Below are 46,840 nucleotides of genomic sequence, written 5' to 3' on the forward strand. Positions count from 1 at the left end.
ATGTGAGAGTAGGTCATCGTCAAGATTCATTTCGCAAAACCCCTATCTGCGCATGCAGGTAGGGGTTTTGTCTTTGTGGGCTAGAAACTCCCCAGCCCCGTGATATCGTTCCCCATCACGTCACCCGCGCCCGCCAGAGACCTGCCGATGTCCAACAGCTGCCTGCACCCCGGTTTCATGATCGTCCATGGCAACCGCCTCGACGACCTGCGAAGCCTGGTCGTGAGCTGGATGCGCCGCTACCCGCTGGCGCCACTGGAGAATGAAATCGCCCTGGTGCAAAGCAATGGCATTGCCCAGTGGCTCAAGTTGGCCCTGGCAGAAGACCCGCTTGAAGACGACCAGGGCGGTTGTGGTATCGCCGCAGCCATTGACGTGCAGCTTCCCGGCAGCTTCATGTGGCAGTTGTACCGCAGCGTGCTGGGCCGCGAGGAAATCCCCGAGGTTTCACTGCTCGACAAGTCACCCTTGACCTGGCGCCTGATGCGCCTGCTGCCCACGCTGGTGGAGCAACAGCACTTCGAGCCACTGCGGCGCTTTCTGACCGACGACAGCGACCTGCGCAAGCGTTATCAGCTGGCTGAGCGCCTGGCAGACCTGTTTGACCAGTACCAGGTTTACCGAGCCGACTGGCTCAAGGCCTGGGCTGCTGGCGACCACATCGTCATCACCGCCCGCGGCGAGCGCAAGCCACTGCCGGCGGGCAACCGTTGGCAGGCCGAGCTGTGGCGCGCGTTACTGGAAGACGTCGGCCAGCAAGGCATGGCCCAGAGCCGCGCCGGTGTGCACCAGCGCTTCATCGAATGCATTGATCAGTTGCAGCAGGCACCTGCCGGGCTGCCACAACGGGTAATCGTGTTCGGTATTTCCTCGCTCCCCGCCCAGGCGCTGGAGGCGTTGGCCGGCCTGGCCCGGTTCAGCCAGGTACTGCTATGCGTGCACAACCCCTGCCGGCACCATTGGGCTGACATCGTTGCCGACAAGGACCTGTTGCGACACCAGTACAAGCGCCAGCAGCGCAAGCAAGGCATGCCCCTGCAACTGGACGATCAGTCGCTGCACCAGCACGCCCACCCGCTGTTGGCGGCTTGGGGCAAGCAAGGCCGCGACTACATCAACCTGCTCGACAGCTACGACGACCCCGGCAGCTATCAGGGCGTATTCAGCGACGGCCGCATCGACCTGTTCAGTGATGGCAACCCCGCCACAGTGCTCAACCAACTCCAGGACGACATCCTGGAACTGCGCCCGCTCGCTGAATCCCGCGCATTGTGGGGGCCGGTGGATCCAGTCAGTGATCGCTCGGTGCGCTTCCACATTGCCCACAGCCCGCAGCGTGAAGTGGAAATTCTTCACGATCAGCTGCTTGCCCGGTTCAGCGCCGATGCTACATTGCGCCCGCGCGACGTGATCGTCATGCTGCCGGATATCGACACCTACGCGCCGCACATCCGCGCGGTGTTCGGCCAGTTGCCCCGCAAAGACCCCCGTCATATCCCCTTCACCCTGACCGACCAAGGCCAGCGTGGACGCGAGCCGCTGTTGATCGCCCTGGAGCACCTGCTGAAGCTGCCGGAGAGCCGTTTTGCCGTGAGTGAAGTGCTCGACCTGCTGGATGTGCCGGCAGTGCGTGCCCGCTTTGGCATCCGCGAAGCAGACTTGCCCACCCTGCACCGCTGGATCGAGGGTGCAGGTATTCGTTGGGGGTTGAATGCTGAACAGCGGGCCAGCCTTGGTTTGCCCGGCGGCCTCGAGCAAAACTCCTGGCGCTTTGGCCTGCGCCGCATGCTGCTGGGTTATGCCGTGGGTATCGGGGAAGCGTGCGACGGCATTGAGCCCTACGACGAAATCGGTGGCCTGGACGCGGCATTGATTGGCCCGCTGGTCGCCTTGCTCGATGCGCTTGAGGTTGCCTGCGAAGCGTTGGCCACGCCGGCTACCGTCGAGCAGTGGGGCGAGCGCCTGAATGCCCTGTTGCAGGTGTTTTTCGTTGCCGACGACGAACGCGACGAATTTCTGCTAATGCAGTTGCAGGACCTTCGCGAAACCTGGCTGCAGGTGTGCGAAACAGTGGGCCTGCAAGACCCGTTGCCGTTGACGGTAGTGCGTGAGGCTTGGTTGTCTGGGCTGGATGAAGGCAAATTGTCCCAGCGCTTTCTGGCCGGCTCGGTAAATTTCTGCACCCTCATGCCCATGCGCGCCATTCCGTTTCGGGTGGTCTGCCTGCTGGGCATGAACGACGGTGACTACCCGCGTGCGCAGCAGCCGCTCGACTTCGATCTCATGGCCAGTGACTACCGCCCCGGTGATCGCTCCCGGCGCGAGGACGACCGCTACCTGCTGCTTGAGGCACTGCTTTCGGCCCGGGATCAGCTGTATGTCAGTTGGGTCGGGCGCAGCATTCGCGACAACAGCGAGCGCCCCGCTTCGGTGCTCATTGGCCAGTTGCGTGATCACATTGCTGCCGGTTGGCGCCTGCCTGGCGCCGAGCAGCACGACCTGCAGGCCGCAGGTGAGCAGTTGCTGCATACCCTGACCCAGGAACACCCGCTGCAGCCATTCAGCCCGCGCTACTTCGAGCGCGGCAGCCCGCTGTTCAGCTATGCCCACGAGTGGCAGGTACTGCACCAGCAGGCTCCTGTGGACAACCCGGCCGAAGCGCTGGAGCCTTTCATCGATGATGAACCGCTCAGCCTGAACCAACTGAGTGACTTTCTGCGTCACCCGGTCAGGCACTTCTTCAGTCAGCGACTGAAGGTTTACTTTGAGGCGCTGGAAGCCCCAACACCGGACGAAGAGCCCTTTGTGCTCGATGCGTTGCAACGCTACGCCGCCAGCGAAAGCCTGCTGGGCGCAGCGCTGGCCGACCCGGCCAACGCGCAGCACGCCCTGCACACTCAGGCCCGACGCCTGCAGGCCTGCGGGCTGCTGCCGCTGGCGGGCTTTGGCCAGCTGTTGCAGGATGAATTGATCGAACCGTTGCCCAACCTGCTGCAGCGTCACCAGCAGCTCCTGGCCCGGTGGCCGACGCAGGTGGACGGCGCCTTGCCGGTGCATTTCGAGCAGGGGCCGCACCGCCTGGAAGGCTGGCTTGGCCGGGTGTTCCAGTCTGACGACCAGAGCCTGTTGAGCATCACTACCGTGCCCAACACCCTCAGCGCCGGGCGAAACAGCCTCAAGTGGCACCGCCTGATCGCGCCCTGGGTCATCCACCTGGCGGCGTGCGCCGCCGGGTATCCCTATCACAGCGCCCTGGTAGCCAGTGACCTGACCTTGCTACTGCCCCCGCTTGACCCGCAACAGGCCGCGCAACGGCTCGGCGAGCTGATGGTGGCTCGCCAGGCAGGCATGAGCGCGCCGTTGCCGGTCGCGCCGAAAACAGCCTTCGCCTGGCTGGGCCAGGATGACAGCGATAAAGCCCTGGCGGCGGCAGCCCGCGCCTATGAAGGCGATGAGCGCAACAGCGGTGGCGAGCGTGACGAGAGCGTCGCCCTGGCCCGGCAGTTCCGCGATTTTGCCGCGCTTACCGCTGACGAAACCTTCGAAGGCTGGTGTGAAACCTTGTATCGCCCCCTGTTCGATGCCCCCTGGCAGACCCTGGGCAACCCGGAGACAGCCGCATGACCCAGGACCGCCCACTGGCCTTGACCTTCCCCCTGCACGGCAGCCAACTGATCGAGGCCAGCGCCGGCACCGGCAAGACCTTCACCATCTCTGCGCTGTACCTGCGCCTGATCCTTGGCCACGGTGGCGAGCACGGCTTTGCCCGCGAACTGCTGCCACCTCAGATCCTGGTGGTGACCTTCACCGATGCCGCTACCAAAGAACTGCGCGAGCGTATTCGTACGCGCCTGGCGGAGGCAGCGCGGTTTTTCCGGGGTGAACTGGAAGCCGCCGACCCGCTGCTGGTGCAACTGCGTGATGACTACCCGCAGGACGCCTGGCCCCGTTGCGCCGGGCGCCTGGAAATCGCCGTGCAATGGATGGACGAGGCCGCTGTCTCGACCATTCACGGCTGGTGCCAGCGCATGCTGCGTGAACATGCTTTTGACAGTGGTAGCCTGTTCACTCAGACCCTGGAAACCGACCACAGCGAGCTGCTGGGCCAGGTCATGCGCGACTACTGGCGGCGTTTCTGCTACGGCATGCAAAACCAGGCACTGGCCTGGGTGCGCAGCCATTGGGGCAGCCCTGATGCCTTGCTGCCCCGCATCCGGCCCCTGTTCGGGCGGGTGCGCACCGAACCGTCAGGGCCTGACCCTGAGGCCCTGATCGACGCCGCGCTGCGTGAACGCGACGGGCAACTGGCCCAGCTGAAAGCGCCGTGGGCAGCCTGGGCCGAAGAGCTGCGGCAGGTTTGCCGTGATGCCCTGGCAGCCAAGCAGGTGGATGGGCGCAAGATGCAGGCCCGCTATTTCGAACCCTGGTTCGACAAACTCGCCCTTTGGGCCGCCGACCCGCAGTGCGTTGAGCTGGACCTGGGGACCGGCTTCACCCGCCTGACGCCTGCGGGCATGGCCGAGGCCTGGAAGGTCGGCGAGCCACCCACGCACCCGGCGCTGGACGCCATGCAAACCCTGCAGCAGAACCTGCAGGCCCTGGCCACCCCCGACGCCGCGTTGCTTGAGCACGCGGCGGGTTGGGTGGCTGCCAGGTTCGAGGTGGAGAAACGCCGCCGCGCCGAGATGGGCTTCGACGACATGCTGCTGCGCTTGCAGCACGCCTTGAACGGTGATGCCGGGGAACGCCTGGCCAGCCTGGTGCGCGAGCAGTTCCCGGTGGCGCTCATCGACGAGTTCCAAGATACCGACCCCGTGCAATACGGCATTTTCGAACGCATCTATCAAATCGGTGAAAACCGCGCCGAAACCGGCCTGTTCATGATCGGCGACCCCAAGCAGGCCATCTATGCCTTCCGCGGCGCCGATATCTACACTTATCTGGCTGCACGGCGCGCCACCCATGGGCGCTTGCACAGCCTGGACACCAACTACCGCTCCAGCAAGGCCATGGTCGCGGCGGTGAACCAGGTGTTTCTGCAGGCCGAAACCCGCGCGGCAGGGCGGGGCGCGTTTCTGTTCCGTGAAGCCGAGGACAACCCGTTGCCCTTCATTGCCGTGCGCGCCAAGGGCCGCAGCGAGCAACTGATGCTCGACGGGCAGCCGTGTGCCGCCTTGCAGTGCTGGCAACTGGCAAGTGATGCACCCGTTTCCGGGAGCCTGTACCGCAAGGAGATGGCAGCCAGTTGTGCCAGCCATATCGTCTCGCTGCTCAACGGCGGCCAGCAGGGTATGGCAGGCTTCCAGAACGCACAGGGCGAGCTGCGTCCCTGCCTGCCGTCAGACATCGCCATCCTCGTGCGTGATGGGCATGAGGCGCAGCTGGTGCGTGCAGAGCTCGCTGCACGAGGTGTGCGCAGCGTCTACCTGTCCGACAAGGACTCGGTGTTCAGCGCACAGGAGGCACATGACCTGCTGGCTTGGCTGAAGGCCTGCGCAGAGCCAGATTCGGAGCGCTTGCTCAAAGCGGCCCTGGCCAGCGTCACCCTCGGCCTGTCGCTCACCGCGCTGGACCGCCTCAACCAGGACGAGCGGGTTTGGGAAGACTGGGTCATGCGCTTTCGCGCTTACCGTGAAACCTGGCAGCGCCAGGGCGTGTTGCCGATGCTGCGGCACCTGCTGCACGACTTCGAGCTGCCGCGCACGCTCATCCGCCGCACTGACGGCGAGCGGGTGCTCACCAACCTGCTGCACCTGGCCGAGCTGCTGCAACAGGCAGCCGGTGAGCTGGACGGTGAGCAAGCATTGATCCGTCACCTGGCCGAGCAACTGGCCAATGCCGGCCAGGCGGGCGAAGAGCAGATTCTGCGCCTGGAGAGTGATGAGCAACTGGTCAAGGTGGTGACCATCCATAAGTCCAAGGGGCTGGAATATCCCCTGGTCTACCTGCCGTTCATCTGCACCAGCAAGCCGGTGGACGGTAGCCGCCTGCCGCTGGCCTGGCATGACGGCCAAGGCAATGCCCACCTCACCCTGACCCCCGACGCGCAGCAGATCGAACGCGCCGACGACGAGCGCCTGGCCGAGGACCTGCGGTTGCTGTACGTGGCCCTGACTCGCGCCCAGCATGCCTGCTGGCTGGGTGTCGCCGACCTCAAGCGTGGTAACCACAAACGCTCACAGCTGCACCGGTCGGCCTTGGGTTACCTGTTGGGCGGGGGCGCGGAACTGGCTGATTCCCAGCAATTGACGGTATGGCTGCAAACGCTGGCAGACACCAGCCCGCACATCACCTGCCCAGGCCTGCCAACGGCTGAAGCCCAGCATTACCGCATGCCCCATGCCCAGCGTGAGCTGGTGGCGGCGCGCACCCCGCGGCGCTCGGCAGCCGAGCACTGGTGGATCGCCTCGTACAGCGCCTTGCGCATAGGTGACCAGGCGTTGGGCGCCGACAGTTCCCAGGCCCAACAACTGCTGGATGACGAATGGGTTGATGCCACGGCCCTGCGCGAAGTGGCGGCAGGCAGTGGCGATATCCACCGTTTCCCCCGCGGTCCGAACCCGGGTACCTTCCTGCACGGGCTGCTGGAGTGGGCGGGCCGTGAAGGCTTCGACAAGGTGGCCAGCGACGCTAGCCTGATCGAACGTACGGTCGGGCAACGCTGCAATCGCCGTGGCTGGGAAGGGTTCATACCCACATTGACCGAATGGCTGGCCCGCCTGCTGACCGAACCTTTGCCGCTGGCAGCAGGCGGCCTCAGCCTGACCCTGGGCCAACTGAGCCGCTACCAGGTAGAGATGGAGTTCTGGTTCGCCAGCCATCAGGTCGATGCGCAGCAGCTCGACCGCCTGGTAGCACACCATACCCACCCTGGGCAGCCGCGCCCGGCGGCTCAACCCACGCTGCTCAACGGGATGTTCAAGGGTTTCATCGACCTGGCGTTCGAGCTGGACGGGCGCTACTACGTCACCGACTACAAGTCCAACTGGCTGGGCCCGGATATCCAGGCCTATGACCACGCGGCCATGCAGCGCGCCATCCTCGAACACCGCTACGACCTCCAGTACGTCCTCTACCTGCTGGCTTTGCACCGCCAACTGCGGGCTCGGCTGGCGGACTACGACTACGACCGCCACGTGGGCGGTGCGCTGTTCATTTTCCTGCGCGGGGCCAGCAGCAGCGGGCATGGCGTGTACCACACCCGGCCCCCGCGTGCGCTTATCGAAGGCCTTGATGCGCTGTTCCGGGGCGAGCATCCGCCCGTGCAGCAGGACCTGTTTGCCGGAGTCGAGCCATGAGCCGCACCTTGATGGACCTGTTACCCACGCCGCTGCAGGCCGAGCACTTGCTGGCACTGGCGCCCCAGCGCAACAGCAATGACCTGTTGCAACTGCTCGACCGTTGGGTGGAGCGCGGCTGGCTGCGTGCCCTGGACCGCGCGTTCGTGTCATTTCTCGAGGAGCGCGCGCCGGGCAGCGACCCACTGCTGTTGCTGGCCGCTGCCCTGGCCAGCCACCAGCTGGGCCACGGGCATGTCTGCCTGGACCTGCAGCAGACCCTGGCCGAGCCAGACTTCGCGCTGTCGTTGCCACCCGAGGGCGATGCCCTGATCGGGCCGTTGCTGTTGCCTTCGCAGTTGTTGGCCAACCTCGACCTGCACGCTTGGCGCCAGCGCATCGCCGCAAGCCCGCTGGTTGCGGCTGGCAATGCGCCCGGCCAGCACACCCGGCCACTGGTGCTCAGCGGCGAGCGCCTGTACTTGCGCCGTTACTGGAGCTACGAACGGCGGATCGATCACAACCTGCGCCTGCGGCTGACCCAGGCAGAAGCCTTGCCCGCCGACTTGCCCGCCCGCCTCGCCCAGTTGTTCGAGGCGGGTGAGTCACCCGGGCAGGTGGACTGGCAGAAGCTGGCCTGTGCCCTGGCGACGCGGGCCGGTTTCAGCATCATCACCGGGGGGCCCGGCACCGGCAAGACCACCACGGTGGTGCGCCTGCTGGCCTTGCTGCAGGCGCCGGCGGTGGAGCAGGGCAGGCCGCTGCGCATCCGCCTGGCCGCCCCCACCGGCAAGGCTGCTGCGCGGCTTACCGAGTCCATTGGCCAGCAGGTCGAGCGCCTGCAGGTGAGTGATGAGGTGCGTGGGCATATCCCCACCGAGGTCAGCACCGTCCACCGCCTGCTGGGCAGCCGCCCTGGGTCGCGGCACTTCCGCCACCATGCTGGCAACCCTTTGCCGCTGGACGTGCTGGTGGTCGATGAGGCCTCCATGATCGACCTGGAGATGATGGCCAACTTGCTCGATGCCCTGCCGCCCAAGGCACGGCTGGTGCTGCTGGGGGACAAGGACCAGCTGGCATCGGTAGAGGCGGGCGCGGTACTCGGCGACCTGTGCCGGGATGCAGAGCAGGGTTGCTATTCCCCGGCCACCCAGGCATGGCTCGAAGGCATTGGCGGCCAGTCGCTGGCAGGCAGCGGCCTCACAAGCGGTGATGCCCACCGTCACCCACTGGCACAGCAGGTGGTGATGCTGCGGTTTTCCCGGCGTTTCGGCGAGGGTAGCGGCATTGGCCAGCTGGCACGGCTGGTCAACCGCCAGGACAGCGACGGCGCACGCAACCTGCTGGCCAAGCCCCCGGCCGATGTTCACAGCCTGGCCTTGAAACAGGAGCACGACCGCGCCCTCGACCGGCTGCTGCTCGATGGCCTCAACCTGGGCGTCGACGGCCCCCAGGGCTATCGAAGCTACCTGCGCACCCTTGGCCGCTATCGGCCGGCCCAGGGCACCGCATTCGATGACCCGGCCTGGGAGCACTGGGCTGCCCGGGTACTGCACAGCTTCGAAGACTTCCAGCTGCTGTGCGCCGTGCGCCGGGGTGCCTGGGGTGTCGAGGGCCTCAACGAGCGTGTCGCGCGGGTGCTGCACACTGCCGGCCTGATCGACACCCAGCAGCCTTGGTACGAAGGCCGCCCGGTGCTAGTGACCCGCAATGACTACGGCCTGGGCCTGATGAACGGTGACATCGGCATCGCCCTGCGCCTGCCGGACGAGCAGGGTATGCCCCTGCTGCGTGTGGCGTTCCCGCGTAACGATGGCAGCGGTGGCGTGCGCTTCGTACTGCCCAGCCGGCTGAACGAAGTGGAAACCGTGTTCGCCATGACCGTGCACAAATCTCAGGGTTCGGAGTTTGGCCATACCGCCCTGGTGCTACCCGATGCACTGAACCCGGTACTGACCAAAGAACTGGTGTACACCGGCATCACCCGGGCCAAGCACTGCTTCACCCTGGTCGAGCCACGCCAGGGGATCTTTGAAGAGGCGGTGGCGCGTAAGGTGCGGCGCATTTCCGGGTTGATGCTGGAAGAGGTGTAGGGCGGTTTGCGCGAGGCGTATTCTCTGTATGCCAGTGATCGCTTCACATTTTTGGTGATGGCATAATGCCTTTTATGCGCGGTTCCAATAATCGCTCATCAGAAGTCATTCTTGATAAGGAACTCACGATGCTGTCCCGCCTTAAGCTGTTTGCCGCTGCTATTGGTCTCGCTATCCTGACCGGCTGCGCTTCTGTCCCGATGGAGGCTCCAGAGGCCGACGCTGCCCTTAAAACCTTCGCAGCCCCGCCTGCAGACCAGGCAGGCTTGTATATCTACCGTGACAGCTTCGCGGGCCAGGGCTTGAAGAAAACCGTCACGCTAGACGGCAAAATCATCGGTGAAACAGCCAACCGTGTTTACTTTTACAAGTTGATCACACCCGGTGCCCACAAGCTGGGTACCGAATCGGAGTTCAGTGACAATGTGATTGACTTGATGGCAGTGGGTGGCAAGAACTACTACGTGCGCCAGTCTATTAAAATCGGCGTCTTCGTCGGGGGCGCAAAGTTGGAGGTTGTGCCTGAAGAGGTGGGGCAAGCACACCTGCAGAAATGTACCCTGGCCACCTCGCAGTAACGTCATCACGTGGCACTGCGCAGTCATTGGTTGATTGCGCAGTGCAGCAAAGCCCCATCACGCTGTCGCCACGGCAAACCCCTCAACCCAGAAACTGACAAGTGTGCGTCTCCCCCAGCAACATTGAACGGTTCAGCTCTGTGACTTCACGGATGTAATCCCACAGCAGGGTAATCCGCTTCAACTTGCGCAAGTCCTCCCGGCAGTACATCCAGAATTGCCGCGTCACCTCTACCTCCTCCGGCAACACCGTCACCAGCCTTGGGTCTTGTGCGGCCAGAAAACACGGCAGAATTGCCAGGCCACGGCCCTGCAAGGCCGCCGTGTACTGGGCGATCACGCTGGTGCTGCGCAGGTGAGCCGTTGCGCTGGGGATCAGGTTGGCCAGGTACAGCAGCTCCGAGCTGAACGCCAGGTCATCGACGTAGCTGATGAACGGGTGCCCCGCCAGGTCCGCTACCTGTTTTATCGGCGTGTGGCTGTCGAGGTAGGGCTGGGTGGCGTACAGCCGCAAACGGTAGTCGCAAAGCTTGCAGCATACATAGGGCCCGTGCTCTGGTCGCTCCAGGGCGATGACGATATCCGCCTCGCGTTTGGACAGGCTGATGAAGTGCGGAAGCGGCAGGATGTCCACGGAGATTGCCGGGTAGGCCTCAACGAAATGGCTGAGCTGGGGGGTGATGAAGAAGCTGCCGAAGCCTTCCGTACAGCCCATCCGCACATGGCCGGACAGCGCCACACCCGACCCCGATACCTGCTCGCACGCCATGTGCAGCGTGCTTTCGATGGTCTCTGCATAGCTCAGCAGGCGCTGGCCCTCCGCGGTCAGTACGAAGCCTGTGGTACGCGACTTCTCGAACAGCAAGGTGCCCAGCGCGCCCTCCAGTGAACTGATACGCCGGGACACCGTGGTGTAGTCCACACCCAGGCGTTTGGCGGCGCTGCTGGCTTTGCGGGTTCGGGCGACTTCAAGAAAGAACTTCAGGTCGTCCCAGTTCAATGCGCTGAGGGATGTGAGGTCTTTTTGCATGATGATCCGGTTTTTTTGTGCGTTCTTGTTGGATGTTTGCACATCTATACTCGAAACATGCCTTTCAACGCCACCCCGCGTTTGCCCGGCGCTGGCGATCTCGTCCTGACAATAATTCCAAGGAGAACGCAGATGAATGCACCGCAATCCCCCGACCAGGCCAAAGTCGAGCAGGTAAAGCTGCTGATCGACGGGCAATGGGTGGCGTCCAGCACCGGGGAGTGGCGTGACGTCGTCAACCCGGCCACCCAGCAAGTGCTGGCACGTGTGCCGTTCGCCACGGTGCAGGAGGTTGACGCTGCGGTGGCGGCAGCCCAGCGCGCCTTCGTGAGCTGGCGTGACACCCCGATTGGTGCGCGCATGCGCATCATGCTCAAACTGCAGGCGCTGATCCGCGAGCACAGCAAGCGCATCGCCCAGGTGCTCAGCGCCGAACAAGGCAAAACCCTCGCCGATGCCGAGGGCGATATTTTCCGTGGGCTGGAGGTGGTGGAACACGCGGCGTCCATCGGTACGCTGCAGATGGGCGAGTTTGCCGAGAACGTGGCCGGCGGCGTGGACACGTACACGCTGCGCCAGCCGATCGGCGTGTGTGCGGGTATCACCCCGTTCAACTTCCCCGCCATGATCCCCCTGTGGATGTTCCCCATGGCCATCGTGTGCGGCAATACCTTCGTGCTCAAGCCTTCCGAGCAGGACCCGCTTTCCACCCTGTTGCTGGTGGAACTGGCGCTGGAAGCCGGTGTGCCGCCTGGCGTGCTCAACGTGGTGCATGGCGGCAAGCAGGTGGTGGACGCCATCTGCACGCACAAGGACATCAAGGCGATTTCGTTCGTGGGCTCAACCGAGGTGGGTACCCACGTGTACAACCTGGCCAGCCAGCACGGCAAGCGCGTGCAGTCGATGATGGGGGCGAAGAACCATGCGGTAGTGCTGCCTGACGCCAACCGCACGCAAACCGTCAATGCCTTGGTCGGCGCCGCATTTGGGGCAGCCGGGCAGCGTTGCATGGCCACGTCGGTGGCGGTGTTGGTGGGCAAGGCCCGGGAGTGGCTGCCGGACATCAAGGCGGCTGCCAGCAAGCTGAAGGTGAACGCCGGCAGCGAGCCTGGCACCGACGTCGGCCCTGTGGTTTCCAGGCGCGCCAAGGAGCGTGTGCTTGGCCTGATCGAAAGTGGCATCCGCGAGGGGGCTAAACTGGAGCTCGATGGCCGCGATGTGAAGGTGCCCGGTTACGAGCAGGGCAACTTCGTCGGCCCCACCCTGTTCTCCGGCGTCACCACCGACATGCAGGTGTACACCCAGGAGATCTTCGGCCCGGTGCTGGTGACCCTCGAGGTGGATACCCTCGACGAAGCCATCGCCCTGGTCAATGCCAACCCCTTCGGTAATGGCACGGGCCTGTTCACCCAAAGCGGCGCGGCTGCGCGCAAGTTCCAGAGCGAGATCGATATCGGCCAGGTCGGCATCAACATCCCCATTCCGGTGCCTGTGCCTTTCTTCAGCTTTACCGGCTCGCGGGGCTCCAAGCTGGGCGACCTTGGCCCGTACGGCAAGCAGGTCGTGCAGTTCTACACTCAGACCAAGACCGTCACCGCGCGCTGGTTCGATGACGACAGTGTCAATGACGGTGTGAACACCACCATCAGCCTGCGCTAAGGAGTACCGCATGCGTATTGCATTCATCGGCTTGGGCAACATGGGGGCACCCATGGCCCGCAACCTGATCAAGGCCGGGCACGCGCTTGAACTGTTCGACCTGAACAAGGATGTGTTGGCAGAACTTGCCGCACTGGGTGGGCACATCAGCGCCTCGCCCAAGGAGGCAGCGGCTGCCGCCGAGCTGGTCATCACCATGCTGCCGGCCGCTGCCCATGTGCGCAGCGTGTACCTGAACGAGGACGGCGTGCTGGCCGGTATCCGCCCAGGCACCCCTACGCTTGACTGCAGCACCATCGACCCACAAACGGCGCGCGAGGTGTGCAAGGCTGCTGCGGCCAAAGGTGTCGACATGGGGGATGCACCCGTCTCTGGTGGCACCGGGGGCGCGGCGGCGGGCACCTTGACCTTCATGGTCGGCGCCAGTGCTGAACTGTTTGCCACCCTCAAGCCGGTGCTGGAGCACATGGGCCGTAACATCGTGCATTGCGGCGATGTAGGTACCGGGCAGATCGCCAAGATCTGCAACAACCTGCTGCTGGGTATTTCGATGATCGGAGTTTCCGAGGCCATGGCCCTGGGCAACGCGCTGGGCATCGATACCCAGGTGCTGGCGGGGATCATCAACAGTTCCACAGGCCGGTGCTGGAGTTCGGACACCTATAACCCCTGGCCAGGCGTCATCGAGACTGCACCCGCGGCACGCGGCTACACCGGCGGCTTCGGTGCCGAGCTGATGCTCAAGGACCTGGGGCTGGCCACGGAAGCTGCGCGGCAGGCGCATCAGCCGGTGATTCTTGGCGCCGTCGCCCAACAGTTGTACCAGGCCATGAGCTTGCGCGGGGAAGGTGGCAAAGATTTCTCTGCCATCGTCGAGGGGTACCGCAAGAAGGCTTGATGCAAGCAGTGGAGTTTACTGTGGGCCTGGCGCCCCTCCCTCTGTAACTGCGCACCAGAGGGAAGGGCGTGCGGGCCCCGTTTTTTTATTCCGGCCCTATCGCAGGGGGTAGCCCAAGCGGCTGCCTGTCACGCGAAGACGAAGTACTTGCGTACGGTTTCGACCACTTCCCACGTGCCTTTCATGCCGGGTTCGATCACGAACACATCACCAGCCTTGAGGTGCTTGGGCGCTTCACCTTCCGGGGTGATGATGCAGTAGCCATCGAGGAAGTGGCAGTACTCCCACTTGTCGTAGTTGACCTCGAACTTGCCCGGGGTGCAGATCCAGGTGCCCATGATCTTGCTGCCGTCGGCCGACAGGTAGGCATTGAGGTTCACGGTGTGCGGCTCGCCGCCGATACGTTTCCACTTGGTGGCGTCCACGACCGGCGTGGGGCAGGTTTCACGCAGCACAGTGATGAAATCGGACATGGCACAACTCCTGGTGACTGGTTGGATGACCCGTCACCATAGGGTGTATGGCCAGCGCGGAGTTGCCTGAACTCGACGTCGAGGTGCCTGGACGCGCTATGCCGTGCCGGTGGAGCATAAACCGGTTTCTTACTGACTGAGGCGATATGTCTTACAAGGCGGTAGGCACCATCTGATAGCACTAACGCTGAGGATCCTGTGAAGTCCTCTTCGCTCATTTTTGATGAGGTTGAGTACACACCAAATACCGACAGGTAGCTGACGCGCAATTATGAAGTCACCAAGTGCCTCAAGCTATGTCAACGGAGACAATCAATGAAGTTCCCCGTCGTTTTGCACAAAGACCCCGAGTCGGAGTATGGGGTAGTCGTGCCGGATGTAGCCGGTTGCTTCTCCGCCGGTCCAACTGTCGCCAAAGCGCTTGAAGCTGTACAGGAAGTGCTGGCGCTTCACTCCGAAGGGCTTGTCGCCGACAACGAGCCATTACCGCAGCCGCAGGAAATTGATGTACATGTGGCCAACCCTGACTACCAAGGTGGAGTATGGGCCGTTGTGGATTTTGATGTGACGCCTTACTTGGGCAGGGCGGTCCGTTTCAATGCGACGCTGCCGGAGCACCTGCTTCAGCGTATCGATGAAAAAGTCAGGCACGATCATCGCTACGCTTCCCGTTCAGGCTTCCTCGCTTCTGCCGCCATGCGTGAACTTGCATCGTGAACCTGACCATCGACGGTGGCGCGGCTTATGCCCACCAATACCGCACAAAGTGAAAGAACACCGGCGCGGCAAAGCACACCGAGTCCATGCGGTCGAGCATGCCGCCGTGGCCTTCGATCATGTGCCCCCAGTCCTTCACGCCACGGTCGCGCTTGATGGCCGACATGACCAGCCCGCCGAAGAAGCCCATGGCGTTCACGGCCAGGGCCATCAGCGCCGCCTGCCAGAAGGTGAAGGGGGTAATCCAGCACAGCAAGGCGCCGATCAGCGTCGCCAGTGCCACACCACCGGCCAGGCCTTCCACCGTCTTGGACGGTGACAGGTTGGGCGCGACCTTGTGTTTGCCGAACAGTTTGCCGCACACGTACTGCAGCACGTCGCTGATCTGCACCACCAGGATCAGCCAGGCGATCAGCAACAGGTTGCGGCCCTCGTAGCCGGGGATATCGAGGGTCATCAGCGCGGGTACCGAGGACACGCAGTACACCGCGATCATCAGCCCCCACTGTACCTTTGAAGCCCGCTCCAGAAAGCGCGTGGTGTCGCCGCCGAAGCTGGCCAGGATCGGCAGCAGCAGGAACAGGTAAACGGGGATGAAGATGCTGAACATGCCGTACCAGTCCATGGCAATCAGCACGTACTGCACCGGCAGCGCCACATAAAATGCCGCTACCAGTGCCGGGTAGTCACTGCGCCGGGTGGGGGTGAGGGTCATGAATTCGCGCAGTGCATAGAACGACACCCCGTAGAACAGCACGATCACCCCGTACTTGCCGAACAAAAAGGCGATGCCGATCACCAGCACCATCACCCACCAGGCGTTGATACGGGCGTTGAGGTTATCGATGACCGCATGGGGGCCGGGGCCTGCGCGCCATTTCAGCAAGCGGCCGATCACGCTGGCGAGCAGCAGCAGGGCGCCAATGCCGGCGAACAACGAGAGGGTATTGTCGTGCATGTCAGGCATCCTTGGGTGCAAGGTTGAGCAGGGCCTGGCTGGCCCGATCGAGAAACGCCTGCTTGGTCTCACCGGCCTGCAGGTGCATGGGTTCACCGAAACTCAGCGTGCACAGCAACGGCAGCGGCAAAGCCCGGCCTTTGGGCATCACCCGGTTGAGGTTGGCAATCCAGACGGGTACCAGTTCGACCTGCGGGTGGGCGGCTGCCAGGTGGTAAAGCCCGCTTCTGAACGGCATCAAGGGCTCATCGCCCAGGTTGCGGGTACCCTCGGGGAAAAAGATCAGCGAGTCGCCCTGGGCCACCGCGTCCAGTACCGGTTGCAGCGGGTTGCCACCGCCTTCGTCACGCTGGCGGTTGATCAATACGCCATTGAATACCTGCCGGATCAGGAAGTCGCGGATGCCGGGCTTGGCCCAGTAATCCGCGCCTGCCACCGGGCGTGCACGGTTGCGCAACGCCTGTGGCAACGAAGCCCAGAGCAGCACGAAGTCGCCGTGGCTGCTGTGGTTGGCAAAGTACAGGCGCTGAACGGGCTCCGGTGTGCAGCCCAGCCACAGGGCGCGAGCGCCGGTTATCAGGCGTGCAGCAGAGGTGATGACGTAGGCGGTAAGGTTGGCGAGCATGGGTTGATCATCATCCGTGGAAAGGCAGTATCAGCAAGGTAGCCAGGGCCACCATGATTTGCAGCGCCAGGCACACGCCCTGGCGACGTAGCAGGGCCAAGGCGGCCCTGCTGCGTTCGGGCCAGTTGCGGTGGTCAGGCGCCTGCGGTTTGAGCGAAAGCTCGATGAGTGCCCGGTCCAGCGCCAGGGTATCCGCTGCCAGGTCGTGGCTGTTGGCGAGGTGGGCGAACAATGCAGCATCCAGCCCGACGCGAATCGCCCAGTACTTGTGCAGCACACCCAGGGCGGTCAATACGGCGCAGGCCAGGGTGGCGAGCGGGTGCACCGTGACACCGAGCATGGGCGCCATACCATAGGCAAGCGCCAGCAGGGTAAGGCCGTCCGAGAAACGCTCCAGTTGGCTACCACGCTGTAGCAGGGTGGCAACGACCCAGAGGCTCATAATGGCCTCCTCAGGTGCTGCAGCACCCGTTGGTGTGCTGCATGCAGCCTGATGCCCGGGCGCGCCTTGCGGACCAGCGCTTCGGCCTGCTGGGCGTCGGCGCAGCGCCCGCTCACTATCAGCCAGGCTGCCACGGCGCAGGCACTGCGGGAGTAGCCCAAGGCGCAGCAAACCAGTAATGGGCCCTGGCTGTGCAACTGCTCGATACGGGCGGCGGCCTGGCGCAGCAGTTGCGCAGGCGGCGGGATCAGATCAAGCGCCGGGAAGTGCTCGTAGTATTCGGGTGCACCGGTTGCCGTGGGGCTGGGTTTGGCCAGAAACGGCAATTCGGCGCACAGGTCGACCACGGCCGCAAAGGGCAGCGTGCGTGCCGGGATCCGCCCCAGGTAAACGCCGTCGCACACTTCGTTTGGCTGCGGGTGGCGCCACGTCCACACTCGGGCGTTGAGCCAGGCGCCGAGCAGGTAGGGGCCTAATAGCCAGGTAGCCGCCACCGATAGATGCCCGTCAGCATTTTTCTGAAAACCGCAAGCCCCGAGCACGGCATAGTTCAGTGCCACCAGCAGCAATGACACGCAGGGCCAGAGCAGCCACAGCCAGGCGCCGCGCAGAGTGGCAGCCGCCAGGGTGCACACCAGTGCCCCTGCCAGGTAGTACGAGGCGATGCGCCAGCGCTTGGTATCCCGTGCTAACTGTGCACCTTGCCAAGGCAGCCGCCCTGTCTCGGGCCACAGCCAGAGGCACACCAGCCCTGCAAGTGCACCGGTCGGCAGGTCAATGAAGTGATGCTGCCAGGTGGTCAGCACCGAAAGGCCAATCAGCCCCATCCAGCCGTGTACCAGCCAGCGCCAGGGCTGGCGGTGCACGTGGCGGGCGAACATCGTCCAGATGATCACCAACAGGGCAATATGCAGCGAGGGCGCCTGGTTGAAAGGTTTGTCAAAACCCATCAGCAGGTCGAACAGCCAGCCAAACAGCCCGTCCAGTGCTGGCCGCTCGAAGGTAAAGCGCAGCGGCCACAGGATGAAGCAGGCCACGCAGATCAATTGCGCCGACAGTAACGCCAGGGCATGTCGGTCCATCTCCTGCCGGGTGCGCGGCAGCAGGAACGACAAGCCATACAGCAGGTCGATAGACCAGTACGGGATGATCGTCCACGGCCACAGTGGCATGCGGGTTTCCCAGCCGAACACCAGGCTGCCCACATCGCTGCGCCCTGCGGCGTAGTTGTTGGCCAGCCCATAGCTCAGGAAAAACAGCGGCCCCAGCAACAGCAGCCAGCACACCCCTCGGCGTATCAGGCCGACTTCGCGCGTGGGGTTCATTCAACGTACCCGCTGTGCCAGGCTGACGCTGAAAATACCCCACTCATCGATACGCTGGGTGAGCTTGCGGAAGCCTGCCGCCTCCACCAGCTGGTCCATTTCGGCCTGGCTGCGACGGCGCATCACCCAGGCCTGGCCTTCGCGATGGCTGGTAAGTGCGCGGGCGATCATCTCCAGCTGTGGGTGCCAGGGCTGGCCGGTGTAGACCAGGTAGCTGCCATCTTCCATCGCATCGGCCAGCCCGGCGAGTGAGTTGCCCACCAGCTGGTTGCTGGCGAACAGCTCATACAAGCCGGAAACCACAGCCAGGGTTGGCGGTTGTTCAAGCGAGGCCAGGCTCTGGCGATCAAACGCATCGCCCTGAACGAAGCGGGCAATGTCGGCCAGCCCCTTCTCCTGGATCAACGCCGAACCTTGCTCCACGTTAAGGGGGCTGTAATCACGCAGCAGGATCGAGTCTGGCAATTGCTCCAACTGCTGCAGCGCTTCCAGAATGTAGCGGCCGTGGCCAGCTGCGATATCGACGATGTGCACCGGGCGCTGAGCCTGATGCAAGCAGCTGATGGCCTGGCGTAGCAGCTCTTCGACGTGCAGCTTGCGCTGGCGAATACCGCGCCAGCCAATGGCATCGAGGTAGTTCTTGTCTATTTGGGCACCCAGCCAGCCTTTGCCGGAAGGCTTGTTGCGGTACACGTAATCCAGGGTGCTGCCAGAGTCGAACCCGGTGTCGAAGCCCAGCTTCACGCCTTCCGACAGCCCGCTGCCAAACCGCAGCCCCGCCCTGGTAGCGCGCCAGTACAGGTCACGCGGGGAGTTGTGCGGCAGCGGTGCGGCCAGGCTTTCGGCTTCGGCGCAGGTGGCGCCGGTCTTGTCCGCATCCAGCAGCGATGGCACCGCGCAGGGGCTGGCGAAACAGTGCTCCACAAAGCGCTCGATGCGGCGCAAGGCATGTGCCCGGTCGCGTTCGCCCAAGGTGTCGTGGAAGAACCCGGGTAGAACGTGCATTTCCTTGCGGGTGCTGCCCAGGTTGTGGAAGAAGCGCTCCTGCGGCTGGCGCTCAACCACCAGGTCGGCACCGGACACCAGCAGTTGCGTTGGCACCTGTATCGCCTGCGCATCGGCAACAACACGGTCAGCAGCGTCGTACAACCCCAACAGCATGGTCACTGAGATCGGCCGGCTGATGAGGGGGTCGGCGGTATACGACATCACCCGTTCCGGGTCATGGGTAAGCAACCCTGGCTTGACGTAACTGTTGACGAAAAAGTTGCCGCGCACAGCCTTGAGCAATTTCAGGCCAGGGCGGGCGAAGGGCACGTACAGCTTGACCTTGAAAGCCGGTGAGGCCAGCACCAGGCAGCGCACCTTCGGCGCGTAATCATGCGCCCAGGTGGCGATCAGCACAGCGCCGACGCTTTGTGCCAACACCACAAGTTCCTGCTCGGCGATACCGTGGCTGGCCTGAATGTGCTCGATGAACGTCTGTACGTCGCGCACGCTGGTGGCAAAGCCCGGGCTGTCACCCCGTGCACCTGGGGAAAGCCCATGGCCCCGGGCATCCCAGGCGAAGAAGTCATAGCCCGGCATGTCCAGCTCATCAGCCAGGTGGGCCATGCGGCCGCCGTGTTCGTGGCCGCGGTGGAACATCACCACCGCCCGGCGCGGCTGGTACTCGTTGCGGGTTGCAGGCCAGTGGCGGTAGTGCAGCTCGACGCCATCATGGGTAGAGAAGTGCAGGGTTTGCGCTTGGCGCATGTTCGAAATCCTTTTGCGACTGCAGGTTAGGCCTGGCGGTTTTCCGCGAGCCCGCGACGAACGCGGTTGTAAAGGGTATAGAGCGAGAGCGCGAGGATGACCAGCAACAGGCCGTTGACCCAGGCCGCGGTGAGCAGCCCCACCGCCACCCCTGCGCCCAGCACGCCGAACGCAAAGGCGCGGTCGCTCTTGCCCATGGGGCCGTCATAGCGCCGCGAAGCCCCGGCCAGCGGGCCCATCACCCCGGCGTACTCGCTGACAGTGGCGAACAGCACCACCAGCACCACCAACACAGGTGACACGCCGGGCAGCAGGGCGAAGGGCAGGTACAGCGCAGCATCCGCGATCACGTCGCACAGCTCGTTCAGGTAGGCGCCCAGGGTGGACTGCTGGCCAAACTCCCGTGCCAGCATGCCGTCGATGGCATTCAGCGCCATGCGCACCAGCATCCATACCGGGACCAGCACGAACAGCCAAGTGACGTGGGGCATAGCGGCTAGCAGCAGGCCCAGCAATACCGACAGCAGGGCGGCGCATACCGTGACCTGGTTGGCGGTTACGCCGCGATCATGAAGGCGCTGCACCGAGGGGCGCAGCAATGCCTGGAAACGGGGTTTGAGCTGGTAGATCGATGCCACTGGCAAATCCTTTTTCGAGTGGGCCGCATGGGCGTCATTTTGGGTGAGTCTTGCACTGGGGTAAAGCCACCTGCGCGACAGCAGGTGGAGGAAGACCTTCAGTGTAGGAAGTATCTGATTTGAGGGGCCTGGCGTTTGAAGTTCCTTCCTGGGTGTTAGGTTTTTTGGCCTCAACCAAAGGCAGGGAGCTGCGCGATGCGCGTGAACATTGAAGGCAGGGGCCAGGCAGTAGATGGCGACATCACCACTACCGGTGCCGTTTGTATTGCCACCGGCACGGGTTACCTGGACAACTCACGCAGTGTGCTGCGCGTCGGCGACCCGACCACGGCGTGCCCGGTTTGCGGGCAAGCAGGCGTGGTGGCCGAAGGGGCTGAAAGCTTCATATCCGATGGCCAGCCTGTCGCCACGGATGGTTCATTGGTGATCTGCGGTTGCTCACCTGGCAGCAACCGGGTCGTCGCACCGCTCTACGAGGGGCCGTCGAGCAGCCAGCCCGGTACCGCGGTTGGGCCAGCTGCCTTGGCTGAGCCAGCAACCGTTTTCCGGGGGGACGGGTTTTCCCGAACCCTTGTCAGCGCGCTGCCCGGCACCCTTGAGCCGGGGTTCTATCTGGTTCCCCGGCGCATGTCGTTTGCGCACGTCTTGCTGCAGCTCGCTGAGCATGATGCCACCTTGCCCATCTCCCGCTTGAAATGGCTCAACCCCACTTATGCACAGGGCTTCAAGGCTGGGGAAATGTTCGTAATCGGCGACCCGGACAACGGCCATTCCTGCACCCGCGAGGAAGGGCAGCTGATGGCCGCCGCGCAGCACACCAGGCGCGCACTGCAAGCGCTCGACATGGCCGAAGCCGATTTCATGATGGAGCACCAGGCAGAGATTGCCGGGTTACTCGAAAACGCCAGCCAGGCCATGGGGGTGGGCACGGATATGCTCAACCAGGGGCTGAAACAGGTAAGCGGAACCCTGTCGGCGATCGAACAGTTGCATCAGCAGGAGTTTCTCCGCCATGGCCATTTGAACAGCCCAAGCTTCTTTGCTGAGCGGCGGCACCTTTTACAGCAGCTGGACGGGCAGTTGAAGGCCGCGTTGCTCAATAAACAACTGAACCTGGGTAGCTATGAGCGCCTGAAGAAGCGCCTGAATATCTCCACCAAAAGCCTGGTTCATCACTGGTCCAAAGCTGGCGGGCCGGGGCAGATACCCGGTTATGCGACTCACCTGGATAAGGTGGCGCGGCTTAGTAAGTACCTCAAGGCGGGCGGGTATGCAGGAATTGGGATAGGTGGAGGGGCTTCGTATTTGAAAATTCAAGAGGTTTGCAGGGCTGGAGAAACTGAAGCGTGCAAGAAAATTCAAGTGACTGAGACCGGGCGCTTCGCGGGTGGAGTGATTGGGGCGAGCGTTATGGGAAAACTGGGCAGTTTAACGAGTGGCATTCTTTGTGGCTTGTTAGTGGCAGCGAGTAGAGGTGTTGCCTTGCCAGTATGTGGCATAGCGGTAGCTGGCGCGAGTGGGCTCGCAGGGGGCATGGCGGGCGACCAGTTAGGCGAAGCGACTGCTGACGTATTGTACGAAGGGGCTCACGATGGGCTTTGAAACCTGGCCATTCGCTACAAAACTCATATTTCTACTAACCCCCTTTTTTATTGCCGTGACTGGGTTGGCAATAACGTGCCGCATTGCGTTATCGAAAGATTTTGATCTCGCGATGTCAAGTGTTAAGAGCAATCGTTATTTGGAAGCAATGAAAGTGGCTTGGGGAATGAAGCAGCTAAAGTGCCGGTTTCTCTTGCTGGGTGCAGTGGCTGGTTTGCTGGAATCAGCAACGCTTCAAGTTAAATGGGGGCTGCTTGACCCAAACGAGATCAGCAGATTCCCGCCAGTGCTAAAGTCTAGAATATTATTAGCGTCAAGGCTGGAAATGGTCGCAGGCTGCTGGTTGATGGCGGCGTATTTTTTAATTAAATGAGGGGGGTCGTGTCCCAACTGCGTCTCCAGAGGGCGCTGAAAACTCCCGTGCGCCTCTCAGTAATTAGCGTTTGGTCTAGGGGTTCTGTGGGGCGTCAAAATGCTAATACTGCAGCCCCTACCAGTGCTGTACCGCTACCAATCACACAACGCTGACCTCTAGGCAGCCAAGTTGAATACTGTAGGGATGAGGAAACTTGATGGGTATTTCTGGGGTTGTTGCAGCATCTTATTTAGGTGGCTGGATCGGCGAATTAATAGGTGAAGAGGGCGGTCAGATGCTATTCAGGGGGAGCAATGATTGATGTTGATACATGGCCATTGAAAGCGCAGCTTGCTTTCGTGGTCTCACCTTTTTTGGTCATGATCCTCGGGATGACAGTGAATGCCTCTGTGATCTGGTCCCGCGATTTTAAGGTGCTAAACGAGGCTTTTAGAAATAACCCGTATGTCGCAGGCATCAGGGGAATTATGGGGGACACCAGTATACGGGCGCGTTGGTTCATAGCATGCACCGTAGCAGGCGCTGTTGTTTTTACAAAATTCAATTGCCGTATTGGAGTGGTGAATGAGTCTGAGGTGATGGGCGTTCCATTACATTTGAGAAAGCGGCTGCGGGTGGCATTTTGGCTGAATACAGTCGGCTTTTCTTGGCTTGTATTAGTCTGTGCAATGATCAAGTTGGGCAGGTTGAATTAATTCAGCCTGCGTTTCCACTTGGGAGCAGAGAAAAGCCTGCCTATGTGCGGGCCGCAGGAGAATCAATAGTTGAATTGATTGATGAGGCGGCGCCAGATGAATTTTGAAGCGTGGCCACCACCTTGAAGTTAGTGTTCCTACTGCCGCCCATTTTTCATCGGTCTAACGTCCCTTCACATCAAGTCAGGGCTGGTAAACCCAACAGGGATAAAAAATTTCCCGCCCTGGCTGAGGTCTCGAATACTGATTGCGTCCTGGCTGGAAATCGTTGCCTTTTTATGATTGGTCACAGGTTATTTCATCATCCGTTAAAAGGCTTTTCCCTATCAACGCCACCAACCCCGCCGTATATCCTGGCAACACTGCAAAATCCCGTGCGCACAACAGCAACCGGCGGTTGGCCCAGGGTTCCTGTAAGCCAGCCCAATGCAATGGCAGCAAGCCCTGCCAGCGCTGTACCGCCGCCAGCGGCACAACGCCGACTCCCGCCCCGCCAGCAACCATGCGGATTACCCCGTCAAACCCCTCGGCCCTTACCCGTACCTGCATGCGCAGGCCGGCACGCAGTGCCAATTCTTCGAGGTACAACGCCAGGGCGCTGGCAGGCCCCAGGCCGACATAGCCGTAGGCCAGGCTGTCGATAAAGCTGGGTGCCGGCATCCGGGCCAGTGGGTGGCCCGGGGGCGTTACCAGCACCAGTGGATCGTCCCGAAAGGGCCGCGTCTGCAGGTGCTCCACCGGGGCGGCACTCGAGACCACGCCCAGGTCGGCAATGCCCTGGGTAATGGATTGAACAATGCGCAAACTCGGCATCTCCTGCACATCCACGCTCACCCCGGGGTGGGTTGCCAGGTAGCTGGCCAGCAGTTCCGGCAGGTATTCGGTAAGGGCTGCGGTGTTGCACAGCAAGCGCACCTGGCCCTGTTGCCCTTGGGCGTACTGCGCCAGGTCGAACTGGAGGCGCTCCACCTGCTGGCCGATCAGCCGGGCGTGCTGCAACAAAGCCTGGCCGGCCGCCGTTGGCACAACGCCCCGGCGGTTGCGCTGCAGCAGCGGCACACCCAGCGAAGCCTCCATGGCGCGGATGCGCGCGCTGGCTGCGGGGAGCGACAGATGGCTCCGGCTGGCGCCCGCGGTGATGTTTCCACATTCCAGGGTGTGTTGAAACAGCTTGAGATCAACCAGCTCGAAGTGCATGTGGCTCTGTCCACGCAATAGTCTGGGTGAGTATATGGCAGATGTTCACACGGTCAGGCATCCGCCATCATCAACCCATGAGTACAGTCTTCGCGTTTTACCAGGGTATCGGCCCAGCCCTTTCGCTACTGGTGGTGCTAACCTTTCTCATGGCTGGCGCAGTGAAAGGCGTGATCGGCCTGGGTTTGCCGACAGTGGCAATGGGGTTGCTGGGCCTGGCTATGCCCCCTGCGCAGGCAGCGGCCCTGCTTATAGTGCCCTCGACCCTGACCAATCTCTGGCAGCTGGCCAGTGGTGGGCATCTGCGCACGTTGCTCGTGCGTTTGTGGCCCCTGCTGGCAATGACGTTCATTGGCACCCTGCTGGGCAGCGCCTGGCTGGGCATCGACAGCGGCCCCTGGGCCGTGCATGCCCTGGGCGCGGCCTTGCTGGTGTACGCCCTTTACGGGTTGGCCGGGCCGGGCTTCAGCCTGGCACCTTCCCGGGAGCGCTGGCTGGGGCCCATATGCGGGCTGATCACCGGGGTGGTCACGGCCGCTACCGGGGTGTTCGTGATGCCGGCGGTGCCGTACCTGCAAAGCCTGGGCCTGTGCCGTGAGCAGATGATCCAGGCATTGGGCTTGTCCTTCACGGTTTCCACCCTGGCATTGGCCATGGGCCTGGCCGGCCAGGATGCACTTGGCGGTCAGGCCCTGGGTGCCTCACTGCTGATGCTGGCACCGGCGCTGCTGGGCATGCTCGCCGGGCAATGGCTGCGTCAGCGTATCAGCCCAGTGCTGTTCAAGCGGTGCTTCTTCATTGGCCTGGCCATGCTGGGCGCCCATCTGTTGCTCAACGGCTAGCAGACGATGGGCTGAGCATGTCTACCCGCTGGAACTCGAAATCCTGCGCCAGGTAGTCCATGCGCCGCTCAGCGAATGCGGTCATGTGGGGCAGCGCGGCGTGCACATCCAGCGCTGCTTTGTCAGCCCATACTTCGAAGAATACGAACAGGGTCGGGTCCTGCTGGTCGCGCAGCATGTGGTACTCGATGCAGCCAGGTTCCCGGCGGCTGGGCTCCACAAAGGGCCTGAACAGGTTCTCGAAAGCATCGGCCATTTCCGGCCGCGTCTTGGCCTTGAGGATGAATGCGTATTGCTCGGTCATGAAGAGTCGCTCGTGTGAGGGAAGGGCAATGTTAAAGCAATAATAAAACCTGGATTCATGCTTTTGGGTCACATGTATTGTGCGGCAACGAGGCTGTTTGCTGCATCCCACGGCCTATAACCTGCGGCCTCAACTTTTCACTGAGCCGGTCGCCGGCTATCAGAGGCCCAGCATGAAGCACATCCTTTTGCTCAACGGCGGCAAACAGTTCGCCCATTCTCACGGTCAGCTCAACCAGACCCTTCATGATGCAGCGCTGGCCCATCTGGACCATGCCGGGTTCGCGGTGCAGCAGACGTTCATCGACGGCGGTTACGACGTACCGGCCGAGGTAGAGAAGTTTCTCTGGGCCGATGTCATCATCTACCAGATGCCAGGTTGGTGGATGGGCGCGCCCTGGACGGTGAAAAAGTACATCGACGACGTGTTCACGGAAGGCCATGGCACCCTGTACGCCAACGATGGCCGCAGCCGCTCGGACACCTCGCGCAAGTATGGCAGTGGTGGCCTGTTGCAAGGCAAGCAGTACATGCTGTCGCTTACCTGGAACGCACCGCAGCAGGCGTTCGATGCCGAAGACGATTTCTTCGAAGGCAAGGGTGTCGATGGGGTGTACTTCCCGTTCCACAAGGCCAACCAGTTTCTTGGCATGACGGGCCTGCCCACCTACCTGGCCGTTGACGTGATCAAGCGCCCGGATGTACCGGTTGCGCTGGCAGGTTACCTGGCGCATCTGGACAAGGTGTTCGGCAAGGCGATCTAATCCCGGCAGCTACCTGCCGCAGGCCTGAATGTGAAAACCCGATCCGAAGAGCTCCAGGTGTTCGTCGCTGTCATCGACTGCGGCTCCCTTTCCGCCGCCGCCGAACAGATCGGCCAGACCCCCTCGGCGGTCAGCCGCACCCTGGCACGCCTTGAGGCCAAGCTGGGCACCACGCTGGTGAACCGAACCACACGGCGCATGGACCTCACCGAAGAGGGGCGCTTCTTTCTAGAGCGGGCGCGGCAGGTACTGCAGCAGATGGACGACATGGAAGAACGCCTGGCGATCAACCGCCAGATGCCCACCGGGCGCCTGCGCATCAATGCGGCGGCGCCTTTCATGCTGCATGCCATCGTCCCGTGGGTTGGCGAGTTTCGTCAGCACTACCCTGGCATCGAGCTGGAGCTGAACACCGACGACCTGATCATCGACCTGCTGGAGCACAGCACGGATGTGGCGATACGTATCGGTGAGCTGGCCGACTCCAGCCTGCATGCCCGTAGCCTGGGCAGCAGCCCGGTACAGGTGCTGGCCAGCCCTGCCTACCTCGCCCGGCAGGGGGTCCCGCTGCGGGTCGAGGACCTGCCCAGCCACAGCCTGCTGGGCTTCAGCCAACCCGAATCACTCAACCGTTGGCCCCTGCGCCATGCCCAGGGGGAGCAGTGGGGCATTCGCCCGGCGCTGACGGCCTCCAGCGGCGAAACCCTGCGCCAGCTGGCCTTGGCGGGGGAGGGCATCGTCTGCCTCTCGCATTTCATGACCCACGACGACATCCGCGCCGGGCGCCTGCAGGTATTGCTGGCAGACGCCAACAACGGCTATCGCCAGCCCATCCATGCCGTCTACTACCGCAATACCCAGCTGGCCCTGCGCATCCAGTGCTTCCTTGATTTCATCCAGCGCAAACTGGAAAAGTACGCCAGCCCAGTTGCCTGATCACGACATGGCCTGCCCGCCGACGGCGAAATTTCCGGGTGCCGATTGCACACCGGCGGCCCTTCGGCCTTACTGACAACTCGACAAAAACCAACACCAAGGAAGTGTCATGCGTATTGTCCCGTTCCAGTACCTGGCCCTGGCCGCCGCGATCCTCAGCTGCTCTTCGGTGCATGCCGTTGTGTTGGAAGGCGGCGCCGTCGCTGCTCCCGATGAGTACGGTGCAAAGGTGGCCGCCGACATCCTGAAGAAAGGCGGCAATGCGGTGGATGCTGCGGTGGCTACCGCCTTCACCCTGGCCGTCACCTACCCGGAGGCCGGCAACATCGGCGGGGGCGGCTTCATGACCCTGTTCGTCGACGGCAAGCCTTACTTCCTCGATTACCGTGAAGTCGCCCCGCGGGCGGCCACGCGCAACATGTACCTGGATGACAAGGGCGAAGTCATCGAGAACCTGAGCCTGGTCGGCGCCCGCGCAGCGGGTGTGCCGGGGACGGTGATGGGCCTGTGGGAGGCACACCACAAGTTCGGCAAATTGCCCTGGAGCGAGCTGCTGACCCCGGCCATCGGCTATGCCAAAAATGGCTTCAAGGTGGCGGAAAAACAGTACCAGTACCGCAACGATGCCCAAGGCATGTTCAAGACCGCCACCAACTTCAACGACTATTTCGGCAACATGAAGGTTGGTGAGCTGTTCAAGCAACCCGAAATGGCACAAACCCTGGAACGCATTGCCGACAAGGGCGTGAGCGAGTTCTACCAAGGCAAGACCGCAGACCTGCTGGTGGCGCAGATGCAGGCCGACAAAGGGCTCATCACCAGGCAGGACCTGCAGGACTACAAGGCTGTCTGGCGTGAACCGATGGCCGTGAGCTGGCGCGGCAACGTGGTGTATACCGCGCCGCCGCCCAGCTCTGGCGGGGTCGCCCTGGCGCAGCTGTTGGGCATCAAGGAAGACCGTGCCGCCGATTTCAAAGGCGTGGCGCACAACTCCGCGCAGTACATCCACCTGCTGGCCGAAATCGAGAAGCGGGTGTTCGCCGACCGTGCCGATTACCTGGGCGACCCGGCCTTCACTCAGGTACCTGTGGACAAGCTGGTCGCCAAGGCCTACCTGGCCAAACGCGCCGCCCAGGTCAACCCGAAGGCCATTTCTGATACGGAGCAGGTCAAGCCCGGCCTCGAGCCGCACCAGACCACGCATTTTTCCATCGTCGACAAGCAGGGCAACGCCGTCAGCAACACCTACACCCTCAACCTGGACTACGGCAGTGGCGTCGTGGTCAAAGGTGCAGGTTTCCTGCTCAATGATGAAATGGACGACTTCAGCGCCAAGCCCGGTGCGGCCAACGCGTTCGGCGTGGTAGGCGGCGATGCCAATGCCATTGCCCCCGGCAAGCGCATGCTGTCGTCGATGAGCCCCAGCCTGATGACCCGCGACGGGAAGGTGGAACTGGTGATCGGCACGCCGGGCGGTTCGCGGATCTTTACCTCGATCTTCCAGGTGATGAACAACCTGTACGACTACAACATGCCGCTGGAAAAGGCAGTGGCCGCGCAGCGCGTGCATCACCAGTTGCTGCCCAAGGACACGATCTACTACGACAGCTATGCCCCGTTGACCGGCCAGGTGGCCGATGACCTGAAGCAGATGGGGTACGTGCTTGAGGACCAAGGCTGGGAGATGGGCGACATCCAGGCGATCCGGGTAAACGGCGCCACGCTTGAAACCGCCTCCGACCCCCGCGGCCGCGGCGTGGGCCTACTGGTCAAGTAACCCCACGCCACGCCCGATCACACCCTGAACCGGCTCACCAACATCTGCAACTCCCCGCCAAGCCGCGCCAGCTCCACGCTGGACGCGGCTGTCTCATCGCTGGCTGCCGCCGTCTGCTCCGACACATCGCGCACATTCAGGATGCTGCGGCTGATCTCTTCCGCCACCGCACTCTGCTGCTCTGCGGCCGCTGCAATCTGCTGGTTCATCGACTGAATGCTCGACACCGTGCTGGTGATGCTCTCAAGCGACGACCCTGCCTTGCGCGCCAGTTCCACGCTGCTGTCGGTCAGCGAGCGGCTGCCCTGCATGGCATTGGCCACCTGCTGGGTGCCGTGCTGCAGGCTGGCGATGAGCTCTTCGATTTCTTCGGTGGATTTCTGCGTACGCTGGGCCAGGCCACGTACCTCGTCGGCGACCACGGCAAAACCACGGCCTGCCTCGCCGGCACGTGCCGCCTCGATGGCTGCGTTCAGCGCCAGCAGGTTGGTCTGTTCGGCAACCGACTTGATCACGTCCATTACACTGCCGATTTTCTGGCTTTCCTGCTGCAGCAGGTTCATGGCCTCTGTGGAACGGTGCATGTCTTCGGCCAGGCGCTCGATCTGGCCAATCGCTTCACCGACCACGCGGTCACCGGCACGGGCTTCGCCATCGGCCCCCGTGGCGGCGTGCGATGCCTGTTCGGCATTGCGCGCCACTTCCTGAACGGTGGCAGCCATCTCGTGCATGGCGGTGGCCACCTGGTCGGTCTCGACCTTCTGGCTGTTGGCCCCTGCGCTGGTCTGCTCGGTCACTGCCGACAGCTCTTCGGCGGCGCTGGCAATTTGCGTGACGCCATCACGAATCCCGCCAATCAGCTCACGCAGGGTGGTCCCCATGCGTGCGATGCCTTGCTGCAGCACACCCAGTTCATCGCGGCGGGTCACCCGCAGCTGCTCGGTAAGGTCGCCGCTGGCAATCCGCTCCACGGCCACCAGGGTGTCCTGCAACGGGCGAGTGATCTGGCGGGTGATCAGCACTGCTGCCAGCACACCAACCAGCAGCGCCAGCAATGTAGCCACGGCCTGCAGGGTGCGGGCCTGGCTGCTTTCGATGTCGCGACGCTCCAGCTGTATCTTGTACAGCGCATCGCTGGTCTTGACGATGTCGGCACCTTCTACCGTCATTTCTGCCCGGGCGACGTTGATGGTGGCGACGGCGTCGCGGAACTGGCGCGCAGCGTCACGGAACGCCAACACGGCGCGCTCCAGCGGCGGCAAGGTGGCATCCTGGCCAGGCAAATCCCGCTTGAGGGTGTCCACCTCGGCCAGTGCAGCGTCCAGCTGACGCAACGCAGCCTGCTCGTTTTGTGCGGTGTTATCGGCAATGTAGCCGCGCACGTCGATGCGCACCTGCAACAGCTGCTGGCGGGTCTTGCTGATCAGTTGCTGCTGGGCCAGGCGCACGCTGTCGCCCTCGGCGCGTGCCATCACGGCCTGGCTCAATGCGTCCATGGCCTTGTCGGCCTGGGCAGAGGCGTTGTCCATGGCGGCGCGGGCAGCACGGCCGGCGTCGTAGCCCTGGCGCATCTTGGCCAGTGAGACTTTGTAGGCGCTGATGGTTTCGCCCAGCTCGCCCAGCAACTTCACGTTTTCAGGGCTCTTGAAGGTATGCGCCAGGTAGGCCTGCTGCTTGCTGAATGTATCGAGCTTGGCCTGGGTATTGGCCGCTGCTGCGTCGTCACCGTTGGCGATCATGTATTGCAGCCGCGCGATGCGCAGGTCGGTCAGGTCCTTGTTCAGCTGGCTGATATCGCTCATCCAGTTGCTGCGGTCGATCAGGCTGCCCAGGCTGGTCCAGCCAGTGAGGGCCAGCACGCCGGTCAGGATAAGCACCAGGCCGAAGCCCAGGCCAAGTTTCAGGTTGACGCTGATGTTGGCAAACCAGCTGTTCATGCACGCACTCCAGAAGTTGTTTTTCGCTCTCTTGATCTTCGTTCGCAAGGCGTTGTTGTTCTGGATGCCCGCTGAATCGTGCTGGGTGTATCGGCAGCGGACGGGGAAGCTGAAACGCTTTTTCAGCAAAACCGTAACAGGCGCGGGGTAGAGGGGCCGTTTGGCGGCCCCGGAGATCTCAAAGGTTGCGGGCGCTGAAGGTATCGCAGCTGTCTACTTCGCCCTGGGCGAAGCCGGCCTTGAACCAGCGCACCCGCTGCGCCGACGTGCCGTGGGTGAACGAGTCTGGTACCACGCGGCCCTGGCCCTGTTGCTGCAACCGGTCATCGCCAATGGCATTGGCCGCGTTCAGGGCCTCTTCCACATCACCTGGTTCCAGCCAGTTCAGGCGCTTCTGCGCCTGGTAGGCCCACACACCGGCCAGGCAGTCGGCCTGCAACTCCTGGCGCACCAGCAGACCGTTGTCGCCTTCCATGCGCTGGCCGCTGCGACGGGCGGCATCCACCTTGGCCGATACCCCCAGCAAGGTCTGCACGTGGTGGCCAATCTCGTGGGCGATCACGTAGGCCTGGGCAAAGTCACCCGCAGCGGCAAAGCGTGTTTCCATTTCACGGAAGAACGACATGTCCAGGTAAACGCGCTGGTCCGCCGGGCAATAGAACGGCCCGACCGCCGCCGAGGCAAAGCCACAGGCCGAATTGACCTGGCCGCTGAACAGCACCAGTTTGGGGTCGCGATACTGTTTGCCGGCCTGCGCGAACAGCGCCTGCCAGGTGTCTTCGGTATCGCCCAGGATGGACGCGACGAACTCGGCCTGCTGATCGTTGGCAGGTGGCGCCTTGCCAGAAGTGGCGGTGGGTGCCTGCTGCTGCATCTGGCCGGTCAGTTGGCCCAGGATCTGCAACGGGTCCTGGCCGGTCAGCCAGCCGATGCCCACGATCAGCAGAATGGCGCCGAGCCCCAGCCCTTTGCCGCCACCAAACCGCATCCCGCCGCCACCTGAGCCCCGGGCGTCGACCACATTGTCGCTACGTCGGCCTTTTCGCCATTCCATGAATGCTCTCCAGAGCCTGAAACAAGAAGATAAAGATTAGTCCACTGCACCGACAGGTGTCAGGCGCTTCTGTCATGCATAACCATTTGGTTAAGCCTCTTCGGCATGAATTCAATATTCATTGCATCCATGCTCCCTGAAACTGTAAGTCCGCCTGCCGCACCCAGGCGTTCCATAATTCCAAGAGAGGAAACCGGCATGCCCGCTCAGGACAACAGCCGCTTCGTGATCCGTGATCGCAACTGGCACCCCAAGGCCCTGACGCCTGACTACAAGACCTCGATCGCGCGCTCGCCGCGTCAGGCCTTGGTCAGCATCCCACAGTCGATCAGTGAAACCACCGGCCCTGATTTCTCCCACCTGGGTTTTGGCGCCCATGACCACGACCTGCTGCTGAACTTCAACAACGGCGGCTTGCCGATTGGGGAGCGCATCATCGTTGCCGGTCGCATTGTCGACCAGTATGGCAAGCCTGTGCCAAACACCCTGGTCGAAATGTGGCAGGCCAACGCCGGCGGCCGCTACCGCCACAAGAATGACCGCTACCTGGCGCCGCTCGACCCCAACTTCGGGGGTGTAGGCCGCTGCCTCACCGACCGCGACGGTTACTACAGCTTCCGTACCATCAAACCCGGCCCGTACCCCTGGCGCAATGGCCCGAACGACTGGCGCCCGGCGCACATTCACTTCGCCATCAGCGGGCCTTCGATCGCGACCAAACTGATCACCCAGCTGTATTTCGAGGGCGACCCGCTGATCCCGATGTGCCCAATCGTGAAGTCCATCGCCAACCCGCAAGCCGTGCAACAGTTGATCGCCAAGCTCGACATGAGCAACGCCAACCCGATGGATTGCCTGGCGTACCGCTTCGACATCGTGCTGCGTGGCCAGCGCAAGACCCACTTCGAAAACTGCTGAGGACCCCGCCATGCCAATCGAACTGCTGCCGGAAACCCCTTCGCAAACGGCCGGCCCCTACGTGCACATCGGCCTGGCCCTGGAAGCGGCCGGCAACCCCACCCGTGACCAGGAAATCTGGAACCGCCTGGCCAAGCCTGAGGCTGCCGGCGAACACATCGTGCTGATCGGCCACGTGTACGACGGCAACGGCCACCTGGTGCGCGATTCGTTCCTGGAGCTGTGGCAAGCCGATGCCAACGGCGACTACCAGGACGCCTACAACCTGGAGAACGCCTTCAACAGCTTCGGGCGCACCGCAACCACCTTCGACGCAGGCGAGTGGACGGCGCACACGGTCAAACCGGGCGTGGTAAACAACGCCGCAGGTGTGCCGATGGCGCCGCACATCAACCTCAGCCTGTTTGCCCGCGGCATCAACATCCACCTGCACACCCGCCTGTATTTCGACGATGAAGCCGAGGCCAACGCCAAATGCCCGGTGCTCAACCTGATCGAGCAGCCCCAGCGGCGGGAAACCCTGATTGCCAAGCGCTGCGAAGTGGACGGGAAGACGGCGTATCGCTTCGATATCCGTATTCAGGGGGAAGGGGAGACGGTGTTCTTCGACTTCTGAGTAAAGGGGCGCTCGCTCCGTTCAGGGTAAAGCAGTGCCTTGGCGGAGCGGCCTCTCAAGCAGCCTGGTAATCAGCTGTTTACAGGCTTGAGGTCGAACGCATCGGCCTGGTACTGGAAAAGCAGGCAATCGGCTGCCGCGGTGCACCCGCTTTCGTGTACCAGGTCTGCCGGTAGCTTGTAGTACGACCCCGCCGGGAATTCGCTGCGTTTGCCATCGATCACTGCGTAAAACGTGCCGTGCAGTACTACTGTCGGCAGCGCTTGGCTGTGCTGGTGCAGGCCATTGTCGGTCCCTTTTCTGAACCTGACATAGGCCGAATAAGGCCCGGTGCCAAAGATATCGCCCTCTACGTTCGCGTAGCTGACGGCGCCCTGGGTATTGGGCACCGCTTGCCATGCGAGGGCGCTGCTGTCGGGTACCGACACGGTTTTTTCTGCCGCATTGATGCCTGTTGCCAGGGTTGCGAGCGCCATGCCCGCGACTATTTTCTGTAATGCCTTCATGTGAAATTCCTTCGCTGGATAACCCTGCAGCCAAGGCTAAAGTAACGCCATTCACACAGATACGTCCCTGCATGGCCAAGACCTGTGCTTATTTTGCACAGATCAAGCTTGCCACCTGGGTTGGGCGTAATAAGCCTGCACATACTCCAACAACGCCCGCACCTTGGGTGCCAGGTAGCGGCTTTGCGGGTAGACCGCGTAAAGGTTGCGCGCGGGCAACTTCCAGCCTTCAAGTACTGGCACCAGACGCCCGTCGAGCAACGCATCGTGCACGATGAAACGGTCGAAACTGGCAATGCCCAACCCGCCAATTGCAGCAGCGCGCAGGGCCATCGGTGAGTTGGCACTCAGGCGCCTGGGCATGACGATGTCGTGTTGTTCGCCATCCGCGCGGGTGAGCTGCAACCGCTGAGGGTGCGCAAGGTTGCTGTAGCCGAGCAGTGCATGGCTGCTCAGCGTACCCGGTGAGCTGGGCGCACCATGGCGTTTGAGGTAACCGGGGGCCGCGACCAGCATCACTTCGCTGGGCGCCAGCCGGCGAGCCACCAGGCTGGAGTCCGGCAGATGATCGGTGATCCGCAGGCACACATCGACTTCATCTTCGAGCATGTCGATAAAGCGATCACTGCAATTGAGCTCCACCTGCAGGCATGGGTGGCGTTCCACAAAGTCAGCCAGCCAGCGCCCCAGTTCCAGCTCGCCGAAGGCGGTTGGTACACCCAGGCGCAGGGTGCCCGTGGGTTGCTGCTGATGCTCGGAGAGCTCAAGCGTCATCGCTTGGACCTGCTCAAGGATAGAGACGCAGTGGCGATAAAAAAGTGTGCCCGCTTCGGTCAGGTGCAGGCGGCGTGTAGTGCGGGCAAGCAGTTGTGTGCCCAGCTGGCGCTCCAGTTGCTTCACCTGGCGTGACAGTACGGTGTGGGACTGGCCTGTACAGCTGGCCGCGGCGCTGAAGCTGCCGAGGTCGACGACCCGGCGAAAGGTGTGCATGGCGGCCAACTGGTCCATCTTCACGGGCTCCTGACAGGGCCGGTGGGCCGTAAGGGCCCAACCGACTAAGGGATTAGCGCCGAACCAGCAATACGCCGCTTTCCATGTGGTGGGTGTAGGGGAACTGGTCGAACAACGCACAGCGTTCGATCCGGTGCGTATCGTGCAACTGGGCGATGTTTTGCGCCAGGGTTTCCGGGTTGCAGGAGATGTACAGGATGCGCTCGAAGCGCCGGGTGAGCTCGCAAGTATCCGGGTCCATGCCGGCACGCGGCGGGTCGACGAACACGGTGCCGAACCTGTAGCTGCCCAGGTCGATGCCTTCCAGCCGGCGGAACGGCCGCACGCCGTTCAATGCCTGGGTCAGTTCCTCTGCCGACAGCCGCACCAGGCGCACGTTGTCCACAGCGTTTTCGTCCAGGTTGCTCAGCGCGGCATTCACCGATGTCTTGCTGATTTCGGTCGCCAGCACCTGGCGGGCGCGGGTGGCCAGCGGCAGGGTAAAGTTGCCGTTGCCGCAATACAGCTCCAGCAGGTCGTCCTCACGTTCGCCCATGGCGTCGAACGCCCAGCCGAGCATCTTCTGGTTCACCGCGCCATTGGGCTGGGTGAAGGCCCCCTCGGGCTGGCGATAGCTGAACACCCGGCCCGCCACCTCCAGTTTCTCCACCGCGTAGTCGCGGCCGATGACCAGGCGCTTGCCCTTGGAGCGGCCGATGATGCTGACGCCCAACTCATCGGCAAGCTGCCGGGCGGCCGCTTCCCAGGCATCGTCCAGCGGGCGGTGGTAGCACAGTGTGATCATCGCGTCGCCGGCCAGCGTGGTCAGGAACTCGACCTGGAACAGGCGGTTGCCCAGTGCCTCGTTGCCCTGCCACGCAGCCTTCAGCCGGGGCATCAGGGCATTGATGGGGCGGCTGGCGATTGGGAAATCGTCGATCAGAATCGCCTTGTGCTTGTCCCCGGGCGCAAACATGGCGTAGTGGCGCTGGCCGTCCTCGCGCCACAGGCGGAACTCGGCGCGCAGGCGGTAGTGCTCGCGCGGTGAATCGAAAACGGCAGGCTCCGGCGCGCTGAAGGGCGCCAGCAGCTCGCGCAGCCGGGCTACCTTGGCGTCCAGCTGGCTGGCGTAGGAGGTGGGGTCGAAAGCGGCACTCATGCGTTGAACCAGCCCAGCTTGATGACGAACAGAATGGAAAGGATGACCAGTGCCGCGTTCAGGTCGCGATGGCGGCCACTGATCAGCTTGATGGCTGTCCAGGCGATGAAGCCGAAGGCGATCCCATTGGCAATCGAGTAGGTCAGCGGCATGGCCAGGGCGGTGACCACCACCGGCGCGGCTTCGGTAACGTCATCCCAGTTGATTTCTGCCAGGCCCGAGGCCATCAGCACGGCAACGAACAGCAGGGCCGGTGCCGTGGCGAAGGCCGGTACGCTGCCGGCCAGCGGGGCGAAGAACAGCGCCAGCAGGAACAGCACGGCGACCACGATGGCAGTCAGGCCGGTGCGGCCACCTGCGCTCACGCCAGCGGCAGATTCGATGTAGCTGGTGGTGGTGGAGGTGCCCAGCAACGAACCGGCCATGGCGGCGGTACTGTCGGCGATCAGGGCGCGGCCCATCTTCGGCATGTGCCCATCCTTGCCCATCAGCCCGGCGCGCTTGGCCACGCCGATCAGGGTGCCGGAATTGTCGAACAGGTCGACGAACAGGAAGGCGAAGATCACGCTCACCAGCCCCACGTCCAGGGCGCCGGCGATGTCCAGCTGCAGGAAGGTAGGTGCCAGCGAAGGCGGCATGGAGACGATCCCGCCAAAGGGTGTGACGCCCATTGCAATGGCTGCCACGGTAACCGCCAGGATGCCGATCAGCACCGCGCCGCGCACTTTCAGCGCTTCCAGCCCCACGATCAGGAAGAAACCGAGGGTGGCCAGAATCGGCGCGGGCTGGCGCAAGTCGCCAAGGCCCACCAGCGTGGCTGGGTTATCCACCACAATCCCCGCGTTATGCAGGGCAATCAGTGCCAGGAACAGCCCGATGCCCGCAGCGATGGCTGAGCGCAGGGGCAGCGGAATGCTGTTCACGATCCACTCGCGGATGCGAAAGATCGACAGCAGGAAGAACATCACCGCCGACAGGAACACCGCGCCCAGCGCTACCTGCCAGGTGTGGCCCATGTGCAGCACCACGGTGTAGGTGAAGAAGGCGTTCAGGCCCATGCCCGGCGCCAGGGCGATCGGGTAGTTGGCGATCAGGCCCATGGTGGTGGAGCCGATGGCGGCCGCCAGGCAGGTGGCGACGAACAGCGCGCCCTTGTCCATGCCGGTCTCGCCGAGGATGCTCGGGTTGACGAACAGGATGTAGGCCATGGCCAGGAAGGTGGTGACGCCCGCCAGTATCTCGGTGCGCACATTGGTGTTGTGTGCTTTTAGTTGAAACAGCCTTTCCAGCATGCCCGCTCCCCGAGGCGCCCCCGGCGCCATGAATGTATCGACCCCATCAGCAAAGCACAGACCGTACCGGTTGCCGTGGTTTTGTGTGGGGTGGAAAAAAGCCGCGCATCATACCAGCATGCCAGGCGGGGGCCTATGGCCGTTGGGGAAAGGGTTGCGCACGGCGTGTGCCCGCGATGGGGCCGGCAGAGGCCAACCCTTCAGCCCTCGTGCAACCGATCCCGCTTGGCCAGTGTCGGGAACAGTTTAATCCACACCCCCGTCACCACCAGGGTGCCCACACCCCCGAGCACCACGGCAGGCACTGTGCCAAACCAGTGCGCCGTGACCCCGGATTCGAACTCGCCGAGCTGATTCGAGGCACCGATGAACAGCCCATTGACTGCGCTGACACGTCCACGCATTTCGTCCGGCGTCTCCAGCTGCACGAACGCCCCGCGGATCACCATGCTGATCATGTCGGCAGCCCCAAGCACCACCAGCACTGCCAGCGAGAACCGGAACGAGGTGGACAGGCCGAACGCGATGGTGGCCATGCCGAACACGCCCACCGCCGTGAACATGGTCCGCCCCACCTTGCGTTCGAACGGGAACCGGGCCAGCCACACCGACATCAGCAAGGCGCCCACCGCTGGCGCTGAGCGCAGCAGCCCCAGGCCCATTGGCCCGGTCAGCAGGATGTCCTTGGCGAACACCGGCAGCAGTGCCGTCGCCCCGCCCAACAGCACGGCGAACAGGTCCAGCGAAATGGCGCCGAGGATGTCTGGCCGGCTGCGGATGAAGCGGATGCCTGCCAGCAAAGACTCAAGGCTGGCGCGCCCGCGCTGGGCCACCCGGCCACGGGCCTGCAGGCTCAGGGTCAGCACGCAGGCGATGGCATACAGGGCGACCGTTGGCCCGTACACCCAAATGCTGCCAAAGGCATAGAGAAAACCGCCCACGGCAGGCGCCACGATGGTTGCCGACTGGGTCGCAGATGCCGAGGCTGCCACGGCCCGTGGGAACAACCCGGCCGGTACAACGTTGGGCAGCAAGGCCTGTGTGGCGGGCATCTCGAACGAGCGGGTGGCCCCCAGCAGGAAGGCCAGGGCGAAGATCAGTTCGCGGGTGACATGGTCGGTAGCGCTGCCCACCGCCAGGGCCAGGGCGATCAGCCCCTGCAGGCTCTGGCACAGGGCCGCCACCTTGCGCCGGTCATAACGGTCGGCCACATGGCCGGTGTGCAACATGAACAGTACCCGGGGTGCGAACTCCACCAGGCCCACCAGCCCCAGGTCCAACACGTTGCCCGTTAACTGGTAGAGGTGCCAGCCAATGGCCACGGTGAGCATCTGGAAACCGCTGGCGGTAAACACCCTGGCCAGCCAGAAGGCCAGAAAAGGGCGGTGATGGCGCAACAACTGCGGCGCAGAATCAGACATCGGAACCCTTGACCTCGGCGCGTGGGGAAGGCTGCAGCCTATCATCTGTTTGTAACAAATGGTTGCTGTTTGCACGCCCGGGCATTTTTCCGCCGCATTTGGAACCGGGGTGGGGCAACCGGTCACGCGGCAAACCACCACACGGCCAGTTGGGCCTTTCGGGGCTATGCTTGCAGGCATATCGTTGATCTGGGTCAATCGTTGCAATCGTAACGATCCCGCGACGGTTCGGCCTTCTGGCCGTAATCCCTGCACATCGAACAGAACAATTCCAACGCGCCGTACTCGACTACGTGGGGGCAGTGGGCGACGGTGCCACCGGCCCGATCGCCGGATTACCTGAAGAGGAAGCATTATGTTCGGTCTAGAGGCTCTGGATCTCGCCCGGATCCAGTTCGCGTTTACCGTATCCTTTCACATCCTGTTCCCGGCCATCACCATTGGCCTGGCAAGCTACCTGGCCGTGCTCGAAGGCCTTTGGCTGAAGACCGACAAACAGGTCTACCGGGACCTCTATCACTTCTGGTCGAAGATCTTTGCTGTCAACTTCGGCATGGGGGTAGTGTCTGGCCTGGTCATGGCCTACCAGTTCGGCACCAACTGGAGCCGGTTCTCCGAGTTCGCAGGTTCGGTCACCGGGCCGTTGCTCACCTACGAAGTCCTCACCGCGTTCTTCCTTGAAGCAGGCTTTCTGGGCGTAATGCTGTTTGGCTGGAACCGGGTAGGGCGTGGCCTGCACTTTTTCGCCACCTGCATGGTGGCGCTCGGTACGCTGGTGTCCACATTCTGGATCCTGGCCTCCAACAGCTGGATGCAGACCCCCCAGGGCCACGAAATCATCGATGGCCGCGTCATACCGGTGGACTGGCTGGCGATCATCTTCAACCCCTCGTTCCCGTTCCGCCTGATGCACATGGCCACGGCAGCCTTTGTCGCCACCGCCTTCTTCGTCGGTGCTTCGGCGGCCTGGCACCTGCTGCGCGGGCGCGACAACCCCTCGGTGCGCAAGATGCTGTCGATGGCCATGTGGATGGCCCTGATCGTGGCGCCCGTGCAGGCGCTGATCGGCGACTTCCACGGCCTGAACACGCTCAAGCACCAGCCGGTGAAAATTGCCGCCATCGAAGGCCACTGGGAGAACAAGCCGGGCGAGGCAACGCCGTTGATCCTGTTCGGCATCCCCGACATGCAGGCTGAAACGACTCGCTTCAAGGTGGAGATACCCGTACTCGGCAGCCTTATCCTCACCCACAGCCTGGACCAGCAGGTACCGGCGATGAAGGAATTCCCGCCCGAAGACCGGCCCAACTCCACCATCATCTTCTGGTCGTTCCGCATCATGGTCGCGCTCGGCATGCTCATGATTGCCGCCGGCTTGTGGAGCCTGTGGTTGCGCAAGGGTGGCAAGCTGTACACCTCGCGCCCGTTCCTGCATTTCGTCACCTGGATGGGGCCGTCCGGGTTGTTGGCGATTCTTGCCGGCTGGTTCACCACCGAAATCGGTCGCCAGCCCTGGGTGGTGTATGGGGTCATGCGCACCGCCGACGGTGTGTCCAACCACAGCTACACCCAGCTGGGCTTCACCTTGGTGGCCTTCGTGGTGGTGTATTTCGCCCTGTTCGGCACCGGCTTTGCCTACATGATGCGCCTGGTGCGCAAAGGGCCGCATACCGGTGAAGGGGACCAGCCGCGCCCAGGTGGGCCAGGCCAGCAACGTACGCCAGCACGGCCATTGTCCGCCGCCGACGACAGCAGTGATGCTGCCACTGCAGACCTGAGCAAGGGGAACTGAGCCATGGGTATCGATCTTCCACTGATCTGGGCTGTCATCATCATCTTCGGCGTGATGATGTACGTGGTGATGGACGGCTTCGACCTCGGCATCGGCATGCTCTTCCCTTTCGTTAAAGGTGAGCGTGACCGGGACGTGATGATGAACACCGTTGCTCCCGTGTGGGACGGTAATGAAACCTGGCTGGTACTGGGAGGTGCCGGATTGTTCGGTGCCTTCCCGATGGCGTACGCGGTGGTACTCGAAGCCCTGTACCTGCCGTTGATGCTGATGCTGATCGGCCTGATTTTCCGCGGCGTGGCGTTCGAGTTCCGCTTCAAGGCCAGCGCCCAGCGCCGGCATCTGTGGGACAAGGCGTTCATCGGCGGCTCGCTGGTGGCCACGTTCTTCCAGGGGGTAGCGCTGGGGGCCTTCATTGAAGGTTTCAAGGTGGTGGACCGCCATTTCGCCGGCGGTACGCTGGACTGGCTGACACCCTTCAGCCTGTTTTGTGGCCTGGGGCTGATCGTGGCGTACTCGCTACTGGGCTGCACCTGGCTGATCATGAAGACCGAAGGGCCGCTGCAGGAGCAGATGCACAACCTTGGCCGCCCGTTGGCCCTGGTGCTGCTGGCGGTGATCGGCATCGTCAGCCTGTGGACACCCGTGGCCTATCCACAGATCGCCGAGCGCTGGTTCAGCATGCCCAACCTGATCTGGTTCATGCCGGTACCGGTACTCGTGCTGGTGACCTTCTACGGGCTGTTCAAGGCAGTGGCGCGCAGCGCGAATTACGCGCCGTTCCTGCTGACCCTGGTGCTGATCTTCCTTGGCTACAGCGGCCTGGGCATCAGCCTGTGGCCGAACATCATCCCGCCGTCCATCTCCATCTGGGAGGCCGCCGCGCCGCCGCAGAGCCAAGGCTTCATGCTGGTCGGCACCTTGTTCATCCTGCCTTTCATCCTGGGTTACACCTTCTGGAGCTACTACGTGTTCCGCGGCAAGGTGACTCACGATCAGGGCTATCACTAGGAGGCTGAAAAATGACCAGTAACCAAGGTGCGGAGCAGAAGAAACCCTTGTGGCAGCGCCTGGGCTGGCTGCTGCTCATCTGGGCGATGAGCGTGGCGGCACTGGGTGTGGCGGCCTGGGTGATGCGGCTGTTCATGAGCGCAGCCGGCCTGACTACCCACTGAGCGTTGCCGGGGCTGCCAGGCAGCCCCGGCACCTTTATTTGCGCGCCTTGAGCACGACGAACTTGGGCGTTGCCGCCACCTGTTCCACACCGCGGAACAGGCGGGCAAGCTTGCTGTGGTAGCCCAGGTGGCGGTTACCCACGATGTACAGCGCGCCACCCACTACCAGCGCTTCGCGGGCCTGCTGGAACATGCGCCAGGCCAGGAAATCACCCACCACTTGTTGCTGGTGAAACGGTGGGTTGCACAGCACAACGTCCAGGGATTGCTTGTCGATCCCTGCCAGGCCATCGCCCGCCAGGAACGTGGCCGGGCGCTCGCCCAGGGCTGCCTGCCAGTTTTCTTGCGCGGACTGTACGGCCATGTAGGACTCATCAACCAAGGTGTAGTGCGCGTCCGGGTTGGCCATGGCGCTGGCAATGGCCAGCACCCCGTTGCCACACCCCAGGTCTGCTACCCGGGCGCTGCCCAGGTTCTCAGGCAGGTGAGGCAAGAACGCACGGGTCCCAATATCCAGCCCCTCTCGGCAAAACACGTTGGCATGGTTGACCAGCTCCAGCGCCGGCGCCTCCAGGCGGTAACGGCTGGGGTACGGTGAGCAGGCGAGCGGTTGGTGCGCGGGGGTTGCGGTCAGCAGCCGGGCTTTTTTCTGCGCCAGTGAGGCCTGTACTGGGCCGATGTATTTTTCCATCAGATCGCCGGCTGCACGCGGCAGGTGCTTGACCATGGCGCCGGCCATCACCTGCGCGCCAGGGGCGAGGTGGCCTTGCAGGCGAATCAGCTGCTCTTCAAGCAATGCCAGGGTCTTGGGGACACGGATCAACACGCGGTCGAATTCACCTTGCCAATGCTCGCTGGCCGGTATGAACGGCACGCTGTCGAATGACAAGCCACGGCGCACCAGGTTTTTGCCCAAGGCAAGGTGTGCCAGGTGTGAATCGCCACTGCTGACCACCTGCACATGGCCGGCCAGGCTGGCCGCCAGGGCGCCGAAACTGTCATTGAGCACCAGCACTCGCCAGCCAGCCTGGGGCACCTGCTGGTGCAACTGCTCAAGCAGGTATTCGTCGGCGGCGTCGAACGCCTGCAGCGGGTCGTTGGCCTGCTCGGGCTGACGGATCAGGTCGAGGGCAGCAAAAGGGGTGGTCAACAAGGGCATGGCGTCTGGCTCGGGTACGAATCTGCCCGTTGCGGTTCGCCGCGGGCTTTGCCGGGCGATTCTACAGCTCTTTGCCGAAGGTCGCAGGCTCGAACGTCAGATCCAGCCGCGCAGGGCGGCAATGGCCACGGCGCCAGCCTTGTTGGCCGCGTTGGTTTTGGTGATCACACTGCGAATGTGAAAATTGACCGTGCTTTGCGACAGGGACAGGATGCAGGCCACGTCGGCGGCGGTTTTGCCGGCGGCGGACCACTTCAATACCTCAAGCTCCCGCTCGCTCATTTTCGGTTGGGGCGGGCAAAGTGCATCCAGATGATGCTCGGAGAGTACCGCATGCAGGGTGTGGCATATCCACTGAACGCTACCCGCCTTGTCGTACAGTTCGGCCGTTTCGATTCTGCCAGCGGGCCTGGCCACGCTCATTTGGCTTTCGTTGTGCTGCAAGTCGTGAAGTGACTGTGTCCAGCCGTGCCGAAGGCCATGCTGGCATGCCGCCTCGCGCACATGAGGGGCTTCTTTGTAGAGTTCGTCAGTCCACAGTACGGGTGTGGTGGAGGTGTGGCTGGCGATACTGGCGCTGTCCTGCTTGTAGAAGTCTTCATCCTGGTAGCACAGGATCCAGTCGCTCGGGTAATTGCTATAGAGGTAGAAGTGCGGGGTTTGGGTGGCGATCTGTATTCGCAGGTTCAGGCCGAGGTAGTCGAAGTCCAGATCCTGGGTAAGGTGCACAGCGATATCGAACAGTTTCCGCGGGTGGCGCTCGCTCACAAAGGCGTGAAGATGCTCTGGCTTCCAGTGAAACATCTGAAGTCTCCAGTGGGCATCGGAGCCCAATCCGTATGGGTGCCGGTTTGAGTGTAGGAAACGTTTCAGCCCATCGTTGGTACATTTGGCTATAGCAGGCGGGCTTTTCTGTGACCGAATGTGCCGCGAACGGCACTAGGCCCCACAAAGCAGTGGTTTTTATCCAGACTACTTTGCGCGACACTGTATGGACCCCGCATTTGGAGCCCGACATGACCGCCAGCGCTGAGAAATTCACTCGTCAGACCCTGCTCGATGTTCAGCCTTTGACGCCGAACCTGTTCAGCCTGCGAGTCACGCGCGATGCGGGCTTTCGCTTCCGCTCGGGTCAGTTTGCCCGCCTGGGGGTGAGCAAGGCCGATGGCAGTGTGGTGTGGCGAGCCTATTCGATGGTCAGCGCGCCGCACGACGAGTACCTCGACTTCTTCTCCATCGTAGTACCCGGTGGCGAATTCACAAGCGAGCTGAGCCGCCTGGGGGCAGGCGACACGCTGTTGATAGACCGCCAGGCATTCGGGTTCCTGACGCTTGACCGCTTCATCGGCGGGCGCGACCTGTGGCTGTTGGCAACGGGTACCGGCATCGCACCGTTCATGTCGATCCTGCAGGACTTCGAAGCCTGGGAGCGTTTCGACAACATCAAGCTGGTGTATTCGGTACGCGAGGCCAAAGAGCTGGCATACGTCGATGAAATCAACGCCCTTGAGCAGCGTGATTACCTGGCGGAGTTCGCCGGCAAACTGCAGTTCATTCCTGTAGTCACCCGCGAGCAGCACCCCGGCGCGCTGGACCAGCGCATCACTACCCTGATCGAGAACGGTGAGCTGGAGCGGGCAGCTGGGTTGGCGCTGTCACCCGAGCACTCGCGCATCATGCTGTGCGGCAACCCTGAGATGATCGATGAGACGCGCAAGGTGCTCAAGGCGCGCGACCTGCAGTTGAGCCTGAGCAAGCGCCCTGGCCAGGTCGCGGTGGAAACCTACTGGTAATTACTGCCTGCGAACGGCGGGCGCCGCTCGCAGGGTACTGCCTCAAGGGCGGTTTTTGAGCAGGTCGCGGATTTCGGTAAGCAGCGTTTGCTCAGGCGACGGAGCAGGCGGCACGCTTGGCGCCACCGCTTCTTCGCGCTTGAGGCGGTTGATGGCCTTCACGCCCATGAAGATGGCGAAGGCGATAATCACGAAGTCGATGACGGTCTGGATGAACTTGCCATAGGCCAGCACCACCGCCGGGATATCGCCCTGAGCAGCTTTCAGGGTGATGGCCAGGTCGCTGAAATCGACACCGCCGATCAACAGCCCCAGTGGCGGCATGACCACATCCCCAACGAAGGACGAGACGATCTTGCCGAAGGCCGCGCCGATGATGATACCGACCGCCATGTCGACGACGTTGCCTTTGACCGCGAAGGCCTTGAACTCACTGATCATGCCCATGTATCTATTCCTTTGTAACAAATGGTGAGGTAAACGCAGTGTAAGCCACTTAAACGCTTCATGCGCTGCATTCAGGGGTAGTGACTACTGTCGCAACGAATAGTTTTGTCGCATCCCTGGCCCGCCAGGGCACGTTCGCTACGTTATCATTCAGGCTTTTTTACCCGGAGACACTCCCCATGGCCAAGGCCAAGCGCATGTATGGTTGCACCGAGTGCGGCGCGACCTTCCCCAAATGGGCTGGGCAATGTGGCGAATGCGGGGCCTGGAACACCCTGGTCGAAACCATGATCGAAAGCGGGGGTGCGGCAGCGCCAAGCAGTGGGCGTGCGGGCTGGACCGGGCAGCAGGCGCAGATCAAGACCCTGGCCGAAGTCAGCGTCGAAGAGGTCCCGCGCTTCACCACCAGCAGTACCGAACTGGACCGCGTGTTGGGTGGCGGGCTGGTGGACGGCTCGGTGGTGCTGATTGGCGGTGACCCGGGTATCGGCAAGTCGACCATCCTGTTGCAGACCTTGTGCAACATCGCGGTGGGCATGCCTGCGCTGTATGTCACCGGCGAAGAGTCCCAGCAGCAGGTGGCCATGCGCTCGCGGCGCCTGGGGCTGCCCCAGGACAAGCTCAAGGTCATGACCGAAACCTGCATCGAAACCATCATTGCCACGGCGCGCCAGGAAAAACCGCGGGTGATGGTAATCGACTCGATCCAGACCATCTTCACCGAGCAGCTGCAGTCGGCGCCGGGCGGTGTGGCCCAGGTGCGTGAAAGTACTGCATTGCTGGTGCGCTACGCCAAACAGAGCGGCACGGCCATTTTCCTGGTGGGCCATGTAACCAAGGAAGGCTCGCTGGCAGGCCCGCGGGTGCTGGAGCACATGGTCGACACGGTGCTGTATTTCGAGGGCGAGTCCGACGGCCGCCTGCGCCTGTTGCGGGCGGTGAAGAACCGCTTTGGCGCGGTCAACGAACTGGGCGTTTTCGGCATGACCGACCGCGGCCTGAAGGAGGTGTCCAACCCATCGGCGATTTTCCTCAACCGCACCCAGGAAGAAGTACCCGGCAGTGTGGTGATGGCGACCTGGGAGGGCACGCGGCCGATGCTGGTGGAGGTGCAGGCGCTGGTGGATGACAGCCACCTGGCCAACCCGCGCCGGGTCACGTTGGGGTTGGACCAGAACCGCCTGGCCATGCTGCTGGCGGTGCTGCACCGGCATGGGGGTATTCCGACCCATGACCAGGACGTGTTCCTCAACGTGGTCGGCGGGGTCAAGGTACTGGAAACCGCATCAGACCTGGCCTTGCTGGCGGCGGTAATGTCCAGCTTGCGCAACCGGCCGTTGGCCCACGGCCTGCTGGTATTCGGTGAAATCGGCCTGTCGGGCGAGGTGCGGCCGGTGCCCAGTGGGCAGGAGCGCCTGAAAGAGGCGGCCAAGCATGGCTTCAAGCGTGCCATTGTGCCCAAGGGCAATGCCCCCAAGGAGGCACCGGCCGGGCTGCAGGTCATTGCGGTCACCCGGCTGGAGCAGGCGCTGGATGCACTGTTCGAATAATGGTGGGCGCCCAAATGCCCCAGGCCTAATTGGCCCGAAACAAACGTAGGAGCGAGCGCAGCTCGCGATGC

General features: G+C 62.8%; 41 protein-coding genes. 21 read left to right on the forward strand and 20 right to left on the reverse strand.

Features of this window, described 5'->3' with window-relative positions; translation table 11 throughout:
• Positions 1 to 147: 147 nt before the first annotated feature.
• From recC to IAE33_RS18250, 4 genes are all read left to right on the forward strand, one after another.
• On the forward strand, positions 148 to 3,624 hold the full coding sequence (recC, locus tag IAE33_RS18235) for an exodeoxyribonuclease V subunit gamma (RefSeq protein ID WP_201164538.1): 3,477 nt from the start codon (positions 148 to 150) through the stop codon (positions 3,622 to 3,624).
• Positions 3,621 to 7,298 carry an exodeoxyribonuclease V subunit beta gene (gene recB / locus IAE33_RS18240; RefSeq protein ID WP_201164539.1) on the forward strand — a complete coding sequence of 1,226 codons (3,678 nt, stop codon included), beginning with the start codon at positions 3,621 to 3,623 and terminating at the stop codon, positions 7,296 to 7,298. Before recC ends, recB begins: the two co-directional genes overlap by 4 nt.
• Positions 7,295 to 9,370: an exodeoxyribonuclease V subunit alpha gene (gene recD / locus IAE33_RS18245; protein WP_201164540.1), complete on the forward strand. Its 2,076-nt coding sequence runs from the start codon at positions 7,295 to 7,297 to the stop codon at positions 9,368 to 9,370. The genes recB and recD overlap by 4 nt, the downstream gene beginning before the upstream one ends.
• 65 nt (positions 9,371 to 9,435) lie before the next feature.
• Positions 9,436 to 9,948 carry a DUF2846 domain-containing protein gene (locus IAE33_RS18250; protein ID WP_236406889.1) on the forward strand — a complete coding sequence of 171 codons (513 nt, stop codon included), beginning with the start codon at positions 9,436 to 9,438 and terminating at the stop codon, positions 9,946 to 9,948.
• 82 nt (positions 9,949 to 10,030) lie between these two features.
• Here the strand turns inward: IAE33_RS18250 and IAE33_RS18255 are convergent, their stop codons facing one another.
• Entirely contained in the window at positions 10,031 to 10,978 is a 948-nt protein-coding gene (locus IAE33_RS18255) for a LysR family transcriptional regulator (protein WP_201164541.1), read from the reverse strand.
• Between the two features lie 132 nt (positions 10,979 to 11,110).
• Here IAE33_RS18255 and IAE33_RS18260 point away from each other — a divergent pair, with 132 nt between their 5' ends.
• Together IAE33_RS18260 and mmsB are read left to right on the forward strand one after the other, a co-directional pair.
• Positions 11,111 to 12,637, forward strand: coding sequence for a CoA-acylating methylmalonate-semialdehyde dehydrogenase (locus tag IAE33_RS18260; protein ID WP_201164542.1), 1,527 nt, complete (start codon positions 11,111 to 11,113; stop codon positions 12,635 to 12,637).
• 10 nt (positions 12,638 to 12,647) lie between these two features.
• A complete protein-coding gene (gene mmsB, locus IAE33_RS18265) occupies positions 12,648 to 13,535 on the forward strand; it encodes a 3-hydroxyisobutyrate dehydrogenase (protein ID WP_028633349.1) in 888 nt (295 codons plus the stop codon).
• A 128-nt stretch (positions 13,536 to 13,663) separates the two neighbouring features.
• Here mmsB and IAE33_RS18270 read toward each other — a convergent pair whose 3' ends face one another.
• Complete coding sequence (locus IAE33_RS18270; RefSeq protein ID WP_028633348.1) at positions 13,664 to 14,008, reverse strand: cupin domain-containing protein; 345 nt, start codon at positions 14,006 to 14,008, stop codon at positions 13,664 to 13,666.
• 315 nt (positions 14,009 to 14,323) lie between these two features.
• On the opposite strand from IAE33_RS18270, the gene IAE33_RS18275 reads away from it, so the two are divergent.
• A complete protein-coding gene (locus tag IAE33_RS18275; protein ID WP_201164543.1) occupies positions 14,324 to 14,725 on the forward strand; it encodes a type II toxin-antitoxin system HicB family antitoxin in 402 nt (133 codons plus the stop codon).
• Positions 14,726 to 14,750: 25 nt separating this feature from the next.
• Here IAE33_RS18275 and IAE33_RS18280 read toward each other — a convergent pair whose 3' ends face one another.
• The 6 genes from IAE33_RS18280 to IAE33_RS18305 are packed head-to-tail and all read right to left on the reverse strand — an operon-like array spanning position 14,751 to position 20,468.
• Entirely contained in the window at positions 14,751 to 15,683 is a 933-nt protein-coding gene (locus IAE33_RS18280; protein WP_201164544.1) for a phosphatidate cytidylyltransferase, read from the reverse strand.
• Position 15,684: 1 nt separating this feature from the next.
• On the reverse strand, positions 15,685 to 16,308 hold the full coding sequence (locus tag IAE33_RS18285) for a lysophospholipid acyltransferase family protein (protein WP_201164545.1): 624 nt from the start codon (positions 16,306 to 16,308) through the stop codon (positions 15,685 to 15,687).
• 10 nt (positions 16,309 to 16,318) lie between these two features.
• Entirely contained in the window at positions 16,319 to 16,750 is a 432-nt protein-coding gene (locus IAE33_RS18290) for a hypothetical protein (RefSeq protein WP_201164546.1), read from the reverse strand.
• Positions 16,747 to 18,075: a phosphatase PAP2/dual specificity phosphatase family protein gene (locus IAE33_RS18295; RefSeq protein WP_201164547.1), complete on the reverse strand. Its 1,329-nt coding sequence runs from the start codon at positions 18,073 to 18,075 to the stop codon at positions 16,747 to 16,749. Before IAE33_RS18295 ends, IAE33_RS18290 begins: the two co-directional genes overlap by 4 nt.
• On the reverse strand, positions 18,076 to 19,830 hold the full coding sequence (locus tag IAE33_RS18300; RefSeq protein WP_201164548.1) for a bifunctional alpha/beta hydrolase/class I SAM-dependent methyltransferase: 1,755 nt from the start codon (positions 19,828 to 19,830) through the stop codon (positions 18,076 to 18,078). It lies immediately after the preceding gene.
• 26 nt (positions 19,831 to 19,856) lie between these two features.
• A complete protein-coding gene (locus tag IAE33_RS18305; protein ID WP_201164549.1) occupies positions 19,857 to 20,468 on the reverse strand; it encodes a CDP-alcohol phosphatidyltransferase family protein in 612 nt (203 codons plus the stop codon).
• Between the two features lie 195 nt (positions 20,469 to 20,663).
• Between IAE33_RS18305 and IAE33_RS18310 the strand changes: the two genes are divergently transcribed.
• The 3 genes from IAE33_RS18310 (at position 20,664) to IAE33_RS18320 (ending at position 23,141) form a co-directional block, all read left to right on the forward strand.
• Positions 20,664 to 22,070 (forward strand): PAAR domain-containing protein, encoded by a 1,407-nt coding sequence (locus IAE33_RS18310; protein WP_201164550.1) that lies wholly within the window; start codon positions 20,664 to 20,666, stop codon positions 22,068 to 22,070.
• Positions 22,060 to 22,443 (forward strand): hypothetical protein, encoded by a 384-nt coding sequence (locus IAE33_RS18315; RefSeq protein ID WP_201164551.1) that lies wholly within the window; start codon positions 22,060 to 22,062, stop codon positions 22,441 to 22,443. Before IAE33_RS18310 ends, IAE33_RS18315 begins: the two co-directional genes overlap by 11 nt.
• A 296-nt stretch (positions 22,444 to 22,739) precedes the next feature.
• The gene (locus IAE33_RS18320; RefSeq protein ID WP_201164552.1) at positions 22,740 to 23,141 is read left to right on the forward strand and encodes a hypothetical protein; all 402 of its coding nucleotides are present in this window, start codon (positions 22,740 to 22,742) and stop codon (positions 23,139 to 23,141) included.
• Between the two features lie 276 nt (positions 23,142 to 23,417).
• Here IAE33_RS18320 and IAE33_RS18325 read toward each other — a convergent pair whose 3' ends face one another.
• Positions 23,418 to 24,338 carry a LysR family transcriptional regulator gene (locus tag IAE33_RS18325; RefSeq protein WP_201164553.1) on the reverse strand — a complete coding sequence of 307 codons (921 nt, stop codon included), beginning with the start codon at positions 24,336 to 24,338 and terminating at the stop codon, positions 23,418 to 23,420.
• A gap of 77 nt (positions 24,339 to 24,415) precedes the next feature.
• Here IAE33_RS18325 and IAE33_RS18330 point away from each other — a divergent pair, with 77 nt between their 5' ends.
• A complete protein-coding gene (locus tag IAE33_RS18330; protein ID WP_201164554.1) occupies positions 24,416 to 25,180 on the forward strand; it encodes a sulfite exporter TauE/SafE family protein in 765 nt (254 codons plus the stop codon).
• Here the strand turns inward: IAE33_RS18330 and IAE33_RS18335 are convergent.
• Positions 25,170 to 25,484 (reverse strand): putative quinol monooxygenase, encoded by a 315-nt coding sequence (locus IAE33_RS18335; RefSeq protein WP_028633337.1) that lies wholly within the window; start codon positions 25,482 to 25,484, stop codon positions 25,170 to 25,172. The genes IAE33_RS18330 and IAE33_RS18335 overlap by 11 nt on opposite strands.
• Positions 25,485 to 25,656: 172 nt before the next feature.
• On the opposite strand from IAE33_RS18335, the gene IAE33_RS18340 reads away from it, so the two are divergent.
• The 3 genes from IAE33_RS18340 to ggt all read left to right on the forward strand — a co-directional run bounded on the left by IAE33_RS18340 (position 25,657) and on the right by ggt (position 28,960).
• Positions 25,657 to 26,247, forward strand: coding sequence for an NAD(P)H-dependent oxidoreductase (locus tag IAE33_RS18340; RefSeq protein WP_201164555.1), 591 nt, complete (start codon positions 25,657 to 25,659; stop codon positions 26,245 to 26,247).
• Positions 26,248 to 26,277: 30 nt separating this feature from the next.
• Positions 26,278 to 27,183 (forward strand): LysR substrate-binding domain-containing protein, encoded by a 906-nt coding sequence (locus IAE33_RS18345; RefSeq protein WP_201164556.1) that lies wholly within the window; start codon positions 26,278 to 26,280, stop codon positions 27,181 to 27,183.
• Positions 27,184 to 27,292: 109 nt separating this feature from the next.
• Complete coding sequence (gene ggt, locus IAE33_RS18350) at positions 27,293 to 28,960, forward strand: gamma-glutamyltransferase (protein WP_201164557.1); 1,668 nt, start codon at positions 27,293 to 27,295, stop codon at positions 28,958 to 28,960.
• A 17-nt stretch (positions 28,961 to 28,977) separates the two neighbouring features.
• Here the strand turns inward: ggt and IAE33_RS18355 are convergent, their stop codons facing one another.
• Together IAE33_RS18355 and ypfJ are read right to left on the reverse strand one after the other, a co-directional pair.
• A complete protein-coding gene (locus tag IAE33_RS18355; RefSeq protein WP_201164558.1) occupies positions 28,978 to 30,897 on the reverse strand; it encodes a HAMP domain-containing methyl-accepting chemotaxis protein in 1,920 nt (639 codons plus the stop codon).
• A gap of 178 nt (positions 30,898 to 31,075) precedes the next feature.
• Entirely contained in the window at positions 31,076 to 31,951 is an 876-nt protein-coding gene (ypfJ, locus tag IAE33_RS18360) for a KPN_02809 family neutral zinc metallopeptidase (protein ID WP_028633332.1), read from the reverse strand.
• A gap of 198 nt (positions 31,952 to 32,149) precedes the next feature.
• On the opposite strand from ypfJ, the gene pcaH reads away from it, so the two are divergent.
• Positions 32,150 to 32,869 carry a protocatechuate 3,4-dioxygenase subunit beta gene (gene pcaH, locus IAE33_RS18365; protein ID WP_024087742.1) on the forward strand — a complete coding sequence of 240 codons (720 nt, stop codon included), beginning with the start codon at positions 32,150 to 32,152 and terminating at the stop codon, positions 32,867 to 32,869.
• A 10-nt stretch (positions 32,870 to 32,879) separates the two neighbouring features.
• Positions 32,880 to 33,485, forward strand: a complete 606-nt coding sequence (gene pcaG / locus IAE33_RS18370) for a protocatechuate 3,4-dioxygenase subunit alpha (RefSeq protein ID WP_201164559.1) — start codon at positions 32,880 to 32,882, stop codon at positions 33,483 to 33,485.
• Between the two features lie 71 nt (positions 33,486 to 33,556).
• On the opposite strand, the gene IAE33_RS18375 is transcribed toward pcaG, so the two are convergent.
• The 5 genes from IAE33_RS18375 to IAE33_RS18395 all read right to left on the reverse strand — a co-directional run bounded on the left by IAE33_RS18375 (position 33,557) and on the right by IAE33_RS18395 (position 38,853).
• Complete coding sequence (locus tag IAE33_RS18375) at positions 33,557 to 33,991, reverse strand: cupin domain-containing protein (RefSeq protein WP_201164560.1); 435 nt, start codon at positions 33,989 to 33,991, stop codon at positions 33,557 to 33,559.
• Positions 33,992 to 34,093: 102 nt separating this feature from the next.
• Positions 34,094 to 34,999 (reverse strand): LysR family transcriptional regulator, encoded by a 906-nt coding sequence (locus IAE33_RS18380; protein WP_201164561.1) that lies wholly within the window; start codon positions 34,997 to 34,999, stop codon positions 34,094 to 34,096.
• 55 nt (positions 35,000 to 35,054) lie between these two features.
• Entirely contained in the window at positions 35,055 to 36,140 is a 1,086-nt protein-coding gene (trmA, locus tag IAE33_RS18385) for a tRNA (uridine(54)-C5)-methyltransferase TrmA (protein ID WP_201164562.1), read from the reverse strand.
• Positions 36,137 to 37,432 carry an NCS2 family permease gene (locus IAE33_RS18390; RefSeq protein ID WP_028633327.1) on the reverse strand — a complete coding sequence of 432 codons (1,296 nt, stop codon included), beginning with the start codon at positions 37,430 to 37,432 and terminating at the stop codon, positions 36,137 to 36,139. The genes trmA and IAE33_RS18390 overlap by 4 nt, the downstream gene beginning before the upstream one ends.
• 200 nt (positions 37,433 to 37,632) lie before the next feature.
• Positions 37,633 to 38,853, reverse strand: coding sequence for an MFS transporter (locus tag IAE33_RS18395; RefSeq protein WP_201164563.1), 1,221 nt, complete (start codon positions 38,851 to 38,853; stop codon positions 37,633 to 37,635).
• Between the two features lie 355 nt (positions 38,854 to 39,208).
• Here IAE33_RS18395 and IAE33_RS18400 point away from each other — a divergent pair, with 355 nt between their 5' ends.
• Genes IAE33_RS18400 through IAE33_RS18410 form a run of 3 tightly spaced genes read left to right on the forward strand, consistent with a single transcriptional unit; the run spans position 39,209 to position 41,820 of the window.
• Positions 39,209 to 40,645: a cytochrome ubiquinol oxidase subunit I gene (locus IAE33_RS18400; protein ID WP_201164564.1), complete on the forward strand. Its 1,437-nt coding sequence runs from the start codon at positions 39,209 to 39,211 to the stop codon at positions 40,643 to 40,645.
• Between the two features lie 3 nt (positions 40,646 to 40,648).
• Complete coding sequence (gene cydB, locus IAE33_RS18405) at positions 40,649 to 41,656, forward strand: cytochrome d ubiquinol oxidase subunit II (RefSeq protein WP_028633324.1); 1,008 nt, start codon at positions 40,649 to 40,651, stop codon at positions 41,654 to 41,656.
• 11 nt (positions 41,657 to 41,667) lie between these two features.
• Positions 41,668 to 41,820, forward strand: a complete 153-nt coding sequence (locus IAE33_RS18410) for a DUF2474 domain-containing protein (protein WP_033727993.1) — start codon at positions 41,668 to 41,670, stop codon at positions 41,818 to 41,820.
• A 34-nt stretch (positions 41,821 to 41,854) separates the two neighbouring features.
• On the opposite strand, the gene IAE33_RS18415 is transcribed toward IAE33_RS18410, so the two are convergent.
• Both IAE33_RS18415 and IAE33_RS18420 read right to left on the reverse strand, forming a co-directional pair.
• Positions 41,855 to 42,979, reverse strand: a complete 1,125-nt coding sequence (locus tag IAE33_RS18415; RefSeq protein ID WP_201164565.1) for a methyltransferase — start codon at positions 42,977 to 42,979, stop codon at positions 41,855 to 41,857.
• Positions 42,980 to 43,075: 96 nt separating this feature from the next.
• On the reverse strand, positions 43,076 to 43,783 hold the full coding sequence (locus IAE33_RS18420; RefSeq protein WP_201164566.1) for an autoinducer binding domain-containing protein: 708 nt from the start codon (positions 43,781 to 43,783) through the stop codon (positions 43,076 to 43,078).
• Positions 43,784 to 43,995: 212 nt separating this feature from the next.
• On the opposite strand from IAE33_RS18420, the gene IAE33_RS18425 reads away from it, so the two are divergent.
• Positions 43,996 to 44,772, forward strand: a complete 777-nt coding sequence (locus tag IAE33_RS18425) for a ferredoxin--NADP reductase (protein ID WP_201164567.1) — start codon at positions 43,996 to 43,998, stop codon at positions 44,770 to 44,772.
• Positions 44,773 to 44,814: 42 nt separating this feature from the next.
• On the opposite strand, the gene mscL is transcribed toward IAE33_RS18425, so the two are convergent.
• Positions 44,815 to 45,219 carry a large-conductance mechanosensitive channel protein MscL gene (mscL, locus tag IAE33_RS18430; RefSeq protein WP_060483036.1) on the reverse strand — a complete coding sequence of 135 codons (405 nt, stop codon included), beginning with the start codon at positions 45,217 to 45,219 and terminating at the stop codon, positions 44,815 to 44,817.
• A 179-nt stretch (positions 45,220 to 45,398) separates the two neighbouring features.
• Between mscL and radA the strand changes: the two genes are divergently transcribed.
• The gene (radA, locus tag IAE33_RS18435; protein ID WP_201164568.1) at positions 45,399 to 46,769 is read left to right on the forward strand and encodes a DNA repair protein RadA; all 1,371 of its coding nucleotides are present in this window, start codon (positions 45,399 to 45,401) and stop codon (positions 46,767 to 46,769) included.
• Positions 46,770 to 46,840: the final 71 nt, after the last annotated feature.

It is taken from the genome of Pseudomonas sp. S60, from assembly GCF_016647865.1.
Classification (GTDB): Bacteria; Pseudomonadota; Gammaproteobacteria; order Pseudomonadales; family Pseudomonadaceae; genus Aquipseudomonas; species Aquipseudomonas parafulva.

Coding starts and splice junctions, on each gene's coding strand:
- IAE33_RS18325 (WP_201164553.1), bottom strand. CDS start 24,338: ATGCACTTCGAGCTGGTTGATCTCAAGCTGTTTCAACACACCCTGGAA.
- IAE33_RS18395 (WP_201164563.1), bottom strand. CDS start 38,853: ATGTCTGATTCTGCGCCGCAGTTGTTGCGCCATCACCGCCCTTTTCTG.
- IAE33_RS18285 (WP_201164545.1), bottom strand. CDS start 16,308: ATGCTCGCCAACCTTACCGCCTACGTCATCACCTCTGCTGCACGCCTG.
- IAE33_RS18335 (WP_028633337.1), bottom strand. CDS start 25,484: ATGACCGAGCAATACGCATTCATCCTCAAGGCCAAGACGCGGCCGGAA.
- IAE33_RS18415 (WP_201164565.1), bottom strand. CDS start 42,979: ATGCCCTTGTTGACCACCCCTTTTGCTGCCCTCGACCTGATCCGTCAG.
- IAE33_RS18420 (WP_201164566.1), bottom strand. CDS start 43,783: ATGTTTCACTGGAAGCCAGAGCATCTTCACGCCTTTGTGAGCGAGCGC.
- mmsB (WP_028633349.1), top strand. CDS start 12,648: ATGCGTATTGCATTCATCGGCTTGGGCAACATGGGGGCACCCATGGCC.
- ggt (WP_201164557.1), top strand. CDS start 27,293: ATGCGTATTGTCCCGTTCCAGTACCTGGCCCTGGCCGCCGCGATCCTC.
- radA (WP_201164568.1), top strand. CDS start 45,399: ATGGCCAAGGCCAAGCGCATGTATGGTTGCACCGAGTGCGGCGCGACC.
- recB (WP_201164539.1), top strand. CDS start 3,621: ATGACCCAGGACCGCCCACTGGCCTTGACCTTCCCCCTGCACGGCAGC.
- IAE33_RS18280 (WP_201164544.1), bottom strand. CDS start 15,683: ATGCACGACAATACCCTCTCGTTGTTCGCCGGCATTGGCGCCCTGCTG.
- IAE33_RS18375 (WP_201164560.1), bottom strand. CDS start 33,991: ATGAAGGCATTACAGAAAATAGTCGCGGGCATGGCGCTCGCAACCCTG.
- IAE33_RS18425 (WP_201164567.1), top strand. CDS start 43,996: ATGACCGCCAGCGCTGAGAAATTCACTCGTCAGACCCTGCTCGATGTT.
- IAE33_RS18310 (WP_201164550.1), top strand. CDS start 20,664: ATGCGCGTGAACATTGAAGGCAGGGGCCAGGCAGTAGATGGCGACATC.
- IAE33_RS18255 (WP_201164541.1), bottom strand. CDS start 10,978: ATGCAAAAAGACCTCACATCCCTCAGCGCATTGAACTGGGACGACCTG.
- trmA (WP_201164562.1), bottom strand. CDS start 36,140: ATGAGTGCCGCTTTCGACCCCACCTCCTACGCCAGCCAGCTGGACGCC.
- IAE33_RS18300 (WP_201164548.1), bottom strand. CDS start 19,830: ATGCGCCAAGCGCAAACCCTGCACTTCTCTACCCATGATGGCGTCGAG.
- IAE33_RS18410 (WP_033727993.1), top strand. CDS start 41,668: ATGACCAGTAACCAAGGTGCGGAGCAGAAGAAACCCTTGTGGCAGCGC.
- IAE33_RS18380 (WP_201164561.1), bottom strand. CDS start 34,999: ATGGACCAGTTGGCCGCCATGCACACCTTTCGCCGGGTCGTCGACCTC.
- IAE33_RS18355 (WP_201164558.1), bottom strand. CDS start 30,897: ATGAACAGCTGGTTTGCCAACATCAGCGTCAACCTGAAACTTGGCCTG.
- IAE33_RS18270 (WP_028633348.1), bottom strand. CDS start 14,008: ATGTCCGATTTCATCACTGTGCTGCGTGAAACCTGCCCCACGCCGGTC.
- IAE33_RS18250 (WP_236406889.1), top strand. CDS start 9,436: ATGCCTTTTATGCGCGGTTCCAATAATCGCTCATCAGAAGTCATTCTT.
- IAE33_RS18390 (WP_028633327.1), bottom strand. CDS start 37,432: ATGCTGGAAAGGCTGTTTCAACTAAAAGCACACAACACCAATGTGCGC.
- IAE33_RS18400 (WP_201164564.1), top strand. CDS start 39,209: ATGTTCGGTCTAGAGGCTCTGGATCTCGCCCGGATCCAGTTCGCGTTT.
- mscL (WP_060483036.1), bottom strand. CDS start 45,219: ATGGGCATGATCAGTGAGTTCAAGGCCTTCGCGGTCAAAGGCAACGTC.
- IAE33_RS18275 (WP_201164543.1), top strand. CDS start 14,324: ATGAAGTTCCCCGTCGTTTTGCACAAAGACCCCGAGTCGGAGTATGGG.
- pcaH (WP_024087742.1), top strand. CDS start 32,150: ATGCCCGCTCAGGACAACAGCCGCTTCGTGATCCGTGATCGCAACTGG.
- IAE33_RS18340 (WP_201164555.1), top strand. CDS start 25,657: ATGAAGCACATCCTTTTGCTCAACGGCGGCAAACAGTTCGCCCATTCT.
- IAE33_RS18320 (WP_201164552.1), top strand. CDS start 22,740: ATGATTGATGTTGATACATGGCCATTGAAAGCGCAGCTTGCTTTCGTG.
- IAE33_RS18330 (WP_201164554.1), top strand. CDS start 24,416: ATGAGTACAGTCTTCGCGTTTTACCAGGGTATCGGCCCAGCCCTTTCG.
- IAE33_RS18295 (WP_201164547.1), bottom strand. CDS start 18,075: ATGAACCCCACGCGCGAAGTCGGCCTGATACGCCGAGGGGTGTGCTGG.
- IAE33_RS18260 (WP_201164542.1), top strand. CDS start 11,111: ATGAATGCACCGCAATCCCCCGACCAGGCCAAAGTCGAGCAGGTAAAG.
- recC (WP_201164538.1), top strand. CDS start 148: ATGTCCAACAGCTGCCTGCACCCCGGTTTCATGATCGTCCATGGCAAC.
- pcaG (WP_201164559.1), top strand. CDS start 32,880: ATGCCAATCGAACTGCTGCCGGAAACCCCTTCGCAAACGGCCGGCCCC.
- cydB (WP_028633324.1), top strand. CDS start 40,649: ATGGGTATCGATCTTCCACTGATCTGGGCTGTCATCATCATCTTCGGC.
- ypfJ (WP_028633332.1), bottom strand. CDS start 31,951: ATGGAATGGCGAAAAGGCCGACGTAGCGACAATGTGGTCGACGCCCGG.
- IAE33_RS18315 (WP_201164551.1), top strand. CDS start 22,060: ATGGGCTTTGAAACCTGGCCATTCGCTACAAAACTCATATTTCTACTA.
- IAE33_RS18290 (WP_201164546.1), bottom strand. CDS start 16,750: ATGAGCCTCTGGGTCGTTGCCACCCTGCTACAGCGTGGTAGCCAACTG.
- recD (WP_201164540.1), top strand. CDS start 7,295: ATGAGCCGCACCTTGATGGACCTGTTACCCACGCCGCTGCAGGCCGAG.